This window comes from Mesorhizobium sp. B1-1-5 (genome assembly GCF_006443065.1).
In the GTDB taxonomy this organism is placed as follows: Bacteria; Pseudomonadota; Alphaproteobacteria; order Rhizobiales; family Rhizobiaceae; genus Mesorhizobium.
On the sequence record NZ_VFWS01000008.1, the window covers coordinates 57672 to 102423 of the forward strand.

The 44752-nt window shown below is 63.9% G+C and carries 46 protein-coding genes (1 of these 46 running past the window's edge); 18 read left to right on the forward strand and 28 right to left on the reverse strand.

Features of this window, described 5'->3' with window-relative positions; all coding sequences use genetic code 11:
• From FJ980_RS05285 to FJ980_RS05340, 12 genes are all read right to left on the reverse strand, one after another.
• Window positions 1-1111, reverse strand: partial view of a sodium:proton antiporter gene (locus FJ980_RS05285; RefSeq protein ID WP_140541887.1) — the 5' portion only. It extends 443 nt beyond the left edge of the window; only the first 1111 of its 1554 coding nucleotides appear in the window; it begins with the start codon at window positions 1109-1111; its stop codon lies off the left edge, out of view.
• Window positions 1112-1270: 159 nt separating this feature from the next.
• Complete coding sequence (locus FJ980_RS05290; protein WP_140541888.1) at window positions 1271-2335, reverse strand: ABC transporter ATP-binding protein; 1065 nt, start codon at window positions 2333-2335, stop codon at window positions 1271-1273.
• A gap of 16 nt (window positions 2336-2351) precedes the next feature.
• The gene (locus tag FJ980_RS05295; protein WP_095766296.1) at window positions 2352-3143 is read right to left on the reverse strand and encodes an ABC transporter permease; all 792 of its coding nucleotides are present in this window, start codon (window positions 3141-3143) and stop codon (window positions 2352-2354) included.
• Window positions 3140-3934, reverse strand: a complete 795-nt coding sequence (locus FJ980_RS05300; protein WP_246676317.1) for an ABC transporter permease subunit — start codon at window positions 3932-3934, stop codon at window positions 3140-3142. Before FJ980_RS05300 ends, FJ980_RS05295 begins: the two co-directional genes overlap by 4 nt.
• Before the next feature lie 186 nt (window positions 3935-4120).
• Complete coding sequence (locus FJ980_RS05305; protein ID WP_140541890.1) at window positions 4121-5227, reverse strand: ABC transporter substrate-binding protein; 1107 nt, start codon at window positions 5225-5227, stop codon at window positions 4121-4123.
• Between the two features lie 246 nt (window positions 5228-5473).
• Entirely contained in the window at window positions 5474-6646 is a 1173-nt protein-coding gene (locus FJ980_RS05310) for an iron-containing alcohol dehydrogenase (RefSeq protein WP_140541891.1), read from the reverse strand.
• Window positions 6647-6664: 18 nt separating this feature from the next.
• Window positions 6665-8050: an aldehyde dehydrogenase family protein gene (locus FJ980_RS05315; RefSeq protein ID WP_140541892.1), complete on the reverse strand. Its 1386-nt coding sequence runs from the start codon at window positions 8048-8050 to the stop codon at window positions 6665-6667.
• A gap of 19 nt (window positions 8051-8069) precedes the next feature.
• Window positions 8070-8489: a type II toxin-antitoxin system VapC family toxin gene (locus FJ980_RS05320; RefSeq protein ID WP_140541893.1), complete on the reverse strand. Its 420-nt coding sequence runs from the start codon at window positions 8487-8489 to the stop codon at window positions 8070-8072.
• The gene (locus FJ980_RS05325; protein ID WP_140541894.1) at window positions 8479-8940 is read right to left on the reverse strand and encodes a helix-turn-helix transcriptional regulator; all 462 of its coding nucleotides are present in this window, start codon (window positions 8938-8940) and stop codon (window positions 8479-8481) included. The genes FJ980_RS05320 and FJ980_RS05325 overlap by 11 nt, the downstream gene beginning before the upstream one ends.
• Window positions 8941-8985: 45 nt before the next feature.
• Window positions 8986-10356, reverse strand: coding sequence for a glutamine synthetase family protein (locus FJ980_RS05330; protein ID WP_140541895.1), 1371 nt, complete (start codon window positions 10354-10356; stop codon window positions 8986-8988).
• An 87-nt stretch (window positions 10357-10443) separates the two neighbouring features.
• Complete coding sequence (locus tag FJ980_RS05335) at window positions 10444-11979, reverse strand: amino acid permease (RefSeq protein ID WP_140541896.1); 1536 nt, start codon at window positions 11977-11979, stop codon at window positions 10444-10446.
• A 23-nt stretch (window positions 11980-12002) separates the two neighbouring features.
• A complete protein-coding gene (locus FJ980_RS05340) occupies window positions 12003-12821 on the reverse strand; it encodes an N-formylglutamate amidohydrolase (RefSeq protein WP_140541897.1) in 819 nt (272 codons plus the stop codon).
• Between the two features lie 146 nt (window positions 12822-12967).
• On the opposite strand from FJ980_RS05340, the gene FJ980_RS05345 reads away from it, so the two are divergent.
• Window positions 12968-13792, forward strand: a complete 825-nt coding sequence (locus FJ980_RS05345; RefSeq protein ID WP_140541898.1) for a MurR/RpiR family transcriptional regulator — start codon at window positions 12968-12970, stop codon at window positions 13790-13792.
• Between the two features lie 83 nt (window positions 13793-13875).
• On the opposite strand, the gene FJ980_RS05350 is transcribed toward FJ980_RS05345, so the two are convergent.
• Genes FJ980_RS05350 through FJ980_RS05375 form a run of 6 tightly spaced genes read right to left on the reverse strand, consistent with a single transcriptional unit; the run spans window position 13876 to window position 19731 of the window.
• Window positions 13876-14283 (reverse strand): GtrA family protein, encoded by a 408-nt coding sequence (locus FJ980_RS05350; protein WP_140541899.1) that lies wholly within the window; start codon window positions 14281-14283, stop codon window positions 13876-13878.
• A complete protein-coding gene (locus FJ980_RS05355) occupies window positions 14280-15101 on the reverse strand; it encodes a ChbG/HpnK family deacetylase (RefSeq protein WP_140541900.1) in 822 nt (273 codons plus the stop codon). Before FJ980_RS05355 ends, FJ980_RS05350 begins: the two co-directional genes overlap by 4 nt.
• Window positions 15098-16066, reverse strand: coding sequence for a glycosyltransferase family 2 protein (locus FJ980_RS05360; protein ID WP_140541901.1), 969 nt, complete (start codon window positions 16064-16066; stop codon window positions 15098-15100). The genes FJ980_RS05355 and FJ980_RS05360 overlap by 4 nt, the downstream gene beginning before the upstream one ends.
• Window positions 16059-17387, reverse strand: coding sequence for a glycosyltransferase 87 family protein (locus FJ980_RS05365; RefSeq protein ID WP_246676314.1), 1329 nt, complete (start codon window positions 17385-17387; stop codon window positions 16059-16061). The genes FJ980_RS05360 and FJ980_RS05365 overlap by 8 nt, the downstream gene beginning before the upstream one ends.
• Window positions 17388-17446: 59 nt before the next feature.
• Window positions 17447-18484, reverse strand: a complete 1038-nt coding sequence (locus FJ980_RS05370; RefSeq protein WP_140541902.1) for a zinc-binding dehydrogenase — start codon at window positions 18482-18484, stop codon at window positions 17447-17449.
• Window positions 18485-18489: 5 nt separating this feature from the next.
• Entirely contained in the window at window positions 18490-19731 is a 1242-nt protein-coding gene (locus FJ980_RS05375) for an acyl-CoA dehydrogenase family protein (RefSeq protein WP_140541903.1), read from the reverse strand.
• 118 nt (window positions 19732-19849) lie between these two features.
• On the opposite strand from FJ980_RS05375, the gene FJ980_RS05380 reads away from it, so the two are divergent.
• The 6 genes from FJ980_RS05380 to FJ980_RS05405 all read left to right on the forward strand — a co-directional run bounded on the left by FJ980_RS05380 (window position 19850) and on the right by FJ980_RS05405 (window position 24218).
• The gene (locus FJ980_RS05380) at window positions 19850-20665 is read left to right on the forward strand and encodes an SDR family oxidoreductase (RefSeq protein ID WP_140541904.1); all 816 of its coding nucleotides are present in this window, start codon (window positions 19850-19852) and stop codon (window positions 20663-20665) included.
• 45 nt (window positions 20666-20710) lie between these two features.
• On the forward strand, window positions 20711-21196 hold the full coding sequence (locus FJ980_RS05385; RefSeq protein WP_281405777.1) for a MaoC family dehydratase: 486 nt from the start codon (window positions 20711-20713) through the stop codon (window positions 21194-21196).
• Window positions 21193-22230 (forward strand): phosphotransferase family protein, encoded by a 1038-nt coding sequence (locus FJ980_RS05390; RefSeq protein WP_140541906.1) that lies wholly within the window; start codon window positions 21193-21195, stop codon window positions 22228-22230. Before FJ980_RS05385 ends, FJ980_RS05390 begins: the two co-directional genes overlap by 4 nt.
• 18 nt (window positions 22231-22248) lie before the next feature.
• Window positions 22249-23025, forward strand: coding sequence for an SDR family oxidoreductase (locus tag FJ980_RS05395; protein ID WP_140541907.1), 777 nt, complete (start codon window positions 22249-22251; stop codon window positions 23023-23025).
• Between the two features lie 149 nt (window positions 23026-23174).
• Window positions 23175-23819 carry a TetR/AcrR family transcriptional regulator gene (locus FJ980_RS05400; protein ID WP_140541908.1) on the forward strand — a complete coding sequence of 215 codons (645 nt, stop codon included), beginning with the start codon at window positions 23175-23177 and terminating at the stop codon, window positions 23817-23819.
• A gap of 168 nt (window positions 23820-23987) precedes the next feature.
• On the forward strand, window positions 23988-24218 hold the full coding sequence (locus tag FJ980_RS05405; RefSeq protein ID WP_140541909.1) for a DUF680 domain-containing protein: 231 nt from the start codon (window positions 23988-23990) through the stop codon (window positions 24216-24218).
• An 88-nt stretch (window positions 24219-24306) separates the two neighbouring features.
• Here FJ980_RS05405 and FJ980_RS05410 read toward each other — a convergent pair whose 3' ends face one another.
• From FJ980_RS05410 to FJ980_RS05430, 5 genes are all read right to left on the reverse strand, one after another.
• The gene (locus tag FJ980_RS05410) at window positions 24307-24531 is read right to left on the reverse strand and encodes a hypothetical protein (RefSeq protein WP_140541910.1); all 225 of its coding nucleotides are present in this window, start codon (window positions 24529-24531) and stop codon (window positions 24307-24309) included.
• Between the two features lie 72 nt (window positions 24532-24603).
• A complete protein-coding gene (locus tag FJ980_RS05415; RefSeq protein ID WP_140541911.1) occupies window positions 24604-25188 on the reverse strand; it encodes a sarcosine oxidase subunit gamma in 585 nt (194 codons plus the stop codon).
• Window positions 25181-28174 (reverse strand): sarcosine oxidase subunit alpha, encoded by a 2994-nt coding sequence (locus tag FJ980_RS05420; RefSeq protein ID WP_140541912.1) that lies wholly within the window; start codon window positions 28172-28174, stop codon window positions 25181-25183. The genes FJ980_RS05415 and FJ980_RS05420 overlap by 8 nt, the downstream gene beginning before the upstream one ends.
• A complete protein-coding gene (locus FJ980_RS05425; protein WP_140541913.1) occupies window positions 28171-28467 on the reverse strand; it encodes a sarcosine oxidase subunit delta in 297 nt (98 codons plus the stop codon). Before FJ980_RS05425 ends, FJ980_RS05420 begins: the two co-directional genes overlap by 4 nt.
• Before the next feature lie 72 nt (window positions 28468-28539).
• Entirely contained in the window at window positions 28540-29793 is a 1254-nt protein-coding gene (locus tag FJ980_RS05430) for a sarcosine oxidase subunit beta (RefSeq protein ID WP_140541914.1), read from the reverse strand.
• 213 nt (window positions 29794-30006) lie between these two features.
• Here FJ980_RS05430 and FJ980_RS05435 point away from each other — a divergent pair, with 213 nt between their 5' ends.
• The 7 genes from FJ980_RS05435 to FJ980_RS05465 all read left to right on the forward strand — a co-directional run bounded on the left by FJ980_RS05435 (window position 30007) and on the right by FJ980_RS05465 (window position 35523).
• The gene (locus FJ980_RS05435) at window positions 30007-30375 is read left to right on the forward strand and encodes a YrdB family protein (protein WP_140541915.1); all 369 of its coding nucleotides are present in this window, start codon (window positions 30007-30009) and stop codon (window positions 30373-30375) included.
• Window positions 30376-30477: 102 nt separating this feature from the next.
• A complete protein-coding gene (locus FJ980_RS05440) occupies window positions 30478-31236 on the forward strand; it encodes an SDR family oxidoreductase (RefSeq protein ID WP_140541916.1) in 759 nt (252 codons plus the stop codon).
• A 109-nt stretch (window positions 31237-31345) separates the two neighbouring features.
• Window positions 31346-31732: an SET domain-containing protein-lysine N-methyltransferase gene (locus FJ980_RS05445; RefSeq protein ID WP_140541917.1), complete on the forward strand. Its 387-nt coding sequence runs from the start codon at window positions 31346-31348 to the stop codon at window positions 31730-31732.
• Window positions 31733-31910: 178 nt separating this feature from the next.
• Entirely contained in the window at window positions 31911-32177 is a 267-nt protein-coding gene (gene rpsU / locus FJ980_RS05450) for a 30S ribosomal protein S21 (protein ID WP_027165252.1), read from the forward strand.
• Between the two features lie 132 nt (window positions 32178-32309).
• Window positions 32310-33161 carry a tetratricopeptide repeat protein gene (locus tag FJ980_RS05455; protein ID WP_140541918.1) on the forward strand — a complete coding sequence of 284 codons (852 nt, stop codon included), beginning with the start codon at window positions 32310-32312 and terminating at the stop codon, window positions 33159-33161.
• Between the two features lie 218 nt (window positions 33162-33379).
• Window positions 33380-33856, forward strand: coding sequence for a DUF992 domain-containing protein (locus tag FJ980_RS05460; RefSeq protein ID WP_140541919.1), 477 nt, complete (start codon window positions 33380-33382; stop codon window positions 33854-33856).
• 200 nt (window positions 33857-34056) lie between these two features.
• Entirely contained in the window at window positions 34057-35523 is a 1467-nt protein-coding gene (locus FJ980_RS05465) for an MFS transporter (protein WP_246676315.1), read from the forward strand.
• Between the two features lie 49 nt (window positions 35524-35572).
• On the opposite strand, the gene coaBC is transcribed toward FJ980_RS05465, so the two are convergent.
• The 3 genes from coaBC to ubiE all read right to left on the reverse strand — a co-directional run bounded on the left by coaBC (window position 35573) and on the right by ubiE (window position 39518).
• The gene (gene coaBC / locus FJ980_RS05470) at window positions 35573-37051 is read right to left on the reverse strand and encodes a bifunctional phosphopantothenoylcysteine decarboxylase/phosphopantothenate--cysteine ligase CoaBC (RefSeq protein WP_210243730.1); all 1479 of its coding nucleotides are present in this window, start codon (window positions 37049-37051) and stop codon (window positions 35573-35575) included.
• A gap of 72 nt (window positions 37052-37123) precedes the next feature.
• Window positions 37124-38698, reverse strand: coding sequence for a 2-polyprenylphenol 6-hydroxylase (ubiB, locus tag FJ980_RS05475; protein WP_140541920.1), 1575 nt, complete (start codon window positions 38696-38698; stop codon window positions 37124-37126).
• A gap of 43 nt (window positions 38699-38741) precedes the next feature.
• A complete protein-coding gene (gene ubiE, locus FJ980_RS05480) occupies window positions 38742-39518 on the reverse strand; it encodes a bifunctional demethylmenaquinone methyltransferase/2-methoxy-6-polyprenyl-1,4-benzoquinol methylase UbiE (protein ID WP_140541921.1) in 777 nt (258 codons plus the stop codon).
• Between the two features lie 168 nt (window positions 39519-39686).
• Between ubiE and FJ980_RS05485 the strand changes: the two genes are divergently transcribed.
• From FJ980_RS05485 to FJ980_RS05495, 3 genes are all read left to right on the forward strand, one after another.
• Complete coding sequence (locus FJ980_RS05485; protein ID WP_140541922.1) at window positions 39687-40661, forward strand: adenosine deaminase; 975 nt, start codon at window positions 39687-39689, stop codon at window positions 40659-40661.
• A gap of 165 nt (window positions 40662-40826) precedes the next feature.
• The gene (gene upp / locus FJ980_RS05490; RefSeq protein WP_027165262.1) at window positions 40827-41456 is read left to right on the forward strand and encodes a uracil phosphoribosyltransferase; all 630 of its coding nucleotides are present in this window, start codon (window positions 40827-40829) and stop codon (window positions 41454-41456) included.
• A gap of 201 nt (window positions 41457-41657) precedes the next feature.
• Window positions 41658-42224: a TIGR02281 family clan AA aspartic protease gene (locus FJ980_RS05495; protein ID WP_140541923.1), complete on the forward strand. Its 567-nt coding sequence runs from the start codon at window positions 41658-41660 to the stop codon at window positions 42222-42224.
• A 108-nt stretch (window positions 42225-42332) separates the two neighbouring features.
• Here the strand turns inward: FJ980_RS05495 and deoA are convergent, their stop codons facing one another.
• On the reverse strand, window positions 42333-43649 hold the full coding sequence (deoA, locus tag FJ980_RS05500) for a thymidine phosphorylase (RefSeq protein WP_140541924.1): 1317 nt from the start codon (window positions 43647-43649) through the stop codon (window positions 42333-42335).
• Window positions 43649-44452 carry a purine-nucleoside phosphorylase gene (locus FJ980_RS05505; protein ID WP_140541925.1) on the reverse strand — a complete coding sequence of 268 codons (804 nt, stop codon included), beginning with the start codon at window positions 44450-44452 and terminating at the stop codon, window positions 43649-43651. The genes deoA and FJ980_RS05505 overlap by 1 nt, the downstream gene beginning before the upstream one ends.
• A gap of 23 nt (window positions 44453-44475) precedes the next feature.
• On the opposite strand from FJ980_RS05505, the gene FJ980_RS05510 reads away from it, so the two are divergent.
• Window positions 44476-44752: cytidine deaminase (locus tag FJ980_RS05510; protein ID WP_246676316.1), on the forward strand; the 277-nt coding region annotated here is incomplete at its 3' end.

The following is a 44752-nucleotide window of genomic DNA, read 5'->3' on the forward strand; positions in this document are numbered from 1 at the left end:
CGGGAAAGCCGGCCGGCAAGGCAATGGCGGCGACCAGCGTCACCAGCCCCCGCATGCCGCACCAGCCGACAAGCACGGCACCCGCAAATGTCGGCGCATCCTGCTTTTCTTCCTCGCTGTCGTTGCGGGCAAACCATCGGATGATCGCGACGTATCCCGCCACCCAGACGAGGCGCGCCACGACGACGACGGCAAGAACCGTCGCGGCGAAGACGAATGCCTCGCCTTGCCCATCGCCGGCAAGCCGGCCGATGATCGACCGTGCCTGCAGGCCCATCAGCACGAACGCCAGCACGTTGAGCACGAACACCGCCGATTCCCAGACCGAATAGGCGCTGACGCGGCGTCTTGCCGACATGCGGCGCGGCGTGGTGCGCGCGATGGTGATGGCATAGACGACGATGGTGATGATGGCGGAGAGGCCGAGCTTGTCGGCAATGATCCAGACGGCGAAGGTTCCGGCGAACTGCACCACGGTGCTGCTTGCCGCGTCCTCGATGCGTGTCAGCGTGAGCCGCGACGCTCGGCCGAACAGATAGCCGGCGATAACACTGCCGACCGTTGCAAGCAGGATGACGGGCACTGCGTCTTTGAGCATGAGCGTGCCGATGGCGGCTGAAACCGATATCCGGTAGATCAGCAGCGCCGTGGCATCGTTGAGCAGGCTCTCGCCCTGCAGGATTGCAGTCAGACGGTGCGGCACCTTGAACTGATTGAGCACCGCGCTTGCGGCGACCGCGTCCGGCGGCGCGACGATGGCGCCGAGCGCGATCGCCGCCGCGATCGGCAGGCCGGCCATCTGCCAGCCGACAAAGGCAACGACCAACGCGGTGAAGACGACCGCGCCGAGCGCCAGCAGGGCAAGCGACAGCCGGTAGCGCTTCAGGTCGCGCAGCGAGGTGTCATACGCGGCATCGAGCAGCACCGGCGCGATGAACAGCGCCAGCGCCAGTTCCGGATCGATCTCGATCATCGGCGCGCCCGGCACGAAGGCAAGCCCAACTCCGGCAAGCGCCAGCAGCGACGGGTAAGGTACCTCCAGCCATCGCGATACCGCCGTCAGCGCGACGGCGATGAGAAGCAGGATCAGGGTAAGTTCGAACAGCGCCATGGCTCATCGTAGCGATGGAACCAGGCGTTTGGCACTGCAAAAGTGATGGTGAATGGTGAATGGTGAATGGTGAATGGTGAATGGGTATCATCAGAACATCTCGAGCACGTAAAGTGCTGATCGCCATTCACCATTTACTATTCACCATTCACTCTTTCCCTAGTGCAAAACCAGCATATCGCCGGACGAGAACGAAATGTCCGCCTTGTCGCCTACGACAGGCGGCGGCGTCGTGGAATTGTTGAAGGTATCGAGCGATACTGTGTTGCCGCCGATGCCGACGCGCACGCGGATGACTGAGCCAAGGAAATGCACTTCGGCGATCTCGCCTGAAAGGCTGGTGTCATGGCCGGGCTGGCGCCCCAGCGAGATGGCTTCAGGCCGCAGCGCCAGCGACAGCGTGTCGCCTGACTTCGAACCGTTGAGCTTGCCTTTCAGCGAGACTTCCTGCGAGTTGACTTGCACCTTGCCGGACGCGGCGTCGGTGACCTTGCCCTCCAGCACGTTGAGGGTGCCGACGAAATTGGCGACGAACTTGGTCGCCGGCCGATTGTAGATCTCGAACGGCGTGCCGACCTGCTCGGCCCTGCCGCCATACATCACCGCGATGCGGTCGGAGATCGACAGCGCCTCTTCCTGGTCATGCGTGACGAAGATGGTGGTGATGCCGAGCTTCTTCTGGATCGAGCGGATTTCCTCGCGCAGCGACACGCGCACCTTGGCGTCGAGCGCCGACAGCGGCTCGTCGAGCAAGAGCAGCTTCGGCTTCGGCGCAATCGCCCGCGCGAGCGCGATGCGCTGCTGCTGGCCGCCGGAAAGCTGATAGGGATAGCGATCGGCCATCTGCGGCAGCTTGATGATGTCGAGCATCTCGGCGACCCGCCTGTCGGCATCGGCCTTCGGCATGCCACCTACCTTCAGCCCGAAGGCGATGTTCTGCGCCACCGTCAGGTTCGGGAACAGCGCGTAGGCCTGGAACACCATGCCGACATTGCGCTGGTTGGGCTTCAGCCTGGTGATGTCCTTGCCGCCGATGACGATCTTGCCGGCCGAGGGCTCCTCGAAGCCGGCGACCATACGCAACACCGTGGTTTTGCCGCAGCCGGACGGCCCCAGGAACGAGACGAATTCGCCCGGCTCGACGTCGAGATTGAAATCCTCCACCACGGTGGTGGAACCGAAGGATTTTCGAACGTGCTGGATGGAGAGGAATGGGTCGGCCATGGCGTGGTTCTCTCGATCAATTTGGGCGGTTCGCCGATTTCGGCGCGAAGCGGGACAGGATCTGGATCAGCGACATGCAGCCCCAGGTGATGGCGAAGGCGATGATCGCAAGTGCAGCCGGCTCATAGGCACGATTGGCGCCGATATTCTGCAGATAAGGGCCGAATGCCGGCCGATTGAGCAGGCTTGCCATGGTGAATTCGCCGATGACGATGGCGAAGGTCAGGAAGGCACCCGACAGCACCGCGATGAGCACGTTGGGCAGGATGACGCGAGTGATGATCGTGCCCCAGCCGGCGCCGAGGATTTGGGCTGCTTCCGTCAGCGTTCTGACATCGATGGTACGAAGGCCTGTGTCGACGGCGCGGTACATATAGGGTAGCGCCAGCGTCGCATAGCCGATCACCAGCAAGGCGCTGGCGCCGAGATCGCTGGCCAGGAACGGCAGCGGCGAATTCGAGCCGTACATACGGATATAGCCGAAGACGATGACGATCGCCGGAATGACCAGCGGCAGCAGCGTGATGAATTCGACGATCGGCCTGATTTGAGGCAATCGGAGACGGATCCAGTAGGCGGCCGGCACCACGATCAGCACGCCGAGAATGATGGTGAAGATCGCGGCAACCACCGAATACAGGAACGTCGCCTGGAAGCGCGGATCGCCGAGCACGACTTGATAGGCGTCGAAGGAATGGACGCCGCGCCGCATGCGCAGCGAAAACTCGAACGTCGCCAGCAGCGGAATGAAGAAATAGGCCGTGCCTATACCGAAGACGACCCAGGCCCAGAATTTGCCCGACTTCATTTCAGCCACCTCTCGGAACGGGTCCGGAACCAGATGTAGAAGACATTCGCCAGTCCGGTGATGACGATCATGCCGAAGGCGATCGCGTAGCCGAGTTGCGGGTTGTGCAGCACGTCGCCGTTGATCTGCGAATAGAGCTTGATGGGGACGATGTTGAGCTGCGGACCGGCGAACGCATAGGCCGTCGCGATCGCGCCGAAGGCATTGGCGAACAGAAGGATGACGGTGCCGAGGAAGCTCGGAAACAACACCGGTATCACCACCATGCGCCAGTACTGCCACTGTGTGGCGCCAAGCGTCGCGGCAGCCTCGTTCCATTCCTTCTTCAAGCCGTCGATCGCCGGCACGATGATCACCACCATCAGCGGGATCTGAAAGAAGAGATAGACCACGATCAGCCCCCACGTGGTCAGGAAATTGAACCCCAGCGCATAGATGTTGAGGTTGAATATGTCGCGCAGCAGCACCGTCACGATGCCGACGCGGCCGAGCGTTGCTATGAACGCGAAGGCAAGCGGCAAGCCGGCAAAATTCGAGGCGACGCCCGAGAAGGTCAGCGTCGCGGAGCGCACCCAGCTGGGCAGGCCGCCGCGCACGATGGCGATGGCGATGGCCAATCCGGCGAAGGCGCCGACGATGGCCGACCAGAAGCTAATCTTGATCGAAACCCAATAGGAATTGGCGATCGAAGGATCGCTGACCAACTGCAGGACGTTGTCGAGCGTGAACCCGCCTTCCCCGGTCTGAAACGCGCCGATGACGAGATAAAGCGTCGGCATGATCAGGAACATCAGGGCGAAGACGAAGAACGGCGCCACGCCGATCCATTGCGTCGGCAGGCGGAAAGCAGTCGCTTCGGTCGGCGGCGCGGGCTTGGTGGCAACAGACTGATTTGAAAGCGATAGATCGGTCATGCCCGGGCACCGTCTTCGAGGGAAAGCCGGGCGGCCAGGCGGCCGCCCGGTGCATTTCAAGTCTTACTTGACGTTGGCGCCGACAGTGGCGTCCCAGTTCTTGCTGATGGCTTCCTTGGCCTTGCCCTGCTCGTCGAGCGTCGGGAAAGCCGCCGAGGCATAGGACTCAGCCGGCGGCAGCTTGGCCAGCACGTCCGCCGGGATCTTGCCGTTCTTGGCGAGATCGTTGAAACGGATCGGGTGGCAATAGCCCTTCAGCCAGCCGACCTGGCCTTCGTCGGAATAGAGATACTCCATCCACAGCTTCGCGGCATTCGGATGCGGCGCGAAGGCGCTGATCGCCTGCACATAGACGCCGGCGACGACGCCGGTCTTAGGCACGATCACGTCGACGGGCGGGTTGCCCTTCAGCGTGTCGCGGCCGGCGAGCGCGTTGTAGTCCCAGTTGATCAGGATCGGCGTCTGGCCCTGAGCCAGGGTCGCCGGCTTGCCGACGACCGGAACGAAGTTGCCGGCGGCGTTGAGCTTCTTGAAGAACTCGAGGCCGGCTTTCCCGGCAGCTTCGCCAGCGGCGGCACCCGACGACAGGCCGGAGGCATAGACCGCCTGGATGGCCTGGTTCGACGCGCGCGGGTCACCGGCGAGCGCGACCGAATTGGCGAATTCCGGCTTCTGCAGGTCGGCCCAGTCGGTCGGCGATTCCTTGACCAGGTCCTTGTTCACCATGAACGACAGCACGCCGTAGTAATCGCCATACCAGGCACCATCGGCATCCTTGGCGCTGTCCGGGATCGAGTCCCAGGTCGACACCTTGTAAGGCATCAGCAGGCCGTCGGCCTTGGCGGTCGGGCCGAAGGACAGGCCGACGTCGATGACGTCGGGCGCCTGCGGACCCTTGTTGTCCTTATTGGCCTTGATCGCCTCGACCTCGTCGCCCGAGCCGGCGTCGGGATTGAGCTCGTTGATGGTGATCCCCGGATACTTAGCCTTGAAACCGTCGATCACTGCCCCGTAGCCACACCAGTCATGCGGAAGCGCGATGGTGGTGAGCTGGCCTTCAGCCTTCGCGGCCTTGACGAGATCGTCCAGCGAATCCGCGGACGAAATCACCGTCGACGCAAAGAGCGCCGCGGCCGAGAGGGAAAGCACTTTCCCCGTGAACTTGAACATGTGTTCTCTCCGTTGAACTGGCGCGTTTAAGCGCCTGCGATGCGGGTATCGTTTTCGTGTGACAGCCGGATGAAGGCTTTTTGAAACCCGATCCCCGCGGCGAAAAAAGTTAACTCTTTTTAACGGACTGTAGCAATTAGCCCGCGCTTAATTTTCCGGCTAATGGTTATTCACCTTGCCCTTTGCCCTCTCCCTTCCCCTTTGGAACGCCTCTTCAGTCAACTCTTCGGCATTGAAAGCCGGCTCTCAGACGGAGCCGGCGATCGCATTTTCGAGCAGCGTCAGCGCCGCCTTCTTGGTGAGCTTGACCGGGTTGCCGCTGGCGGTCGGGTCGACTACCGCCATGTCGGCGATCAGCGTCTTGCGCTTCTTGTCCATGTCGAGGCCCTTGATCAGGCCGGGCAACGCATGCGGCACCTTGAGCTCCTTGCGCAGCTTGACGATCGCCTTGGCGAAGCCGTCGAAGCCGCCCTTGATGCCGCAATAGGCGGCGAGCCTGGCGATACGGTCGTCGATCGCCTCGCGGTTGAAGGCCAGCACATAAGGCATGAACACGGCATTGGTCATGCCATGGTGGGTGTCGTAGAGCGCGCCGATCGGATGCGACAGCGAATGGATTGCGCCCAGCCCCTTCTGGAAGGCGGCGGCGCCCATGGCGGCGGCGCTCATCATATGGGCCCGGGCAACCAGATCCTTGCCGTTGGCGAAAGCCTTGGGCAGGTTCTCGAACACCAGCCTTATGCCTTCCACCGCGATGCCGTCGGCCATCGGATGGTAGCCCGGCGCGCAATAGGCTTCCAGGCAATGCGCGAGCGCATCCATGCCGGTGCCGGCGGTGATGAAGGACGGCATGCCGACCGACAGCTCCGGATCGGCAATGACGATCGCCGGCAAAAGCTTCGGATGGAAGATGACCTTCTTGGTGTGGGTCTCCTCGTTGGTGATGACGCCGGCGCGGCCGACCTCGGAGCCGGTTCCCGCCGTGGTCGGCACCGCGATGATCGGCGCGATCGCGTCCGAGTTGGCCCTGGTCCACCAGTCGCCGACATCCTCGAAATCCCATACCGGGCGCGTTTGACCGGCCTGGAAGGCGATAAGCTTGCCGAGGTCGAGCGCCGAGCCGCCGCCGAAGGCGATGACGCCGTCATGCTTGCCCTTCTTGAACACGGCGATGCCTGCGGTGAGGTTGGACTCGACCGGATTCGGCTTCACCTCCGAAAACACGCCGTAGGGGACCTTGGCATCGTCGAGGATCTTCAGCGTCGAGGCGACGACCGGAAGTTTTGCCAGGCCCGGGTCGGTGACGAAGAGCGGGCGCCTGATGCCCGTGGCAGCCAGCACGTCCGGCAGTTCCTTGATGCGCCCGGCGCCGAAACGGACGGTGGTGGGGTAGTTCCATTTGGAGATCAGCTTGGACATGTCTTGTCTTTCAAAAAGTCAGATTGCTTCGCGCAGGTGATAGGATTTCGGCCGGGTCAGGTTGTCGTAGCCGATGGCCGAGAGCGCGGCGCCCTTGCCGGTGTCCTTGACGCCGGTCCAGACCAGCGCCGGGTCGAGATAGTCGCAGCGGTTCATGAACACCGTGCCGGTTTCGACGCGGTCGCCGATGGCCGCCGCGCGCTCCGTGTCTCGCGTCCAGATCGAGGCGGTCAGCCCGTAGGGGCTGTCGTTCATCAGCGCGATCGCCTCCTCGTCATTGCGCACCTTCATGATGCCGACGATCGGCCCAAAACTTTCCTCGCGCATGACGCTCATCTGGTGGTCGACCCCGGTCAGCACTTCCGGCGCCAGATAGGGCGAGCCTGGCCTGTCATTCTCGACCTTCATGTCGATATGCGCCTTGGCGCCCTTGCGCAGCGCCTCGGCTTTTTGCTCGCGGATCAGATCGGCGAAGCGTGGCTGCGCCATCGGCCCCATGGTCGTCGCCTGCTCCAGCGGATTGCCGACGACATAATTCCTGGTTTCGGCGACAAAACCCTCGACGAACTCGTCATAGACCTTCTCATGCACATAGACGCGCTCGATGCCGCAGCAGCACTGGCCCGAATTGAAGAAGGCGCCGTCGACCAGATTGGCAACCGCATGATCCATCTTGGCGTCGGGCAGCACATAGGCGGGATCCTTGCCGCCGAGCTCGAGGCCGAGCGTCATGAAGGTGCCGGCCGCGGCCTTCTCGATGGCGCGGCCGCCGCCGACCGAGCCGGTGAAATTGACATGGTCGATCTTGCCGGAGCCGAGCAGCTTCTCGGTCTGGGCGTGGTTCATGACCAGGTTCTGGAACAGCCCCTTTGGCAGGCCGGCCTTATCGAAAGCCTGCTGGAAGCGCTCGCCGACCAGCAACGTCTGCGCGGCATGTTTGAGGATAACGGCACTGCCCGCCATCAATGCCGGCACGATCGTGTTGACCGCGGTGAGATACGGGTAGTTCCAAGGCGCGATCACCAGGACGACCCCGAGCGGCACCTTCTTCACATAGCGGCGGAAGCCGTCCTTCGGGTTGGACGCCATCACCGGCTTCAGCGCGGCTTCGGCGATCTCGACCATATAGTTGGTGCGTTCCTTGACGCCGCCGAACTCGCCGCCATAGCGCACCGGCCGGCCCATCTGCCAGGCGATCTCGGGCATGATCTCGTCGATCATCGCAACCAGGGCTTCCAGCATTGCCAACATGTATTTGCCGCGCTCGACGACCGGCGTCTCGGCCCATTTTTCTTGCGCCGCCCTGGCGCGCTCGACCGCCGCGTTGATCGCCTGGTCGCTCGCGACCGGCCGCTCCGCATAGATCGAGCCGTCGATGGGGGATTTGAGTTTCACGGTTTCCAATTAAACGCTCTCCAGTTTGTCAGCAGGCAATGGCTCGAACGTGGCCCTGGGCTGCATAAGCCAGAATGGCCCGGTCTCGCGTTATGATCGTCTGATCGCGCTCTCTTGCAGTGGCTATGAGCATCCGGTCGACGGGATCGTTGTGCACCGTGCCAGGAAGATGGGACGCAGCCACAAGGATGCGGGGAGTGACGCCTTCCACCGTAACGGCCGCCGCCTCCACGAACTCTTCGAACCAGCGTTCGGGAGTCCTGATGGAGGGCAGCCTGCCTTTTGAGATCAGCATTCCGATTTCCCAAGCCGACATGACCGAGACAGCGATCGTACAGGCGTTCTTTCGTGCACGGTTCACCGCTTCAATCGCCGTTTTGGTGACCGGCTGCCGCGCCGACGACCAAAGCACGAAGCAGGTATCAAGCAGCAGCCCGTCATCTGTCATACACTTTGCCCCAGTCGGGATCCGCGGGGGCGGCGTAGTCAACTTCGGGAAGCAGCTTCAGCGTTCCGGCCATGCATCCAAACAAAGGGTCTGCGCCTGGAGGCGGCACGACATAGTTTTCCTTCACGTCGGTATCGTTGTTGAAATCCACATGCCCCTCCATGAAACCCGGTTCGCTTTCCAGCGCAGGGCGAGGCTTTGCGTCCGCAGGGTCGGATGAAGAACCCAGGTGGACCAATATCTCGCTGACGGGCCGATCGAAAACTTCCGCGATCTTGCGTATTTCATCGACTTGCATACGCCGTTCGCCGTTGAAGGTTCGCGACAGCGCGCTGTAGTGCATGCCCAAGCGGACGGCCATGCTGCGAACCGTTAGTTTGCGCTCCCTCATCCTGCTCATGAACCATGCCTTGTCGATGCCAGGCCTGCTTTCCGACAACGTCGCCTCCATGTTGCGGTGCTATAATAGCAACATATTGCGAAAATGACAACACCGTCAATACCGCTCAAAGCCCCTGTGCAGCTCCCAATCCGTGATGCGGCGGTCATATTCGAACTGCTCCCAGCGGGCGGTGTGCACATAATGCTCGATCACGTCGTCGCCGAAGGCGTGCTTCAGCATCTTGGACTTCGAAAGCGTCTCGGTGGCGTCGCGCAAAGTCTTCGGAATCTCGGGCAGGCGCGAGGCCTGATAGGCGTCGCCGACGAACGGCTTCTGCAGCTCCAGCTTCTCGTCGATGCCGGCGAGGCCGGACGCGATCAGAGCGGCGAAGGCGAGATACGGATTGAGATCGGCGCCGCCGATGCGGCATTCCATGCGGATGCCCTTGGTGCCCTCGCCGCACAGCCGGAAGCCGGCGGTGCGGTTGTCCTCGCTCCACATGATCTTGGTCGGCGCGAAGGTTCCGGCCTGGAAGCGCTTGTAGGAATTGATGTAGGGCGCCAGGAACCAGGTGAATTCCTTCGCGTATTTGAGCTGGCCGGCCGCCCATTGCTGGCCGAGGCTCGACAGCGTCCAGTCGGCCTTCTTGTCGAAGAACAGCGGCGTCTTGCCGTCCGCGCTCCACAGCGAATTGTGGATGTGGCTGGAATTGCCGGCGAGCCCGTAATTGTACTTGGCCATGAAGGAGATGGCCTTGCCCTCGGAATCGGCGATCTCCTTGGCGCCGTTCTTCAGGATGACGTGGCGGTCGGCCATCTCGAGCGCTTCGGCATAGCGCACATTGATCTCTTCCTGGCCGGGTCCCCACTCGCCCTTGGAATTCTCGATCGGGATGCCGGCGGCCTCCATCTCGTTGCGAAGCCGGCGCATGACGCCTTCTTCCTTGCTGGTGATGCCGATCTGGTAGTCGCCGATATAGGGCGAGGCGCTGTCGAGCCCCTGCCAGTGCTTCTTGCGCGCGGAATCGTAGGTTTCGCTGAACAGGTAGAATTCGAGCTCTGAGGCGAAATAGCCGATATAGCCGCGCTCCTGCAGGCGCTTGACCTGCTTCTTCAGGATCGCGCGCGGCGAGTGCGCCAAATCCTCATGGTCGTGATGGTCGAGCACGTCGCAGATGACCAGCGCCGTCTTCTCCAGCCACGGAATGCGCCGCAGCGTCGACAGGTCCGGCTTCATGACGAAGTCGCCATAGCCCTTCGACCAACTCGCCGCCTTGTAGCCCGGCACCGGCTCCATATCGATGTCGCAGGCCAAGAGATAGTTGCAGCCATGCGTCTCGCCATGCGCGGAATCGACGAAATACTGAGCCAGGAAGCGTTTGCCCGAGAGCCGGCCCTGCATGTCGACGATGCAGGCCAGCACCGTGTCGATCTCGCCGTTCGAGACCGCTTTCTTCAACTGATCGAACGAGAAATTCCCGGCCATTCCTTTGGCACTCCAGCGCTTGTCGATTGAAAGGGAGAAACAAAACCATGGCCGGCATTGCGCCGGCCATGGTCATGATGCGAAGTATCAGTGGCCGGTCTCGCCGACCGCCACTTCGGCTGCCGCAATTTCCGCCTGACGGCGAGCAATATCGGCCCCGATCGGCGGGCCTTTGAACCGCTTGGATTCTATGCCGAACCACAGCACCGCAAGAAGGATGATCAAGCCGATGGCATAGTTGATCAAGATATCGAAGGGCGGCTGGATACCGGCATACATCAGGATCAGCACGCCGAGGATGGTGATGATCGCGAACGGCTTGGACCACATGCCCAGACGGAACGGACCGAATTCGGTCCAGCTCTTGCCTTCCGCAAAAAGGCCAGCCGCCACCGGCATCGCATAGGACACATAGAGAAACAGCGCGCAGCCGGCCGCCAAAGCCGCGAAAGCCGGCGAGTAAAGCGTCGCTGCGACCGAGAGGACCGCTCCAAGCCAGATAGCCGCCACCGGCGTGCGCCATGTCGGGCTGACGGTTTTCCACATGGAGGAGCCTGGCAGGCCGCCATCACGCGCGAAGGCGAATATCATGCGCGAGGTGGAGGTCAGTCCGGCCAGCGCGCAGATGTAGTTTGCTACCACGATCGCGATGGCGATGATGCTCTTCAACCAAAACGGCGCCGGCAGGTTGTTGAAGAGGTTGAACCAGGCGTTGCCACCATCCTTGGCGGTAGCGGCCAGGTCCGGGCTTGCCAGCACGAAGGAGACGGCCATGACGAAGCCGAAGATCAATGACCAGAGAACCGAATGGATCATGCCGCGCGGCACTGCCACCCGGGCGTTGTGGGTCTCCTCCGAGGTATGGGCGGAGGCGTCAAAACCGGTGATGGTGTATAGTGGATAGAGAAGACCGATCAGGAAGGCGACCAGCGCCGTCCGTGCAGTCGGCACATAGCCGCCACCCGCATCGCCCGTGTTGTTGACGAAGGTGGTCAGTCGCGAGAAATCCCAGCTCGCGCCCCAGATCAGGAACATCGCGGTCAACACCACTGCGACGACCAGGATGAGATAGCCCGAAAAGTCGGTCAACGCGGTGGTCAACTTGATGCCGAAATGGTTGAATAGCGCCTGCGTCACCGTGATGATCACGACCCCGATCACCTGCTCCTGATAACCCCAAGCCGACACATCGTGGCCGAACACGCCGGCCCAGACGAGGTCCTTGAAGAGCGCATAGACGCCGACATTGACCGAGGCGACAACGAAGATCAGTCCAAGCAGGTTGATCCATGCCGTGGCCCAGCCCCAGCCACGTCCGCCAAGGATTGAGGACCAGTGGTAAAGACCGCCCGCGGTCGGATAGGCTGAGCCGATCTGGCCGAGGGAGGCGGCGACGACGAGCGCGAAAACGCCGCCGATGGCCCAGCCGATAGTCGCCTCGAAACCGCTGCCGGTGGCCATGGCCAGCGGGAACGAGGTGATGCCACCCGCCAGGATGCAAATGATCGAGAAGGAAATGGCAAAATTGGAGAAGCCGCTCATGCGGCGAGCCAATTCCTGGGCGTATCCCATGCTGTGAAGGACTTTTACGTCCTCGGACTTGTCGAATTCTTCAGGTCTCATTTTGGAAGTCCCCTATCTGGTTCTTAGCTGGCCGATTGTACTGACTTTCCCATTGCGCGTTGTCGGGAACCCCTGGCCTCGTCGGGCTCCAGATTCGAGAATATGCCGGTGAGCAGATCCGCCCACTTCCGCTGCCCGGTCTCGCCGGAGATTTCGTCGTTGCGGATTTCGATCATCGCGCAGGCAAGGCCGCGCGAACGCGCGTGCCGTTCCAGCGTGAAATAGACGCGGTCGGCCGGCGAATAGGGTTCGTTGACGCCGACGGTGACGCCGGAGAGCCGCTGCAGCGCCGATATCAGCGGCGCCGCCAACCGGCGATCCTCGTCATGGATGATGCCGATATGCCATGGCCGGCTCTTGCCCTTATAGACCGGCGTGAAGGAGTGCACCGACACCAGCCGCGTCTCCTGGCCACGCGCCAGCCGCTCGTCGATGGTCTGCGCGATCGTGTCGTGGAACGGGCGCCAGGCAAGGTCGATGCGCGCCGCGCGCTGCTTGTCGGATAGATCTGTGTTCCCCGGGATGGCCGTCGTCTCGCTAATCGGCGGCACGAGGTCCGGCGCGTCGAGCGGCCGGTTGCAATCGATGACGAGCCGCGACACGCGGGTCTCGATCAAGGTGGCATCGAGCGCTTCGGCCATGCGGCGGGCGACGGGAAGCGCGCCGGGGTCCCAGGCGATATGACGCGAGAGATCCTCGGCCGGCAGGCCGAGCGTGCCGAACTCGGCGGGCAGGACGTTGGAAGCGTGGTCGCAGGTGAAGACGAAGGGGCTTGAGCCGCCGGGGTTCGTCACCCTTACGGTTTCAGACGGTGCAAGGCTGGTGGGCCGTGCTCTCTCCATACTGCCGTCCCCTGGGGGGCGCTGTATCGAATGTTACGTATTTTGTCTCATTGCGTCCCTATGAATGATTTCATACAGTTTGACCGGCTTTGTCAAACGCGAATTCGGGAAAACGGCGGCGACGGGCGAACAGGCGGGGGAAAACCATGATTTCCAGCATTGCCGAACTGATCTCGGACCGCATCGGGACGATGCCGGCCGGCGAGCGCCGCGCCGCGCAGACGCTGATTGCCAACTATCCCTTGACCGGGCTGAAGACGGTCGCCGAATTCTCGGCCGCGGCCGGCGTCTCGTCGCCGACGATCCTGCGCTTTGTCGCCAGGCTCGGCTTCCAGAACTACCCTGAATTCCAGTCGGCGCTGCAGGATGAGTTGGCGGCGCAATTGCAGTCGCCCGCTTCGCGCACGCTCAATCCAAGCTCGGTCGGCGGCGCCGTCTCGCCGATGCTCGAGGCAACGCTCGACAACATGCGCGAGACCTTTCGCCACCTCACGGACAGACAGCTGGCCGACATTGCCACGAGACTTGCCGAGCGGCGCGGCAAGACCTTCCTGATCGGCGGCCGTTTCACCGATCCGCTGGCGCGCTACATGGCCGCTCACCTGGCCATCATCCAGCCGGATGTCTATCACCTCGCCGGCCAGGAGAGCATCTGGCGCGACCGGCTGATCGACATGGGCAAGCGCGACGTCCTGGTGATCTTCGACATCCGCCGCTACCAGGAAAGTCTCGTCCGGTTCGCCGAGAAGGCCCATCACCGCGGCGTGCAGATTATTCTTTTCACCGACCAGTGGCTTTCGCCGATCGCCCGCTTCGCCCGCCACGTGATCGCCGGGCGCACCGCCGTGCCCTCGGCCTGGGATTCGTCCGCCGCACTCTTCGTCGTCGCTGAAACGCTGATCGCCGCCGTGACGAGGCAATTGGAAGCCGCCGGCGCCAAGCGCATGCGAGACCTGGAGAGCTTGCGCTAGAGCCGGATGATTTCAGGTCGGACAAACCTGAAATCTGAGTCCGTCTCTAAGCCGCCTAAATCAACGCGGGACCAGCCGAGCAGCTACTTTACGATCCTGCCCTCGATCGACCAGCGCGCTGCCAAAAAGTTCAGCACGGCGGCGACCACGACGCCGATGATCTTGGCCGGCCAGACGCCGACGGCTCCCGCAAGGGCGGCGATCGACAGGCTCGAAACGCCGAGCGAAATCAGCGCTCCGAGCGAGACGAAGCGCAGGAAGGAATGGTGCAGCCGGATGCCCGGGTCCCGTTCGAACGACCAGAGGCGGTTCGCCACGAAGGAGAAGAGCACCGCCACGAACCAAGCGCCGACATTGGCGGCCAAAGCCGGCACCGCGAGCTCGAGCAGCGCGAAGAATGCGGTGAGGTCGATGCCGGTGTTGACCAGCCCGACCAAGGCGAAGCGGACGACCTTGTTGCTGGTCGAACGCCGCGGCTGGCCGGCGCTCATGCTTTGCCGTCCATGACGCGCACTCCGGCCCGTTCGAGGCTGGCGCCGAAATCCTCAGAACTCAAAACCGTGAACTCGACCTCACGCGCGCCCTGCATCGGGTCTCGCGCCCGTAAAATGTCATCGACTTGGCCCGGATGGCACATGAACACCCCTGGTTCGGGCAAGGTGTCGACCGCGGCGCGCAGCGTCGGAGCGAATTTTTGCGGCTGCCGCCAGTCATAGATGCCGCAGAGCGGCGTCATGACGTTGAAGCCCGCCCGTTGCATCGAACTGTTGAAGCCCGCGGCCAGCGTGGCGATCGCCGCGATCTTGGCCGCCGCTGCATCCAGGCCGGGAAGCCCGGGCGCGCCGCGCAGCGCCGGCTTGTGTGCGCTGCCTCCAAACCGGGCGAGCAACCAATTCCGTACCACGGGAAGAAAATGCACATGCTGGTGCCCGTCGATGTGATCCGGCGGGCCGGCCAGCGCTTCGGTGAAGCGGTCATACTGGGCGTCGAGCTCGGCATGAACGTCCCGCTCGTCGATGCGCCCGCGCCGCACCGGCAGCGCAAGAGAGGCAAGCCCGGGCAACTTGCCGTCTCGCGCCAGGCTGGACGAACCGGTTGCAGCTATCTGATCGGTGAGGGTCAGGTGCAGCCCGATGGCGACCCGTTGACGCAACGGCCTGATGCGCGCCGCCGCCTCTTCCCATTCGGCAAACCCGGTCATGCAACTGGTCCCGGTCAGGCGGCCGCGCTCGATGAGGTCGAGGATCGCGCTCGATACCCCCGGCGCAAGCCCGTAATCGTCGGCGATCAGGCGGATCGGCCGGGTCATTTGCCGGGAGCAACCTGCTCGGCGGCATTGCCATGCAGCACGTCGCGCACGATATAGACGGGCCGGTCCTTGCTTTCGCTGAGCGTGACCCAGACATATTCGCCGATCAGGCCGAGCAGCGCCAGGTTGAGGCCTCCAAAAAGCACGACGGCGACCATGATGCTGGGGTAGCCAGGCACGGCGATGCCATAGAACAGCACCTCGAAGAGCACCTTTACGCCATAGGCCAGGCCTGCGAATGCCGCCAGCAATCCGATGAGGCTGATGACGCGCAGCGGGATCACGGAAAACGAGGTGAACCCTTCAAGCGAGAACGCGATCAGGTTGAACCTGGTCCATTTCGACGTGCCGCCGCCGCGGTTTTCCGGCGAGTAAAGCACAGCCTTCTGGCGGAAGCCGGCCCAGGCGAACAGACCCTTGTTAAAGCGGCGCTTGTCGCGCACGCTGGTCAAGGCACGCGCCACCGCGCCGCGCATGACACGGAAATCTCCGGCATTCTCGGGAATATCGAAGCGCTGGCTGCTGTTGATCAGCCTGTAGAAGAGCCGCGCCAGCTGGCTGCGCCGCCAGCTCCCCTCGCGCCGGTCGTTCTGTGCGTAGACGACATCGATCTGCGGATGCTCGACCAGCTCGCCGATCATCCTCAGGCTGATATCCACGGAATGCTGGAGGTCGGAGTCCATGATCAGGACCATGTCGCCACGGGAATGGTCGAGCCCGGCGAGCACCGCCGCTTCCTTGCCGAAATTGCGGCTGAGCCGCACGATCTCCCAGGAGCCGGAGAGCGCGGCCGCGAACGTCTCGGCGCTGCCGTCGCGGCTGCCGTCGTCGACGAGTATCTTGCGGACCGTCATGCCGAAGCGCTCCGCCACAGCCACTTCCAGCCTGTCGAGCAGCCGGACAAACGCGATGGCGGATTCGGCCTCGTTGAAGAACGGCGCGATGATGTCGAGCATCTCAGCCATGCGCGACGGCTCCGGCGGCAGGCGCCTTCTGTCTGTCTTGCGTCCAGAACCAGCCGACGAGCACGCAGGCAATTATGCTGATGCTGATCGGCCGGAACCATAGGTGGAAGAAATCGTGCAGTCGCAGGTCGACACTGGTCAGTCCGGTGACGAAGAGAAGCGTGGCTAACAACCAGCACATAGCCCTGGCTCCCTTCTCCCGCCAAAGCAAGGCGATGGAAAGACCGGCAGGCACCGCCACCATGGCGTAAGTGTTCTGCTCGACCCGCGGATTGAAGACGCACATGTAGAATGCCGCGGCGAGGAAGACGGCGAGTCCGCTGATGTTGGCGTCCAGCCTGCGATCGAGCTGGAGCACCAGCCAAAGCGTGAGCAAACCCGCGACGACGCGTACGATCGTCGCGTCAAACTCGGAAATCGGGATGCCAAATCGCATGAAAGGCGCCGTGAAGTCGGCCGGAACGAAGGGGCCGGTCGGGTCCACCGTCATCGAAGTCAGAAGCCGGAAGAAATCATGATATTGCGCGTTGACGTAGTCAGTCGACGCAAAGCCATAGGGTATGGCGAGTGCGACGAGCACCGCCAGCACCAGCATCGGTATCAGCCGGGGACGCAGCGCCCCCGCCAGAAGCAGCATGATGATCGCGGTCGGCTTGGCAATGATCGCAAGCATGGCCCAGAAGAAGGTTTCGGCCCGGCGCCCCTCAACTGTCGACAGCGTGAGGAACCAGCACGCCCCTGTGAGCAGGATCGTCGCCTGGCCATTGCGAAGCGCTGCCAGCGCCATCGGCAAGGCAAGAAAAAGACCCAAGGACAGCAGCCATGTCTGCTCCTCGCCGCCAAGCTTGCGCACCTGACGCATTGCGGCAAATGTCAGGACGCCGAAGCCCAGCACGTGCCACAAAATATTGCCCAGATAGGGCCCGAGCTTCAGCAGGGGAACATAGAGGACGGCGAAGGCGGGAGCGTATAGATACCCCATGGCAACTTCGACCTGATACAGCGGCTGGCGATCCAGAAAAGCTTCACTGCCATGCCTGTAGATATGGACCACCGAACGCGCATCGGGCGACCATAGCGCCAGACCAAGCACAAGCAGAAACGACCCGGCCCAAAGCCAAAGACCCAAACGGTCGAAAACCGGCTTGGTTACCATCATAGCGCACCCCGCGTTCCGACCAGGACGGCTTTCCCATCGCCGCCTGGTTTTCCACCGCCGGCGAGATATCACATCGAATGGAATAAAACATCCGAACGTGGCTGTTACCGGCGCAAGGACGGCGCAACAGCGGCTTTTTTCCGCCGCCGTCTGGTCGATCACAGCTTTGTGTTCAAGGCATTGGTCTGGTCTGAACGGCTGCGATCGGCGCTCGGATTGCCTCACGGCCTGATGAACACCTTTCCGTTTGGCTTGGCGAGCTCGGCCGGCAGCCTCGCCATCGCTTCGTCGAGCGGCACGACCGCGGTGACGTCGGTCGACCAGCGTCCATCGGAAAAGCGCTTCTGCGCTTCCAGCACCGCCGGGCCCAGCCTGTCGCGGAACTGGCGCATCCATTCGGCCAGCCAGAACCCTTCGACGCGCTTGTGCTGGAAGATCAGTTGGCCGGGCTCGCGGATCACCGTCGGCTCGGCGCCGAGCCTTCCATAGACGATCCAGCGCGCGCGTTTCGGCATGGCATTGAAGACGGTCGAAGCCAGCGGGCCGGTGACCGCGTCGAGGAAGATGCGCGGCTGCTCGGTCTTCATCGCCTCGCGCAACGCCGCCTCGAAATCCGCCGCTTTCTCGTTGAGCACATGGGCGGCGCCGAGCTCCTTCAAAAGCGGGATCTGCTCGTCGCGACGCACGGTGACGATCGGGCGGAAACCTTCCTCCTTCGCCAACCCGATGATCAGCTTGCTGAGCTGGCTGGCGCCCGCGGTCATGATGAAGGATTTTTCGCCCTCCTCCCTGACGATGTCGAACATGGCCAAGGCCGTCAGCGGATTGACGATCATCGCTGCGCCGTCCTCATCGCGCACGGTGTCGAGAAGCGGAATGCAGGACGCGGCCTCGGCAACCGCATAATCCGCCCATGCGCCCCAGTTCGACACGCCGGTGGCGAAGGCGACGCGTTTTCCTGCAAGGCTCCTTGCATAGGGGTCGTCGCCCGTGGCGACGACGATGCCGACGCCTTCGAAGCCCGCCGGCCGGCCCTTTACCCGCGGCTGGCCGTACTGGCCCTTGATGAAGGCGATGTCGGACGGGTTGATCGAGGCGAGGCTGACCTTGACCAGCGCCTGCGACGGCCCGGGCGCCGGCACCGCAATGCTGCCGGGCTGGAGGTAAGCCTCCATCGCCTCCAGCGCGGCCGCCGAGGGCGTCCTGGTGTAACCGTCGCCGACAAGCAGCAGGCCCTGCATTTGCGAAGGAAGCGTCATGGCCGTCAGACCTTCTCCTGCGTGTATTTCTTCAGTTCCGTGCGTGCCACCTGCCGCCGGTGCACCGCGTCCGGCCCGTCGGCCAGCCGCAGCGTCCTCAAATGCGCCCACGAGCGGGCGAGCGGCGTGTCCTGGCTGATGCCTTGCGCGCCGAACATCTGCACCGCCTCGTCCGTGACTTTCAGCGCGACGCGCGGCGCCACCACCTTGATCTGGCTGATCCAGGGCGCGGCGGCGCGAGTGTCCCCCTGATCGATCATCCAGGCAGCCTTGAGGCATAAGAGCCTCGCCATCTCGATCTCCATCCGGCATTCGGCGATGATGTCGAAATTGCCGCCGAGCTTTGCCAGCGGCTGGCCGAAGGCCTCGCGCCGCACCGAGCGTTGGCACAGCATCTCCAGCGCCATCTCGGCCTGGCCGATCGCGCGCATGCAGTGATGGATGCGGCCAGGCCCCAGCCGCCCCTGCGCGATCTCGAACCCTCTGCCCTCGCCGAGGATCAGGTTCGCCGCCGGCAACCGTACATTGTCGAATCTCAGATGCATGTGGCCGTGCGGCGCGTCGTCATCGCCATAGACCTGCATGGGCCGCAGCTTGGCGATGCCCTTGCTGTCGGAGGGCACCAGGATCATCGAATGCCGGCGATGTCGCGGATCCTCGTCCGAGCCGGTCCTGACCATGACGATATAGATGGCGCAGCGCGGATCTCCCGCTCCGGAAGCCCACCATTTCTCGCCGTTCAGCACATAGTCGTCGCCTTGCCGCTCGCAGCGCATCGAAATATTCGTCGCGTCAGAAGACGCGACGTCGGGCTCGGTCATCAGATAGGCCGAGCGTATTTTCCCCTCGAGCAACGGCTCCAGCCAGTCGCGCTTGTGCGCTTCCGATCCGTAACGCGCCAGCACCTCCATGTTGCCGGTGTCGGGCGCCGAGCAGTTGAAGGTCTCGGCGCCGAGATGCGCCTTGCCCATCTCTTCGGCCAGATAGGCGTATTCGACGGTGGAAAGGCCGTAGCCGCGCTTGGAATCGGTGAGCCAGAAGTTCCACAGCCCGCGCTCCCGCGCCGTCTTCTTCAGGCCTTCCAGGATTTCCATCTGCCTGGCCGTATAGGTCCAGCGGTCGCCATTCTTGCCGACTTCGGCGAGGAACTCTTCGCCGAGCGGCGCTATCTCGTCGCTCACCATCGCCGCCACGCGCTGATGGATTGGCTTCAGCCGCTCGGTCATGCCGAGATTCATGTCCGTCATCGCTTCCGGCCTTTCCGAAGATAAATCTTTACGCGTGGCAAGGATGACCGTACTTCGGCTAGCCTTGTCAACGCGAGTCCTTGGGCGAGTCCCGGCCGGCCGGATGCGGAGAAACACGATGAGCTATCTGGACAAGCTGTTCTCGGTCGCCGGCAAGACCGCGCTGGTGACCGGTGCGGCGACCGGCATCGGCCGCATGGTGGCGACCGGGCTGATACGCGCCGGCGCGCAGGTGATGATCGCCTCGCGCAAGGGTGAGGATTGCGCGAAAGTCGCCAACGAATTGAACGCGCTTGGCGGCTCGGGCCATGCCGAGGGCTTTGCCGGCGACGTGTCCAGCGAAGCGGGCATCGCCGCTTTGGTCGCCGAGGTCAAGGAGCGCACGGAGCGCCTGCACATCCTGGTCAACAATGCCGGCATTTCCTGGGGCGCGCCGCTGCAGGATTTCCCCTACCACGCCTGGGCCAAGGTGTTCGGCGTCAACGTCACCGCCGTCTTCCATTTGACGCGGGAGCTCTTGCCGCTTCTCGATGCCGCCGCAAGCGACGAGGACCCGGCCCGCGTCATCAATCTTGGCTCGGTGATGGGCACCCAGCCGCTGGCCGACGACGCCTATTCCTATGCCGCCTCGAAAGCGGCGGTGCATCATTTGACGCGCACGCTGGCGATCGAGTTCGCCGCCCGCCGCATCACCGTCAACGCCTTTGCGCCCGGTCCTTTCCAGAGCCGGATGACCGCGTTTGCCACCGCGACCGCGGAGCAGGCGAAACATGTCGGTAATCATGTTCCGCTCGGCCGCATCGGCGTGGCGGATGACATTGCCGGCGCAACGCTTTATTTGTGCAGCCGTGCCGGAAGCTATGTCACCGGCGCCATCCTGCCTATCGACGGCGGCCAGTCGGTGCAGCATGGCATGACTTTGTTCAAGGAATAAGGTGCCCGGTTCGAGGAATCGCGATCCGGGCGGGGTGCGGAGGACATCAGTGTGGAACCGATCAGTCTCGATACGCTTCTGGCAAGCGTCGGCAAGGAGGTCGGCGTCTCGCCCTGGCGAACGGTGACGCAGCGCATGATCGATCAGTTCGCCGATGCGACCGACGACCACCAGTTCATCCATTGCGATCCGGAGCGCGCCGAACGCGAGACGCCGTTCGGCGGCACCATCGCGCATGGTTTCCTGTCGCTGTCGCTTTTGTCGGCAATGACCTTCGAGACCATGCCGCCACTGGAAAACACCAAGATGGGCGTCAACCACGGCTTCGACACGCTGCGTTTCCTGGCGCCGGTGAAGACAGGTTCGCGCATCCGCACCCGCTTCGTGCTGGCGGACGTCAAGGTCAGGCCGTCCGGCTGGGTGCAGACGGCACATGACGTGACCATCGAGATCGAAGGCTCGAAGAAGCCGGCGCTGACGGCGCGCTGGCTGACCTTGACGCTGATCGAGCGCCAACCCGAGAACGCATGAGCGGCGAGGCCGGTGCCATAGACCAGGCGACGCTTGCGCCCTACCTCGAGGCGCATCTTCCGGGTTTTGCCGGCCTGTCCGCGATTGAAAAATTCAAGTCCGGGCAGTCCAATCCGACCTATCTTTTGACGGCCGCCAGCGGCCGCTATGTGCTGCGCGCCAAGCCGCCGGGACAGTTGCTAAGATCAGCGCATCAGGTCGACCGGGAATTCCGGGTGATGCAGGCGCTTGCCGGCACGGCGGTGCCGGTGCCGCGCATGCTGCATCTTTCGCGCGAGGACTCCCCGATCGGCCGCATGTTCTACGTTATGGAGTTCCTCGACGGCCGCATCTTCTGGGATCCATCGCTGCCGGACGCATCCGGCAATGACGAGCGCGCCGCGATTTACGATGCCATGAATGCGACGCTCGCCGCCTTGCACGATATCGATGTGGACGCCGTCGGTCTTGGCGATTTCGGCAGGCCCGGCAGCTATTTCGAGCGCCAGCTCGCGCGCTGGACCAGCCAGTACAAGGCCTCCGAAACCGAAACCATAGCCGACATGGACAGGCTGATTGCGTGGCTCGAAACGCATATGCCTGCCGATGACGGCCGCGTCTCGCTTGTCCATGGCGACTACCGGCTGGACAACATGATGTTCGCGCCGGGCGCGCCGGAGATCATTGCGCTGCTCGACTGGGAGCTGTCGACGCTCGGGCATCCCTTCGCCGACCTTGCCTATCAATGCATGCAATGGCGGCTGCCACATGCCTCGGGCTTTCGCGGCCTCGGCGGCATCGACCGCGCCGCTGCCGGCCTGCCTTCCGAGGAGGCCTATGTCGCAGCCTATTGCAAACGGCGCGGCATCGAGAAGATCGACAACTGGACCTTCTTCCTCGCCTTCTCCTTCTTCCGGCTGGCGGCGATCTGCCAGGGCGTCTACCGCCGCGCGCTGGACGGCAACGCCTCCAATCCGGAAAAGGCAAGGACCTACGGCCAGGCGGTAAAACTGCTCGCCGCGCTCGCGGTGGAACTGATTGACGAGAACAGCTGAACGCGGAGGAGCCGGGCAATGGGCCGTTTCGATGGAATGACGGTGCTGATCACCGGCGCGACCGGCGGTCTCGGCAGCGGCGCGGCAAAGGCCTTCGCCGCGGAAGGGGCACGGCTCGTTCTGTCCGACCTCGACGAGTCTGCGCTTGACGATTTCGCCGCAACGCTCGACGCAGAGACGGCTCACCTTGCCGGCAACATTGCCGATGAAAAACTCTCGGAGAGTTTGGTGGAGCTTGCCGTGCAAAAATTCGGCCGGCTCGATATCGCCGTCAACAATGCCGGCATTGTCCACTCCTTCGTACGCCTGCCGCAGGTCACCTCGGAGGAAGCGCGCCGCGTGGTGGAGGTCGACCTGCTCGGCGTCTTCTATGCCATGAAGCACCAGATTCCTCAGTTGGAACGGCAATTCAGGGAAAGCGGCAAGGGCGGCGTCATCGTCAACATCGCCTCGGTCGCCGGCCTCTCAGGCGCGCCGAAGCTGTCGGTTTATGCCGCCGCCAAGCACGGCGTCGTCGGGCTGACGCGCTCGGCTGCCGTGGAATATGCCAGCAAGGGCATACGCATCAACGCGGTCTGCCCGGCCCACACCCGCACCGCGATGGTCGACGGCTTCGTGCGTTCCACCGGAGCGCCCGAAGCCGAAGCGCTGGCCGAGCTCGCGCGCGGCGTTCCGATGAAGCGTATCGGCGAGGTCGACGAGATCACCACCGGCATACTGTTCCTGGCCGACCCGGCCAATTCCTTCATGACCGGCCACGCTCTGGCGCTCGACGGCGGCATTGGCGCGATCTGAGCAATTTCAGGAAAAGTGCCTTAGCGATTTTCCATCCGCAATTGCGTTAAAACGGAGAGTGCACGCAAGGGAACCGGAAGGCGCTCTTGTCCGTTTCCGTACAGCGTATATAATTTCGTCAGGCAACCAATCACAAAGGCAGGCGCATATTGGCGTTGAGCGTTCAGAAACGCCGCGAAAAACAGAAGGCGGAGCTTCGCTCCGAACTGGTCGCGGCGGCTCACAAGCTGGTCCAGGAAGAGGGCTATGAGGGCCTGACCATCCGCAAGCTCGCCAAGCGGGTCGGCTATGCGCCGATGTCGGTCTATTCCTATTTCGCCGACAAGCAGGACATTCTGTTCGCGCTCGCCGAAGACGCCTTCGAAACGCTCGCGCGGCGCATCGAGGAGCATCCCGCGGACGATCCGATCGAGGCGCTCAAGGCGGTGATGACCGAATACGCGGCTTTCGGGCTCGGCAACCCCAACGAATATCGCACCGTCTTCATGACCGAGAAGACCAAGCTGCCCGAAGGACGCAGCTACGCGGAGATGGAAGAGGGCAATCCGGCCATGAAGGTGCTGATCAAACGCGTCGAGGCCTGCGTTGCCGCCGGCAGGCTCAAGGGCGACCCGCGCGCCATCGCCACCATGCTGTGGACCGTGGGCCACGGCACGATTTCGCTCTTGATCACCTTTCCCTTCTATCCATTTGGCGACGTCCAGGCCTATGTAAAGCGCATGTGCGATTTCACGCTGGCGGGGTTGCAGGCGCAGGATATTCCGCCGCTGACCGCAACGCCCGTCAACTGCTGATCTCTTTGATCGTCGGCTCGCACCGCTTCGCTTGATTTGCGGCGGCGAATTCCGGTGTTCAAAAAAATTTGTCGTACACGTACAGATTCCTCCTTGAATTCCGACTTCATTAACCGTATTTGTACGCTGTATCGTACGTGTACGAAATAGATTGACTGGAGACGGAAAATGAAGAAGACCATCCTTGCTCTCGCCACCGTGCTGGCTTTCTCGGGTACCGCTTTCGCCGGCGCAAGCCAGCCGGCCAAGCATGCCCCCGCGGCTTGCGCTCAGACCAACGCCAGCGTGAAGCTCGACTGCACCTCGACCGGTTCGGTCGAAAAGGCCGACGCCGCCAAGACGACGAAGAGCCCGCGGCTCGGCATCGAGGTCAGCCCCTGGTTCGTGCCCGGCCTCTGAGCACTATTGGCAAGACTTCGAACGAAAACGGGCGGCATTTGGCCGCCCTTTTTCGTTTCTGCCCGCGCCCCTGAGGACCTGCTCGAGCCTATTTCTTGCGCGGTTTCGTTCCTGCGGCAGTCTTGGCCTTACTCTGCTTTGCCGGCCCGCCGGGGATGGAAGTGCCGGTGATCGATACCGGATCGCTGGCTGGAAATGTGTCCTCGAGGCCTTCCTCGAGTTCCTCTTCCTCGACCTCGTGGCGCCGCTCCTGCTCCAGCGAACGGACTGCAGCTGTCTTCTTGGATGACTTCGGCGCGGATTTGGACGGCATCGGCAATCTCCCTCGCAAGCCGCAGAAACGGCATGGACTGGCGATGGTTCCTTGGAACCGACGCCGCGAAGCTCAGTTCGCCGCGTCGCCTGCCGCTTCCGACAGCAGAGTAAAAACATAGTCCGAGAAGGAACGCCAGCATTCCACCCGGAACGCATCGGCCGCGCTGCGCAGCAGCACGATCTCGGATTTGCCGAGAATGGTGCGCGAGGCAGCACCGACCGGGAACGCCTCGAGCGATAGGTCCTGCGGGCAACCCGAATTGACCGTCGCCGCGGCCGCCGGCCCGACAACGGAGATCGCGACATTGCGGTGCGAGATGCCGACCGCCGAATGCAGCACCGTCACCTTGGCGCAATCGGCGAGCGGATCCTTGCCCGCCTCGTCGATGATCATCCATTCGTCGGGCCCGAGCCACAGCGCCGTGCGCCCGTCCTTGGTCGCCGAAGTCTTGGGCTTTGTCGGCAGCGTGAGGCCGAGCGCCTTGGAAAGCGCGGCAAGCGACGCTTGCGGCGCGCGCAGCGAGATGCGTTCGGCCGGCGGCAGCACCTCGACCTTGACGCCCGATGCCGACAGCGTGCGGCCGGCAAGCGCCGGCCGACGCTCGACGGAGGCGGACGCAGCAGCGGCTTTTGTCTTGGCGGCGGCCTTAGCCATTGAGGCGTTCTCCCTTCTCGTCGACGAACACCATGCCGGTGACTTCCACCTCGATCGTGCCGTTCGGCATCGGCACGTAGAGCGTCTGGCCCATGCGGTCGCGGCCGCCGGCGACGAGCGCCAGCGCGATCGAGCGGCCGCAATTCTCCGACCAGTAGCTGGAGGTGACGTGGCCGATCATCTTCATCGGGATTGATTGCTTCGGATCCGCGACGATCTGCGCGCCCTCTTCCAGCACGACCTTCGGGTCCTTGGTCTTCAAGCCGACCAGCTGCTTGCGGCCCTTGGCTATAAGGTCCGGCCGGGTCAGGCCGCGGATGCCGACGAAATCGGTCTTCTTCTTGCCGACCGCCCAGTCGAGCCCGGCATCGTTCGGCGTCACCGTGCCGTCAGTGTCCTGGCCGACGATGATGTATCCCTTTTCGGCGCGCAGCACGTGCATCGTCTCGGTGCCGTAGGCGGTCGCGCCATGCTTCTGGCCTTCTGCCCACAGCGCTTCCCACACAGCCTCGCCGTAATCGGCCGGCACGTTGACCTCGAAACCGCGCTCGCCGGTGAAGGACATGCGGAACAGCCTTGTCGGCACGCCGCAGATCTTGCCTTCGCGCACCGACATATGCGGCATTCCCTCATCCGACATGTCGATGCCCTCGACCAGCGGCGCGATGATGTCGCGCGACTTGGGCCCCTGCACCGCGATCACCGCCCATTGCTCGGTGATCGAGGTCAGCCAGACATTCAAGTGCGGGAACTCGGTCTGGAGGTAGTCCTCCATGTGGTTCATGACGCGCGGCGCGCCGCCGGTGGTCGTCGTTACGTGGAAGCGATCGGGCGCCAGCCTGCCGACGACGCCGTCGTCATAGATGAAGCCGTCTTCGCGCAGCATGATGCCATAGCGGCAGCGGCCGGTTTCCAGCTTCTCCCATGGATTGGTGTAGAGCAGCTCCATGAACTTCGCCGCGTCCGGCCCGACCACTTCGATCTTGCCGAGCGTTGACGCGTCGAACAGGCCGGCGGCCTTGCGCACCGTCACGCATTCGCGATCGACGGCGGCATGCATGTCCTCGCCCGCCTTGGGGAAATACCAGGCGCGCTTCCAGTGGCCGACATCCTCGAACACCGCACCGTGCGACACCGCCCAGCCATGCGTTGCCGTGCGCCGGGTCGGGTCGAACAAGGCGCCGCGCGCGTGGCCGACGATCGAGCCGAACGTCACCGGCGTGTAAGGTGCCCGGAAGGTGGTGAGGCCGACCTGCGGGATCGGCTTGCCGAGCGTCTCGGCGGCGATCGCCAGGCCGTGCATGTTCGACGTCTTGCCCTGGTCGGTCGCCATGCCGTTGGTGGTGAAGCGCTTGACGTGCTCGATCGAGTGCATGCCTTCATGCACCGCCTGGCGGATGTCCTTGGCGGTGACGTCGTTCTGGAAATCGACGAAGGCCTTGACCGTTGTGCCCGGCCCGGCGCCAGGCGCTGCGCCCAGCATGCCGCGCGACCAGCTCTCGCCGGCGTCGACCTTCGGCTTGGCGCCCTTGCCAACCTTGCCGCCGGCCTCCTTCGCAGCCTTGGCGCCGGCCGCATAGGCCTCGTCGACTGAGGCGGCGAGCCCGTCGGTGCCGTTGCAGGCGCCGACCGAGACGCAGTCCTGCGCATAGGTGCCCGGCACGAAGCGCTTGGTCTCGTCGTTGAAGGCGACCTTGCCGCGCGATTGCGAGAACAGATGCACCGACGGTGTCCAGCCGGCCGACATGAGGATCGCGTCAACCGGGATGGTCCGCTCGCCGCCGCCATTCTTCGGCTGCACCGTCATCGAGGACACACGCAATTTGCCGCCGGCGCTGACCACCGCGCGGCCGAAATTGATCTCGATGCCGAGCGCCCTCGCCTCGTCGATCACCGCCCCCGACGGATTGTCGCGCAGGTCAATGATCGCCGCGATGTTGATGCCGGCCTTCTTGAGGTCGATCGCGGCGGCGTAGGCGGAATCGTTGGCCGTATAGACGCCGACATTCCTGCCTACCGCCACGCCATACTGGTTGAGGTAGATGCGCGCCGCTGAAGCAAGCATCACACCCGGACGGTCATTGTTGGCGAACACCATGTGGCGCTCGATGGCGCCGGTGGCGATCACGACGCGCTTGGCGCGAACCTGCCACAGGCGTTCTCGCGCAAGCTCCCGGCCCGGGCTCTTGAAATGGTCGCTGACCCGCTCGACCAGTCCGACGAAGTTCTGCGCGTAATAGCCGAAGGCAGTCGTGCGCGACAGCACGCGCACATTGTCCATCGCCTTGAGCTTGGTGATCGCCGCTTGCGCCCACGCATAGCCGTCGTGGCCGTCGATCCTGGCGCCGCTCTCGAAGCGAAGGCTGCCGCCGAATTCGGCCTGCTCGTCGGCGAGGATCACCCGCACGCCGGTTTCGGCCGCGGCAAGCGCGGCCGCGATGCCGGCCGCGCCGCCGCCCAGCACCAGCACCTCGCAATGCGCATAGCGCGCCGCATAGTGGTCGGGATCCGGCTTGTCCGGCGAAACACCGAGGCCCGCGGCAGCGCGGATCTTCGGCTCGTAGAGATCCTTCCAGGCCCATTTCGGCCACATGAAGGTCTTGTAGTAGAAGCCGGCCGAAAACATCGGCGAGGCAATGTCGTTGAGGGCCCCGACATCAAAGGCAAGCGACGGCCAGCGGTTCTGCGAGTTGGCCGTCAGCCCGTCATAGAGCTCCTGCACTGTCGCCCGCACATTCGGCGTCTTGCGCGCATCGTCGCGCACGATCTGCACCAGCGCGTTGGGTTCTTCCGCGCCGGCCGACAGGAAGCCGCGCGGACGGTGATATTTGAACGAGCGGCCGACCAGGTGCACGCCGTTGGCGAGCAGCGCCGAGGCCAGCGTGTCGCCCTCGATGCCGATATACGGCTTGTCGTCGAAACTGAAGGAGGCGGTCTTCGCCTGACTGAGGCGACCGGCGCCGGAAATGCGGAAGGCGGCGTTCATTTTGAGGCTCCGGGCAGCTTCGCAGGCTTCGGCTCGCCGGCCTTGTAGGTCATGACGAACCTGTCGGTGACCGTGTCGCGCACCGCGTTGAAGAAGCGCGCACAGCCATGGATGTGCCGCCAGCGCTCATAGATGACCCCCTTGGGATTGGCGCGGATGAAGAAGAATTTCTCGAAGTCGTCGTCGCTCTCGGCGGCAATGTTGGTCGGGCGCGCGATATGCGCCTCGCCGGCATTGCGGAACTCGAGTTCCGGGCGCTCTTCCTCGCAATAGGGGCAGCGGATGAGAAGCATCTGGGTTATCCTAAAACTTGCCGTGACCGGCGCACGCGCCGGCTAAGTGAAAGCAAATCGGCTGAGCCATCATCAATGCGCCACAGCCGCCGCGGCGGCCTCGTCGATGAGACGTCCAGTGCGGAAGCGCTCGAGCGTGAAGGGCGCGTTGATCGGGTGTGGCTCGTCCTTGGCGATCGTGTGCGCGAAGACATTGCCCGAGCCGGGCGTCGCCTTGAAGCCGCCGGTCCCCCAGCCGCAATTGACGTAGAGGCCCTGGACCGGCGTCTTCGCCAGGATCGGCGAACGGTCGGGGGTCACGTCGACGATGCCGCCCCAGGAGCGCAGCATTTTCATGCGGGTGAAGATCGGGAACATCTCGCAGATGGCGTCGAGCGTGTGCTGCAATATGTGCAGGCCGCCGGTCTGCGAATAGGAGACATACTGGTCGGTGCCGGCGCCGATCACCAGCTCGCCCTTGTCCGACTGCGAGATATAGGCGTGCACCGTGTTCGACATCACCACGCAGGGCACGACCGGCTTGACCGGCTCCGACACCAGCGCCTGCAGGGGATAGCTTTCGAGCGGCATGCGCACGCCCGCCATGTTCATGATGACGGAGGAATGGCCGGCGGCGACCACGCCGACCTTCTTGGCGCCGATAAAGCCGCGCGTCGTCTCCACGCCGCTGACCGCGCCATTGGCCGCGCGCTTGATGCCGGTGACCTCGCAGTTCTGGATGATGTGCACGCCGCGCGCCGAAGCGCCGCGCGCATAGCCCCAGGCGACTGCGTCGTGGCGCGCCGTGCCGCCGCGGCGCTGCAGCGCGGCGCCCATCACCGGATAGCGCGCATCCCTGGAGATGTTGAGGGGCGGACAGAATTCCTTCGCCTGTTCGGGCGTCAGCCATTCATTGTCGATGCCGTTGAGGCGGTTGGCATGGATGTGGCGCTTGAACACCTGGATGTCATGCACGTTGTGCGCCAGCATCATGACGCCGCGCGGCGAATACATGACGTTGTAGTTGAGTTCCTGGCTGAGCCCGTCCCACAGCTTCAGCGCATGGTCGTAGATGCCGGCGCTCTCATCATAGAGGTAGTTGGAGCGGATGATGGTGGTGTTGCGGCCGGTGTTGCCGCCGCCGAGCCAGCCCTTTTCCAGCACCGCGATGTTGGTGATGCCGTGCTCGCTCGCCAGATAATAGGCCGTCGCCAGGCCGTGTCCGCCGGCGCCGACGATGATGACGTCGTATTCCTTCCTCGGCTCGGGCGACGTCCATTGCTCTTCCCAGCCTCTGTGGCCGCGCATCGCCTCGCGGGCAATGGCGAATACCGAGTATTTCTTCACGTTAAGCCTCGCGCCAGTAGCTTTCGCGGATTTGCGGCCGGGCATCCCTGCCCCGGCTTGCGAGGTGTATCACTAGCGAAACCGCGTCGCCATCCTTGCGCTGTTTGCGACGGCGCTTGCCGTTTTGCGCCACGGTCAAAAACGAAGCGTCTGCTCTGGCTTCCGTGGCTCCGTTCGGCGACACTCCTGCCGCGTGATGCTGGGGGGATGACAATGGGTAATGCCTGGTGGAATCTGACCCTGCGCTTCCTGCTGGAACTTGCAGCGCTGCTTGGACTCGGCATGGTCGGCTGGAGCTTTGCCGTCGGGTTCAGCCGTTGGATTCTTGCCGTCGCCTTGCCGCTCGTCGCGGCGGTGCTGTGGGGCACTTTCGCCGTGCTCAATGATCCGAGCCGGTCGGGTCGAGCTCCGGTGCCGGTGCCCGGCGCCCTCAGGCTGGCGCTGGAACTTGTCATCCTGTGCGGCGGCGCCGCGGGATTCTATCTGGCCGGTCACGCGGCCATTGGCATCGTCATGGCTCTGCTGATTGCGTTCAGCTACGCCTTCTCGCTGGACCGGATGGCTTGGCTGTTGCGGCAGTAAGGCAATGGCGCCTTTGCCGGTTTCGGGTGGCCGCCGTAATCCTCATCTGCGACCAAGCATCCAACCGCCGGCAAGCCCGGTACAAAGGAAGGATGCAAAGACATGTTCACGCTTACAAACCAGGTCGCCATCGTCACCGGCGCGAGCTCCGGCATCGGCCGCGCCACTGCCAAACTGTTTGCCGAGCAAGGCGCAACCCTGGTTGTCGCGGCCCGGCGTCAGGCCGAGCTCGACGCGCTCGTCGGCGAGATAGAAGCGGCCGGCGGCACGGCAGCCGCGCTTGCCGGCGATGTAAGGGACGAGGCCTACGCGAAGGCGCTCGTCGAATTCGCCGTCGCGAGATTTGGCGGCCTCGACATCGCCTTCAACAATGCCGGCGCCGTCGGCGTGATGGGGCCGGTGACCGACATGGCGCCAGCCACCTGGCACGAGACGATGGACACCAATCTGACCAGCGCCTACCTCGCCGCAAGGCACCAGATACCGGCCATGCTGGAGCGCGGCGGCGGCTCCCTGATCTTCACCTCGAGCTTCGTCGGCTACACCGCCGGCATGCCGGGCATGGCGGCCTACGCCGCTGCCAAGGCCGGACTGATCGGCCTGACGCAGGTGCTCGCTGCCGAATACGGTCCGCGAGGACTGCGCGTCAACGCGCTGCTACCCGGCGGCACCGACACGCCCGGCGCAACCACGACCACGCCCGAGGCGCGCGCTTTCGTCGAAGGCATTCATGCATTGAAGCGCATGGCGCAGCCGGAAGAGATCGCCCGCTCCGCGCTTTACCTTGCCTCGGATGCCTCGAGCTTCACCACCGGAACCGCGCTGTTTGCCGATGGCGGGGTCTCGATCAACCGGACGTGAGGGGATTGGCCGGCATGCCGCTGCCGGCCAACCGAAAAAGTCGCGGGGCGGGCCTTGCAATCCACTCCGATTTGACGATTTTCGTTCCCGTCGAAATCGGACCGGAACGATGCTGCTGATCAGAACCTATGTTGCCCAGAGCGCCATCGAAGGGGTCGGGGTCTTCGCCGCCGAGCCGATCCGCAAGGGCGCTTCGATCTGGCGCCTCGATCCGGATTTCGACCGGCTGATCCCGATGGATAAATATGAGGCGGCGCCGCCACATCTACGCGAGTTGCTCGACCGCTATGCCTATCCGAGCCCGGACAAGCCCGGCTTCATGGTCTATGAGGTGGACAATGGCCGCTTCATGAATCACTCCGAGCGGCCGAATACTAATTTCTCGCAATATGGCGGCGCCACGGCCGTTCGCGACATCGCTGCCGGCGAAGAAATCACCTGCGATTATGGTGAGTTTTTCGAGGACTTTGCGCGCCACCATCTGACGACCGCGTAGCGCGAGCAAACATGCGGGCGCAGTGCTCGGGTTTTTGATGCCGTTTCGCGCAATCAAAGGTGGACATCCCAGCCTGATTCTGCTATCAGCCGCCACAATTCGCGGTGCAATTCGCCGCGGAGGCATGTCAGCTATGGCTGTTTGCCTAATGATTTCAAACCCGAAGACAGGATTGCCCGTGCAGGTACTCGTCCGCGACAACAACGTTGATCAGGCGCTTCGCGCGCTGAAGAAGAAGATGCAGCGCGAAGGTATTTTCCGCGAAATGAAGATGCGCGGTCACTACGAGAAGCCGTCGGAGAAGCGTGCCCGCGAGAAGGCCGAGGCCGTGCGCCGCGCCCGCAAGCTGGCCCGCAAGCGCGCCCAGCGCGAAGGCCTGCTGCCGATGACCCCACGCCCGGCTCCGGCTGGTGCTGCCGGCGCATCGCGCTCGCCGCGCTCATAACGCCTATTTTTCGTCCTTTTCGAAGGATACCGAGGGTGGCGCGATGCGGAATCGCCGCCACCCTTTTGTTTATGTATTGGAGCCGGTTCGGAGAGGGAACGGACTGACGGCGCTGCGGCAGTGAGGACAAAGATGAACGCAATTACCGTGGAGCGCAAAACCGCTTTTCGCGGCTTCGCCCTGACGGCGGCCCTGCTTTCGGGTCTGACGCTCGCAGCATGCCAGACGACCCCGACGGGTGAGTTCAACTCGATCGACAAGGCGCAGGGGTCGAGCGAGAACATCTCCTCGCTTTCGGCGGTCATCCAGCGAAATCCGCAGGATCCCGACGGCTATAACGTGCGCGGCTCGGCCTATGGCCGCGGCGGCCAGTACCAGGCGGCGCTCAAGGACTTCAACCAGGCGATCCAGCTCAATCCGAACTTCTACCAGGCCTATTCGAACCGCGCGCTCATCCAGCGCTTCCTCGGCAATCAGGAAGCCGCTTTGGCCGACTACAACCGCTCGATCCAGATCAACGCCAACTACGACGCAGCCTATATCGGCCGCGGCAATCTCTACCGCAAGGCGGGCCGCACCCAGGATGCCTTCAACGACTTCCAGAAGGCGATCCAACTCGACACCACCGATGCCCGCGCCTACCACAATCGCGGCCTGATCTATCAGAGCCAGGGCCAGCACAAATTCGCCATCGAGGATTTCTCGACCGCGATCTCGCTGGCGCCGGACGCCGCCGAGCCCTACAACGGCCGCGGCCTCTCCTACCTGGCGACAGGCGACGAAGACAACGCCTTCTCCGACTTCAACATGGCCATCAAGCTCGACGGCAAGAACGCCGAGGCCTGGGCCAACCAGGCGCTGATCTACGAAAAGCGCGGCGACAAGGGCAGGGCCGCCAAGTCCTACCGCGAGGCGATCCACCTCGACCCCAACTACCAGCCGGCCAAGGACGGCCTGTCGCGCACAGGCGGCAACGCCAGCTGATCCGACGCCGGAAGGGACGACGCTTAAGCGTCGTTCACGGTCGCCCGGTCGCCGTCGGCGGCCGCGATGTTGCGCTGCGGAGACGCCGATAGCGATCCGTTAACCGCCCAGGACAATGCGTTAACCCTTGCCATGTTCGCGTCAAAGTTTCGGCGGAACGCTCCGTGCACCTCGATCGTTTAAGCCGGGGTCAAGATTTTCGCGAAAGGGACTTTCCAATGATCAAGACACTTGCCTGTGCCGCTGCTGCGCTTGCCGCCACGGTGCTCGCTTCTCCGGTCAGCGCCGGCACGCTCCGGCTCGGCACGCTCGATTGCACGATCGACGGCGGCGTCGGCTATGTCATCACGTCGAACAAGGGCGTCTCCTGCGTCTTCCGCCCCTCCCATCACGGCCCGGCCGAGATTTATACCGGGATGATCTCCAAGCTCGGCGTCGACGTCGGCAAGACGCATCAGGGCCAGCTCGTCTGGGCGGTGCTTGCCGCCACCCGCAGCCATGATGCGGGCGATCTCGCCGGCAGCTATTACGGCGTCAACGCCGAGGCGAGCGTGGTGACCGGCGGCGGCGCCAACGTCCTGGTCGGCGGCCTGGACAGCGCCTTCATGCTGGAGCCGCTCAGCGTCCAGGCTCAGACCGGCCTCAACCTGGCCGTCACCGTGGCGTCGCTGGACCTCGTCCACTCCTACAAGTGAGCCTTCGGCTTTTCAATTCATCGCGCCGCACTCGGCCCGGAACATCTGTTCCGGGCCGAGTGCTTTGGAAAGCCGGATCCCTTCGGCGCCAATGGCTTGCCTCGAAATCCGCGAAAAAGCCTCTTGAGCTCAACTGCGCTTGAGGTTCTACAAGCCCTGCCGAACTGGATCTTGCCCCTCGTTCGCAACGCGGATGAGGCGTGACGGCAGCGAGCGGCAACAAGGAGTGCAGCAACAGGGTGGCCAGCAACAAGGTGGATTGGCGGGCGCTGTGGGCGAGCGGCGATCTGGCGCGCTTCTGCTTCGTCAGCCTCGGCATCCTGCTGCATGCCACCAACGAGACGATGGTGGCGACAGTGATGCCGGCCATGGTCGGCGAACTGGCGGGCGTGCAGCTGGTCGGCTGGTCGCTGGCGATCTACGAGCTCGGCGCAATCGTCGCCGGCGCCGCTGCGGGCCGGCTGGTCAGTTATGTCGCCCTACGCTCCAACATGATGGTCGCCGCCCTGCTCTACGCGACCGGCGCGCTGATCTGCGCCACGGCGCCTTCCATGCCGTTGTTCCTCATCGGGCGTCTGGTCGAAGGGCTTGGCGGCGGCGCGCTCGTATCGCTGGCCTTCGTCTCGGTCGAGCGCCTGTTTCCACGCAACATCTGGCCGCAGCTCTTCGGCATCATGTCCGCGATCTGGGGCGTCGCCGCCTTCAGCGGCCCCATGCTGGGCGCTCTCATGACCGAGTTCCTGTCGTGGCGCTGGGCTTTCGGCGTCTTCACCTTCGGCGGCGCGGCGATGGCGCTGGCAAGCTTCGTCGTGCTCGACACGCCTGAGGCGAGGAAGCCGCAGGCGAGCGGCGGCAAGGCACCGCCCTTCCCCTATCCCGCGCTCGCCGTTCTCGCCCTCAGCGTCGTGCTGATCGCCGCCGCAGGCATCGATATCGCCCTGTTGCGCTCGTCGCTGCTCCTCTTCCTCGGCCTGACCGGCCTGGCGCTCTTCTTCCGCGTGGATGCGCTTAAACCGCAATCCCGGCTCTTCCCGTCGCCTCTGTTTTCATGGCGCTCGCCACTTGGCAGCGGCATGACCATGGTTGCGGCATTCTCCGTGGCGACCTGCACCTTCACCATTTACGGGCCGCTGCTTCTGACCACGCTGCACGGCATTCCGATCCTGACCACCGGCTACATCATCGCCGCAGAATCGATCGCCTGGTCGATCCTGTCGATCCTCATCGCCAATGCGCCGCTGGAGCGCGAGAGGCTGATCATCCTCGTCGGCGCGCTGATGATCGCCTCCGGCCTCGCCGGTTTCGCTTACACAATCCCGGCAGGCTCGATCCCGCTGATCCTGCTCTGCGCCCTTTTGCAGGGCGGCGGCTTTGGCGTTTGCTGGCCCTTCCTCACGCGCGTCATCGTCGCCTCGGCCCGCGACGGCGAGCAAACCATCGCCTCGGCCGCCGTGCCGACCATGCAGCGCATCGGCTATGCGGTAGGCGCAGCGCTCGCCGGCATCGTCGCCAATGCCAGCGGCTTCTCGGAAGGCCTGAACCGTGAAGCGGCCGCAAGCGTCGCCAGCTGGTTGTTTCTGGCCTTCGTGCCCCTCGGGGTGTTCGGCTGCCTTGCGGCGCTCAGGATATTTTCAGCGACAAACCGGCCGAGATTGGCAGCGGGTTGACGGGGATGTCACGGCGGCCCCGGCCGAGGCGCCAGCTTGCCGATCGGGCTCAGACGACGACAGTCTGCTGCAGCCGCTCGGCAATCAGCGCGGCGAGCCGCGCCGCCACCTCGTCCTTGCCCATTTCCGGCCATTCCTCGACCCCGGTCCTGGAGACGATGCGCACCTTGTTGCGGTCGCCGCCCATCACGCCGGACGGGCCGATGCCGCTTTCGTGCGAGACGTCGTTGGCAACGATGAAGTCCGCGCCTTTCTTTTTCAACTTGACCTCGGCATTGGCGATGAGGTCCTGCGTCTCGGCGGCAAAGCCGACGACGAGTCCGGGCCGCTGAACGTGATGGCCGATGCCGGCGAGGATGTCCGGGTTCTCGACCATCTGCAATGGAGGCGGTCCCTTGCCCGCCACCTTCTTGATCTTCTCCCCGGCGGCATTCGCCGTGCGCCAGTCGGCGACGGCGGCAACGAACACGGCGGCATCCGCCGGCAACAGGCTCTCGACCGCTTGCTTCATTTGCGCGGCCGTTTCGACGTGGGTGGTCGCGACACCGGCCGGATCGGCGACGTTGACCGGGCCAGAGACAAGCCTGACATCGGCGCCGAGCTTAGCCAGCGCGGCGGCGATGGCATGGCCCTGCTTGCCCGAGGAGCGATTGGCGATGTAGCGCACCGGATCGATCGGCTCATGCGTCGGACCGGATGTGACGATGATCCGGCGCCCGGCAAGCGGCTTCGGCTTCTCGTCGAGCATCGCCTCGATCGCGGCGACGATCTCCAGCGGCTCAACCATGCGGCCTTCGCCCGCTTCGTTGCTTTCGGCCATCTCGCCCTTGGCGGGACCGGCAAAGGCGACGCCGTCCTTCTGCAAGGTGGCTCGATTGCGCCGGGTTGCCGGATGCGCCCACATCTTCGGGTTCATCGCCGGCGCCATCAGCACCTTCTTGTCGGTGGCCAGAAGCACCGTCGAGGCAAGGTCGTTGGCATGACCGTTGGCGAGCTTCGCCATCAGGTCCGCGGTTGCCGGCGCAACGACCAGCAGGTCGGCCTCGCGCGACAGCCTGATATGGCCGACATCGTGCTCGTCATTGCGGTCGAACAGCTCGGTGAAGACATGGTCGGCCGAAAGCGCGCCGACCGACAGCGTGGTGACGAATTCCTGCGCGGCCGACGTCATCACCACCCGGACCGAAGCGCCCCGCTCGCGCAACCGCCGGATCAGGTCGAGCGCCTTGTAGGCGGCGATGCCGCCGCCGATGATGAGCAGGATGCGCTTGCCGGAGAGAGGACCTCGCGAAATTGATTTGGCGGATGCAGCGACAACCGGCGCCGCCTGCACCTTTGAGCCTGTCAGCGCACGCAGCCTTTCTTCGATCTGACCGATGCGGTCGGCCTGCCCTGCTGCCCGGCCTTCGACCGCGGCGCGTATCATCGCCCGAGCCTGCTCCTCCATCGAGCGGCCATTCTCGGCCGCGAGCTGCCGGAGCAGGTCCTTGACCTCGTCATCGAGATTGCGGATCGTGATGCTGGCCATGTGATTGCACTCACTTCAGGTAGCGCTTGCAATGATAGCAATGCAATCAATTGGCGACAAGCCGCATGGCGGTCAGAGCAATTTCCACGCAATGTAGACCAGCGTCAGCGCGATCACCCAGAGCGCCACGCGGCCGGAACGGGTATGGCGCGCTTCGGCTTTGCCGATCGCGCGCGCGGTTGCTTCGTCGAAGCGCAGACCTTTCTCGGCCATCAGGTCGATCTCGCGCGACAGTCGGTCGGTGCGGGCGGCGAGGTCCGGTGCCTGGCGCGCGAGCGCCAGCAGCGCCTTGGCGCCGTCGCGCGCGTCGGTGAGCATGCCGCGCGGGCCGAGATTGCCCGCGATCCAGTCGCTGACCACAGGCTCGGACGTCTTCCACATGTTGAAGGCCGGATCGAGCGTGCGGGCGACGCCTTCGACCACCACCATGGTCTTCTGCAAAAGCACCAGCTCGGTCCGCGTCGCCATATCGAAGAGCTCGGTGACTTCGAACAGCAGCGTCAGCAACTTCGCCATCGAGATGGTCTCGGCCGACTGGCCGTGGATCGGCTCGCCGATGGCGCGGATCGCCTGCGCGAAGGCCGAGACATTGTGTTGGCGCGGCACGTAGCCCGCCTCGAAATGCACCTCGGCGACGCGCTGATAGTCGCGCACGATGAAGCCGTAGAGGATCTCTGCCAGGAAGCGGCGCTCCTTCCTGCCGAGCCGGCCGGCAATGCCGAGATCGACGGCGACGATGGTGCCGTTGGCCTCGACAAACAGATTGCCCGGATGCATGTCGGCATGGAAGAAGCCGTCGCGCAACGTGTGCCGCAGGAACGATTGGACCAGATTGGCGGCGACCGCCTTGAGGTCGTGGCCGGCCTCGGCAAGGCCGGCGAGATCGTTCATCTTGATGCCGTCGATCCACTCCATGGTGAGCACGTCGCGGCCGGTCCGCTCCCAGTCGACCGCCGGCACGCGAAAACCCGGATCGTCCTTGGTGTTCTCGCCGAGTTCGGAAAGCGCGGCTGCCTCGAGCCTCAGGTCCATCTCGATCTTGGTGGTCTGCGCCAGCGTCTCGGTCACCTCGACCGGACGCAGCCGGCGCGACGAGGGGATGTATCTCTCCTGCAGGCGGGCGGCGAGGAAATAGCTTTCGAGATCCTGGAAGAAGCGGCGCCGCACGCCGGGCCGGATCACCTTCACCGCGACGCGCGACGTCGTTCCATCACATGCCACGTCGGCGCCGTGCACCTGCGCGATCGAAGCGGCGGCAACGGGGTCCCCGAAGCTGGCATAGAGATCGTCGATCCTGCGCCCGAGCGAGGCTTCGATCGCATGGACCGCCGCCGCTTTCGGGAAGGTATGCATCTTGTCCTGCAAGAGCGCGAGGTCCAACGCCATGTCGTTGCCGACGACATCCGGGCGTGTTGCCAGGAACTGGCCGAGCTTGACGTAGGAAGGTCCGAGCCGCACCACCGCCCGTGCCAGCCTGTCGCCCCGCTGATAGCTCAGCGCCCGGCGGCGGGTGAAAAGCCGCGCCACGCGCCAGCCGAATTTCGGCATGCCGGAGAGTTCTTCGCCCGGCAGCGCCGCGACGACGCCCTCGCGGACCAGCACCCAGCCGGCCCTGGCGAGCCTGAAGGCTGCGCCGACGCTGGTCATAGCCCTGCCTGTTTCAAAGCCGCCTGCTGCAAGGGGCCGCGCCTCAAAGCTTCCAGCCGGAATGAAGGGCGGCGATGCCGCCCGAATAGTTGCGGAAGGTGACGCGGTCGAAGCCGGCGCGAGTGATCATCGCTGCGAAATTCTGCTGGTTGGGGAACTTGCGGATCGATTCGACGAGATAGGAATAGGGCTCGCCATCGCCGGTCACCGCCTTGCCGATTTTGGGGATGGCGTTGAACGACCAGGCCTCATAGACCTTGTCGAGCAGCGGCATGTCGACCTCGGAGAATTCGAGGCAGAGCAACCGTCCGCCCCGCTTCAGCACCCGATAGGCTTCGTCGAGAGCGACCTCGATGCGCGGCACGTTGCGAATGCCGAACGCGATCGTATAGGCATCGAAGATGTCGCCCTCGAAAGGCAATTCCTCGGCATTGGCCTCGACGAAGTCGGTGTTCGCGGTAAGCCCCAGCTTTTCGGCGCGGTCGCGGCCGACGGTCAGCATCGAGCCGTTGATGTCGAGCACCGTGGCGTGGGCCTGGCGCCGGCTGGCCTCCACGATGCGAAAGGCGACATCGCCGGTGCCGCCGGCAACGTCGAGCACCTTCCAGCCCACCTTTTTGGGAGGGTTCAGCCAGGCGACCATCGCGTCCTTCCACAACCGATGCAACCCGGCCGACATCAGGTCGTTCATCAGGTCGTATCGATTGGCCACCTTATGGAAGACGTCGTTGACCAGGGGCTGCTTCTCGCCTTCCCCGACCTTCCTGAAACCATAGGAGGTTTCCATGCCGCCCGCGGCCGTGGTTCTCTCAACCGACATTATTTTGATCCGCCATAAAACCGGCGGGACCATAGCCGATCGATGGTGCCGACGCTATTGTCCAAGGCGCGGTTTTCGGCCGCGCCTTCAAAACCCGGCAGGGAAAGGCCACGCATGATTTTCCGGCCAGAATCTGCGCGAGAGCAGCATATCGGACGGGATGACCGCATGATTTTGAAGGCCGAACTGCACTGCCACATCGAAGGAGCGGCGGCGCCCGAGCTCGTCCTCAGCCAGGCCCGCAAATACGGCAAGGACCCTTCGCCCTACATCCAGGACGGCTCTTTCGTCTGGCAGGACTTCACCTCGTTTCTCGCGGCTTACGATTTCGCATCCGACCTGTTTCGCACGGAAGAGGACTATGCCCGTCTCGCCGACTATTATCTGACCAGCCTCGCCCGCGACGGCGCCATCTATTCCGAGATATTCACCTCCCCGGACCATGCCAAAAAGGCCGGCCTGTCGCCAAAAGCCTATACGGACGCGCTGGGCGAAGGCATGACCCGCGCCAAGGCCAAGACCGGCATCGAGGGCCGCATGATCGTTACCGGCGTGCGCCATGTCGGGGTCGAGGCGATCGAGCAGGCGGCGCGCTTCGCGGCGCGCTGCGGCCATCCGCTGGTGACCGGTTTCGGCGTCGCCGGCGACGAGCGCATCGGCGATTTCGAGGACTATGTGCGCGCCGTCGAGATCGCGCGCGAGGCGGGCCTCGGCATCACCATCCATGCCGGCGAGCTGATGGGCTGGGAAAGTGTGGCGGCGGCCCTGGACCACATCCGCCCCTCCCGCATCGGCCATGGCGTTCGCGCCATCGAGAATCCGGACCTGATCCGCCGCATCGCCGCCGAAGGCGTGGTGCTGGAATGCTGCCCGGGCTCCAATATCGCGCTGAAAGTGTTCGACGGCTTCGCCGACCATCCCTTTCCGGCGCTGCGCGCAGCCGGCTGCAAGGTGACGCTCAACTCCGACGACCCGCCCTACTTCTGGACCTCGCTGAAGCGCGAATACGATATCGCCGCCGAGCATTTCGCCATGAACGACAAGGCGCTCGCCGGGATCACCAGAACGGCCGTCGAAGCGGCCTTCGTGGACAAGAAGACCAAGGCGATGCTGCTGAGTCGGTTGGACGCGAAGGTGCGGTGAGTGAGTAGGGGAGTAGTCGGTAGTCAGTAGTTATGCATTTGGCCGAGCGCGCATAGATCGGTTGAAGGCCGGAGCTTTCCCCGAGGCGAGGACTCGCAAATCGGCTCACTATTCACTACTGACTACTGACTACTGACTACTACCCCGAACCAGTCGGAGCACATCATGCAGGGCGTCACCGTCGTCGACCATCCCCTCGTCCAGCACAAGCTGACCATCATGCGCAAGAAGGAGACCTCGACGGCCGGCTTCCGGCGGCTGCTGCGCGAGATTTCGCTGCTGCTCGGCTATGAGGTGACCCGCAATCTCGAACTGACCACGACCATGATCGAGACGCCGATCGAGGAGATGGAAGCGCCGACGCTGGAAGGCAAGAAGCTGGTCTTTGCTTCGGTGCTGCGCGCCGGCAACGGCCTGCTCGAGGGCCTGCTCGACCTGGTGCCGGCGGCACGCGTCGCCCATATCGGCCTCTACCGCGACCACGAGACGCTTGAAGCGGTCGAGTATTTCTTCAAGGCGCCGAGCGATCTTGCCGACCGCCTGGTGATCGTCGTCGATCCGATGCTGGCGACCGCGAATTCCGCGATCGCCGCGATCGATAAGCTGAAGGGGCGCGGCGCCACCAACATCCGCTTCCTCTGCCTGCTCGCCGCCCCCGAAGGCATCGAGCGCTTCACCAAGGCGCATCCGGACGTGCCGATCTTCACCGCCTCGATCGACCGGCAGCTGAACGACAAGGGCTACATCATGCCCGGCCTCGGCGACGCCGGCGACCGCATGTACGGGACAAAGTGAGCGCCGTTCTTAACTGGCCGTTTACGCAAGCTTGCGGTTCCCGCACGCGTTAAAGTCGTACACACCATGTCGGGCTTAAGGAGGCTGCTTCGCGAGCAATTCCAGGAAAGTGTGAAGCGGTTTTTCGTTCGGAATGCTCCAAAACAAGGGATAGAGCGGTTCGACGTTTCTTTGAAACGGTGAAACGCTCCAGGGGCATCAATGCTGCGCAAGATTCTCATTCTCGGTATCTTTGCCGGAACCTCGGCTTCTATTCCGATCGTCTATCAGGCTAACCCGCATCTGATGGACGGCTTGCTGAAATCGACCGACACCTCGCAACCGGCTGCGCCGGAGGCAGAACCGCAGGTCAATCTCGCCTCGGTTCCGGACAAGCCGGCGACGCCGGTGCCGCTCGGCCGTCAGGTGCTGGTCAATGCCGATGGGCGCGGCCACTTCACGTCGCAGTTCAAGCTCAATGGCCGCCAGATCGACGGCATGATCGACACCGGCGCGACGCTGGTCGCCATCAACACCTCGACGGCGCGCAGGATCGGCATCTCGCTCAATCCGTCCGACTTCAATCGACCGGTGAACACCGCCAACGGCGCGATCAAGGCCGCCGTGGTAACGGTCGACCGCCTGCAGATCGGCAAGATCTCGGTCGATAACGTCCAGGCGATGGTGCTCGACGACAGGGCGCTGCAGACCAACCTGATCGGCATGAGCTTCCTGCAGCGGTTGCAGAAATACCAGGTCCAGGACGGCTCGCTGCTGCTCGTTCAGTAAATCCGCCGTAAACAATTCCAGGAAAAGTGCGCAGCGGTTTTCCGTCCGGAATTGCGTCAGCCACAAAAGATAGAGCAGTTCACCGTTTCCGCGAAACGATGAACTGCTTTAGCGCGGCAGTATCCGCCTGAGCACGGTCTTTTCGGCGGGCGGTTTGGAACCGCCGATCGTATAAGCAGCTCGCACGGCCGCCGCCGCCGCCTCGGCCTCCGCATTGGTACGGGCATGCACTAGCGCCAGAGCCTCGCCCGGGCGCAGCTCGGCGCCGACCGGCAACAGCCCGGTCAAGCCAACGGCATGATCGATCTTGTCGTCCGGATGGCTACGGCCACCACCGAGCGTGACGACGGCAAGCCCGATATCGCGCGTGGCGATGCCGGTCACGAACCCGTCCTGTTCCGCCTTCACGGCCAGTTCGACCGGCGCAGTCGGCAAATATTTTTCCGCATTCTCGATGAAATCGGCGGGACCGCCAAGCGCCGACACCATTCGCGCGAAGACGGCCGCCGCACGGCCTCCGGCAAGCGCTTCGGTGGCGCGCCTGATGCCGTCCTGGTTGGACGATACGAGCCCCGCCGACTGCAGCATCTCGGCCGCCAGCGCCAGCGTCACCTCCTCCAGCCGCCGGTCACGATATCGCCCGGTGAGGAAATCGACGGCATTCTTCACCTCGACCGCGTTGCCGGCGGCCGAGGCCAGCGGCTCGCTCATGCCGGTCACCAGCGCTGAGGCCTTCAAGCCGGCGCCATTGGCGACCTCGACCAGGCTGTTCGCTAGGGCGACGGCATCGCGCGACTTCTCCATGAAGGCGCCGTTGCCGACCTTGACGTCGAGCACCAGCGAGCCCAGGCCCGCGGCAAGCTTCTTCGATAGGATCGAGGCGGTGATCAGCGGGACGGATTCGACCGTCCCGGTCACGTCGCGGATCGCGTAGAGCCTGCGGTCGGCCGGCGCGAGATCGGCTGTCTGGCCGATGATGGCGCAACCGGTCTCGAGCACCGTCTTACGAAAAAGCGCCACGTCCGGCTGACTGGCATAACCGGGGATGGCATCCATCTTGTCCAGCGTGCCGCCGGTGTGGCTGAGGCCGCGGCCCGAGATCATCGGCACACAGGCGCCGCAGGCCGCGACGATCGGCGCCAGCATCAGCGAGACATTGTCGCCGACGCCGCCCGTGGAATGCTTGTCGGTGACCGGGCCCGGCAGGTCGGACCAGTCGAGCACATCGCCGGAATCGCGCATCGCGATCGTCAGCGCCACCGCTTCCTCGCGGCTCATGCCGTTGAGGAACACGGCCATCGCGAAAGCGCCGACCTGGCCCTCGGAGATGGTGCCGGCCGTCAGCCCCGCGACGAAGGCCGCGATCTCGTCGGCCGAGAGTTTGTGGCCGTCGCGCTTTCGGCGGATGATCTCCTGCGGCAGCATCAGTCGGGCAAGCCGTCCTGGAAGACGCGCCGCAGGATCGTCGCCAGCCGCGCGCCGCCGATGGGCGCCATATCCTTGGTTTCCTGGTGCGAGAGCTCCGCTCCGGTCATGCCGGCCGCCAGGTTGGTGATGACCGAGCAGGCGGCGACCTTGAGCCCGAGGAAGCGGGCGAGGATGACTTCCGGCACGGTCGACATGCCGACCGCCGTCGCCCCCATGACGCGGGCCATGCGGATCTCGGCCGGCGTCTCGAAGCATGGTCCGGAAAACCACATATAGACGCCTTGATGCAGCGCAGTTCCCGTTGCCTTCGCCGCTTTCTCGATCGCGCCGCGCAAGCCGGCGTCATAGGCCTCGGTGAGGCCGACGAAGCGGCGGTCGCTCGGCTCGCCGATCAGCGGGTTGGAGCCGGAGAAATTGATGTGGTCGGTGATCAGCATCACCGAACCCGGCCCCATTTCAGGATCGACGGAGCCGGCGGCATTGGTGAGGATCAAATGCGAGATGCCGATGCCGGCAAGCACCTCCAGCGCCGGCCGCATCGCCGCGGCATTGCCATGCTCGTAATAATGCGCGCGCCCGGACAGCATCAGCACCGGCGTGCCGGCGAAATGCCCGGCGACCACCTCGCCGGCATGGCCGGAAACACCGCTGCGCGGGAAGCCCGGCAGTTCGGCATAGGAGATGCGCCTGGCATCCTTGACCTGGTCGACCAGCCCGCCCAGGCCCGAGCCCAGCACGAGCGCCGCAGTAGGCGCCAGTCCGTCCAGCTTCTCGACCAGATGATCCAGCGCTTCCTTCATTTCAACCCGCTCTTCATTTCAAGATGTCGCATGATCTTTTCGAGGCGGCGAAGACGGCGATGGCAAAGGCCTATGCGCCCTATTCGAAGTTCCCTGTGGGGGCAGCGCTGCGCACCGAGGACGGGCGCGTCTTCACCGGCGCCAATATCGAGGTGGCGTCCTATCCGGAAGGCTGGTGCGCCGAGACGACGGCGCTCGGCCATTACGTCATGGGTGGCGGCGTGCCCTGCAGGCGGATCGCCGCCGCATCGAGGAAACCGAACAACAGGCAGGCGAACATGGCGTTGACCGGCTTCCATT

Excerpts from the sequence above, each read along its gene's own strand:
- FJ980_RS05290 (WP_140541888.1), bottom strand. The coding sequence starts at position 2,335 with ATGGCCGACCCATTCCTCTCCATCCAGCACGTTCGAAAATCCTTCGGT.
- FJ980_RS05295 (WP_095766296.1), bottom strand. The coding sequence starts at position 3,143 with ATGAAGTCGGGCAAATTCTGGGCCTGGGTCGTCTTCGGTATAGGCACG.
- FJ980_RS05300 (WP_246676317.1), bottom strand. The coding sequence starts at position 3,934 with ATGTTCCTGATCATGCCGACGCTTTATCTCGTCATCGGCGCGTTTCAG.
- FJ980_RS05305 (WP_140541890.1), bottom strand. The coding sequence starts at position 5,227 with ATGTTCAAGTTCACGGGGAAAGTGCTTTCCCTCTCGGCCGCGGCGCTC.
- FJ980_RS05310 (WP_140541891.1), bottom strand. The coding sequence starts at position 6,646 with ATGTCCAAGCTGATCTCCAAATGGAACTACCCCACCACCGTCCGTTTC.
- FJ980_RS05320 (WP_140541893.1), bottom strand. The coding sequence starts at position 8,489 with ATGACAGATGACGGGCTGCTGCTTGATACCTGCTTCGTGCTTTGGTCG.
- FJ980_RS05325 (WP_140541894.1), bottom strand. The coding sequence starts at position 8,940 with ATGGAGGCGACGTTGTCGGAAAGCAGGCCTGGCATCGACAAGGCATGG.
- FJ980_RS05330 (WP_140541895.1), bottom strand. The coding sequence starts at position 10,356 with ATGGCCGGGAATTTCTCGTTCGATCAGTTGAAGAAAGCGGTCTCGAAC.
- FJ980_RS05335 (WP_140541896.1), bottom strand. The coding sequence starts at position 11,979 with ATGAGACCTGAAGAATTCGACAAGTCCGAGGACGTAAAAGTCCTTCAC.
- FJ980_RS05340 (WP_140541897.1), bottom strand. The coding sequence starts at position 12,821 with ATGGAGAGAGCACGGCCCACCAGCCTTGCACCGTCTGAAACCGTAAGG.
- FJ980_RS05345 (WP_140541898.1), top strand. The coding sequence starts at position 12,968 with ATGATTTCCAGCATTGCCGAACTGATCTCGGACCGCATCGGGACGATG.
- FJ980_RS05350 (WP_140541899.1), bottom strand. The coding sequence starts at position 14,283 with ATGAGCGCCGGCCAGCCGCGGCGTTCGACCAGCAACAAGGTCGTCCGC.
- FJ980_RS05355 (WP_140541900.1), bottom strand. The coding sequence starts at position 15,101 with ATGACCCGGCCGATCCGCCTGATCGCCGACGATTACGGGCTTGCGCCG.
- FJ980_RS05360 (WP_140541901.1), bottom strand. The coding sequence starts at position 16,066 with ATGGCTGAGATGCTCGACATCATCGCGCCGTTCTTCAACGAGGCCGAA.
- FJ980_RS05370 (WP_140541902.1), bottom strand. The coding sequence starts at position 18,484 with ATGACGCTTCCTTCGCAAATGCAGGGCCTGCTGCTTGTCGGCGACGGT.
- FJ980_RS05375 (WP_140541903.1), bottom strand. The coding sequence starts at position 19,731 with ATGACGGACATGAATCTCGGCATGACCGAGCGGCTGAAGCCAATCCAT.
- FJ980_RS05380 (WP_140541904.1), top strand. The coding sequence starts at position 19,850 with ATGAGCTATCTGGACAAGCTGTTCTCGGTCGCCGGCAAGACCGCGCTG.
- FJ980_RS05390 (WP_140541906.1), top strand. The coding sequence starts at position 21,193 with ATGAGCGGCGAGGCCGGTGCCATAGACCAGGCGACGCTTGCGCCCTAC.
- FJ980_RS05395 (WP_140541907.1), top strand. The coding sequence starts at position 22,249 with ATGGGCCGTTTCGATGGAATGACGGTGCTGATCACCGGCGCGACCGGC.
- FJ980_RS05405 (WP_140541909.1), top strand. The coding sequence starts at position 23,988 with ATGAAGAAGACCATCCTTGCTCTCGCCACCGTGCTGGCTTTCTCGGGT.
- FJ980_RS05410 (WP_140541910.1), bottom strand. The coding sequence starts at position 24,531 with ATGCCGTCCAAATCCGCGCCGAAGTCATCCAAGAAGACAGCTGCAGTC.
- FJ980_RS05415 (WP_140541911.1), bottom strand. The coding sequence starts at position 25,188 with ATGGCTAAGGCCGCCGCCAAGACAAAAGCCGCTGCTGCGTCCGCCTCC.
- FJ980_RS05420 (WP_140541912.1), bottom strand. The coding sequence starts at position 28,174 with ATGAACGCCGCCTTCCGCATTTCCGGCGCCGGTCGCCTCAGTCAGGCG.
- FJ980_RS05425 (WP_140541913.1), bottom strand. The coding sequence starts at position 28,467 with ATGCTTCTCATCCGCTGCCCCTATTGCGAGGAAGAGCGCCCGGAACTC.
- FJ980_RS05435 (WP_140541915.1), top strand. The coding sequence starts at position 30,007 with ATGGGTAATGCCTGGTGGAATCTGACCCTGCGCTTCCTGCTGGAACTT.
- FJ980_RS05440 (WP_140541916.1), top strand. The coding sequence starts at position 30,478 with ATGTTCACGCTTACAAACCAGGTCGCCATCGTCACCGGCGCGAGCTCC.
- FJ980_RS05445 (WP_140541917.1), top strand. The coding sequence starts at position 31,346 with ATGCTGCTGATCAGAACCTATGTTGCCCAGAGCGCCATCGAAGGGGTC.
- FJ980_RS05455 (WP_140541918.1), top strand. The coding sequence starts at position 32,310 with ATGAACGCAATTACCGTGGAGCGCAAAACCGCTTTTCGCGGCTTCGCC.
- FJ980_RS05460 (WP_140541919.1), top strand. The coding sequence starts at position 33,380 with ATGATCAAGACACTTGCCTGTGCCGCTGCTGCGCTTGCCGCCACGGTG.
- coaBC (WP_210243730.1), bottom strand. The coding sequence starts at position 37,051 with ATGGCCAGCATCACGATCCGCAATCTCGATGACGAGGTCAAGGACCTG.
- ubiB (WP_140541920.1), bottom strand. The coding sequence starts at position 38,698 with ATGACCAGCGTCGGCGCAGCCTTCAGGCTCGCCAGGGCCGGCTGGGTG.
- ubiE (WP_140541921.1), bottom strand. The coding sequence starts at position 39,518 with ATGTCGGTTGAGAGAACCACGGCCGCGGGCGGCATGGAAACCTCCTAT.
- FJ980_RS05485 (WP_140541922.1), top strand. The coding sequence starts at position 39,687 with ATGATTTTGAAGGCCGAACTGCACTGCCACATCGAAGGAGCGGCGGCG.
- upp (WP_027165262.1), top strand. The coding sequence starts at position 40,827 with ATGCAGGGCGTCACCGTCGTCGACCATCCCCTCGTCCAGCACAAGCTG.
- FJ980_RS05495 (WP_140541923.1), top strand. The coding sequence starts at position 41,658 with ATGCTGCGCAAGATTCTCATTCTCGGTATCTTTGCCGGAACCTCGGCT.
- deoA (WP_140541924.1), bottom strand. The coding sequence starts at position 43,649 with ATGCTGCCGCAGGAGATCATCCGCCGAAAGCGCGACGGCCACAAACTC.
- FJ980_RS05505 (WP_140541925.1), bottom strand. The coding sequence starts at position 44,452 with ATGAAGGAAGCGCTGGATCATCTGGTCGAGAAGCTGGACGGACTGGCG.